This is a genomic window from Rhizobium sp. RCC_161_2 (assembly GCF_041355235.1).
GTDB lineage: Bacteria > Pseudomonadota > Alphaproteobacteria > Rhizobiales > Rhizobiaceae > Rhizobium.
The window spans coordinates 1-54,715 of record NZ_JBFUPL010000020.1 but is presented as its reverse complement, the minus strand read 5'-3'; the positions used below and the strand labels follow the sequence as shown (position 1 = coordinate 54,715).

The window sequence follows — 54,715 nt, the reverse complement described above, 5'->3', positions numbered from 1 at the left end:
CCGATCCCACGTAAAGCGGATTCCGGCTGATGCTGTAAGGACCGTCCATCATCAGGGACGATCCCTTTCTGCCGCCGATATAAAGCGTGCACCAAAGCCTTATGAATATGGCCAGCAGCATGCAGACACAGCCGGAGACCTCGAGCCAGAAATGATAGGCGGTCGGGTCCATATACTTTGGCTTAACAACCAGAAGCGCCGCCACAAGCGCGGCTATTCCAAAGATAATGGCCAGGCGCCTGTTTTCTTGAACAGCGCTCAGCCGGCCCCTTGTCATCATATCCAACGCTTCATGTCCCTCTTCTGCCCGCTATGCGACCAGCCGTGAGCGGTATGGAAACATAGTCACTCCGACTCAGCTTTGCCAGATAACGATTTGCGCCGTCGACATGCGCCCCAGCGGCCGGGTTGTCGATGAGCCTGGATGGCATGGCGATCTGGAGCAGTCGGTGTGCTTCAAATGAATAAGGCGGCCCGCTGGGCCGCCTCGTTAGTGTCTGTGCTAGCGTCAAACGCTTAGCGAATCTGGATTCTGAATGCGCTGCGCGGATACCACCAGCCATCGCTGTGGCGACGATAGCCCGGGCGGGCACGTTGATAGCCCTGGTAGCCGTTCCACGAACCGGGACGGTAATGCGGCTGACGACGGTTCGGGCGATGCCTTCTGTCGTCCCAACGCCGGCGGTCACCTTCGCGATACTGAACCTGTTCGACGGCGGTGCTTGCCGCCGGCTTGGCCGTATTGAGCGGCGCGGCAACCGAAGGCGTAAAGGATGCGAGTCCCATGATCAGCGCCAACGCGCCTGCGCCAACGATGTTGAAAATTTTGCTCATGACGTCTCCATTCAAAGTTTACGGCTCTTCATTGAACCCTAATTGATGAACGCATTGTGAATGCCACCAGAAATAGCGATCACATAACAGGCATCGCCCTTATCGCATCCTGCAGTGGTCTATTCCCGTTGGTGCGCATTCCTGCGAAGAGCCAAGCCGGCGCTGTATCGCGCAACAAAAAAAGCGCAGCCTTAGCCGCGCTTTTCTTTGTGAACTGGGAAAACTCGAATTAGGCGACGAGCTTGGCCGCGATCTTGGCGACATGAGCGCCCTGATATTTCGCGCCTTCCAGTTCGATCTCCGAAGGCTGGCGCGAGCCGTCGCCATTGGTGATCGTGGACGCGCCATAGGGCGAACCGCCCTTGACCTCTTCCGTGCCCATCTGGCCGGCGAAGGCATAGGGAAGGCCGACGACGGCCATGCCGTGGTGAAGCAGGGTGGGGATGAAGCCGAGAATGGTCGATTCCTGGCCGCCATGCTGGGTCGCGGACGAGGTGAAGACGGAGCCGACCTTGCCGACCAGCTTGCCGGTGAACCACAGGCTGCCGGTCTGATCCCAGAAATTGCGCATCTGCGAGGCGACCGTGCCGAAGCGCGTGCCGGCACCGACGATGATGGCGTCGTATTCGGCCAGCTCGTCCGGCGTTGCGATCGGTGCTTCCTGGTCGAGCTTGAAGTAGGACGCCTTGGCGACCTCTTCCGGCACGAGCTCCGGAACACGCTTGACGGTTACCTCGGCGCCGGCCGACTTGGCACCTTCAGCAACGGCATAGGCCATCTTCTCGATGTGACCATAGGCGGAATAGTAAAGTACCAGAACCTTAGCCATGAATGTCTCCCGTTTGTTGGACGTGCGGATTGTCTGGGCCAAGTTGTATCAGCGACGGGATAAGGACGCAGCCCCCGTAACGGGAACGGACTGTTCACCTGACGAAGACAAAAATTCATTTGCGGTCGCTTTCGTTCGCTGCCGTGGACATGAAAACGGCAGTTTTCATTCACCGCAAACGGCGCTACCTATCTCAAACGCTTTTTCGAACGCGCGCCTGCGCAATTCCACGGATACTTCCATGACCAATGAAACCATTGTCACCGCCGCCATGCTGGCCATCGGAGACGAACTGCTCTCCGGCCGGACGAAAGACAAGAATATCGGCCATCTCGCCGATGTCATGCTGCTGTCCGGTATCGACCTGAAGGAAGTCCGTATCGTTGCCGACGACGAAGACGCCATCGTTGCGGCACTGAACGCGCTGCGCGGCCAGTATGATTACGTCTTCACCTCCGGCGGCATCGGCCCGACGCATGACGACATCACCGCTGACGCGATCGCCAAGGCGTTCGGCGTGGCCTGCGAGCACGACGCGGAAGCGATGCGGATCATGGCGGAGATGTATGCCAAGCGCGAGATGGAGTTCACCGAGGCGCGCCAGCGCATGGCGCGCATGCCGGTCGGATCGAAGCATATCGCCAATCCGGTTTCGACGGCACCGGGGTTCAACATCGGCAACGTCTATGTCATGGCCGGCGTGCCGCAGGTATTTCAGGCAATGCTCGACAATGTTGTGCCGACGCTGCGCTCCGGCACCCGCATGCTGTCGACGGCAATTTCCTGCCCTTACGGCGAAGGTGAGATTGGCACGCCGCTCGGCGCCATCCAGAAAGCCCATCCGGATACCAGCATCGGTTCCTATCCACGCTATGTCGGCCAATCCTTCTCCACCGAGATCGTCGTGCGCGCCCGCTCGGCCGAGCTGGTGGAAAGTGTCGCAGCCGAGGTGCGGGCGATGATCGAGACTATCAGACAGTCGAAAACCAAGGAAAATCAGTCCGCTGAGGCATGACGTTCAACGAGGTCTTTTTCATCCGGAAGGGAACCGGAGTGAGATCGGCGCATTAATATCATGCGGAATGATGATATAATGAACCGATCCGATCCCTTCCGCACGGGAGATCACGTCATGTCCTACAAAACCATTTTGGTTATTCTCGACACCCCCGACAACGCGCAGGTCGCGGTCGATTTTGCTTCCGCTCTCGCCAAGGAGCACGGTGCTCACATTGTCGGCCTGCATGCGGAAATCGTCTCGACCGTACCGCTGGTCGCGCCGATGGAGATCCCCGATCCGGTCGCCGTGCAGGCCCTGCAGGATATGGCACATAGCCAGGCCGTCGAAATCGAGCGGCTGTTTCGCGCGAAAATGGAGCACGAGGGTCTCGACTATGAGTGGCGCAGCTTCACCAGCACCGTCGGCTATGGTTCCGAACCCCTGATCGAAAGTGCTCGCAGCGCCGATCTGCTGGTTGCCGTGCAGCCCGATCCGTCCAGATCGTCCGACTCGAATGTCGACGTCGAAAGCTTCGAAAGCGGGCGGCCGGTGCTGATGATCCCCTATATATTCACGCAGCCGAAACCGATCCGCCGCGTGCTGATCGCCTGGAACGGCTCAAAGGAAGCCGCCCGCGCCACCTTCGACGCTATGCCGTTTCTGAAGGCTGCCGATTCCGTGGAGATTCTGTCGGTCGACACGTCCGAGAGCTCTAAGCGCTCCCCAACGGACACCAGCCTCGAGATCGAGGCGACGCTCGCCCGCCATGGCGTTCGCGCCACGCTGACGACGGAAAGCTGCGGCGGCAAGACGCCATCGCAGGTCATTGAGAACCGTCTCGCCGACAACTCGATCGATCTGCTCGTCATGGGCGCCTATACGCATTCCTGGCTCTGGCAGCTGATCTTCGGCGGCACGACGCGGACACTATTGAAGTCGATGACCGCGATGACGCTGCTGGCAAGGTGAGTGCGCATGTGATCGCTTGAGGGGCATAGGATTGCCCCGCTTCGAAGCGCCGCCGCGCTTTTGCACACCCTGTCGGATGGGTGGCAGAGCGGCGGCTCTTGCCTTTTGGCCGTAAATCCAGCAGAAAACAGCGACCGATGACAGAATTCCCGCCAGGGAACCATTCGCGCGGTCGACGGAACATGACCCAAAAGCACTCAACAGCTTCCGGGTAAGATCATGTACCGGCAGATGGCGAGCGAATTGCGTTTCAGGATTTAGTCCGTGGTCCGCGCCCGCCGCGGGGTCTGCTCAGGGTCGCCGGTAGCGCCGGTGTGTTGTTATGTCTGCTCCCGGAGCTCCTGAGCCATGTCCCTGCCCGATAAAGCCTTTCCCGTATCCTGGGATCAGTTCCATCGCGATGCCCGCGCCCTTGCCTGGCGACTTGCCGGCCTCAACAAGAACTTCAGGGCGATGGTCTGTATCACCCGTGGCGGCCTCGTTCCTGCGGCCATCATTTCGCGCGAACTCAACATCCGCATGATCGAGACCGTCTGTGTCGCCTCCTACCATGATTATTCGAGCCAGGGCGAAATGAACCTGCTCAAGGGAATCACCCCGGAACTCCTCACCGACGGCGGCGAAGGCGTGCTGGTGGTCGACGACCTGACCGATACCGGCAAAACCGCCCTCGAAGTGCGCGCCATGCTGCCGAAAGCGCATTTCGCCTGCGTCTATGCCAAGCCGACCGGCGTACCGACCATCGACACCTTCGTCACCGAGGTCAGCCAGGATACCTGGATCTACTTCCCCTGGGACATGGGCTTCACCTATCAGGAACCGATCGCCAAGGGTCATCGGGGCTGACGTCCATCGGAGACTCACGCGAATCATACGGTGATTCTCAGAGACGCATCCGAGCCGGCTAATATATCAGGAATAGAGGTGGGCGCTTCGGCGCCCACTATATTTAGTAGCCCTCTTCCCGCAAGAACATGCGGGATTCAAGGCCTTCCACGCGAATCATAAGACGCCACAGCATGGTTTTGCTCCAAAACCAATGGTTTCGGGGCCACGTTCACAATATTGTCGCGTTGGTCTCTGTCATCGATGGTATTTCCCCTGAAAGTGATCGTGCGAAGGGCGAGCATTTTCCGCCAAGCACTTGAATCTTCTGCTCTCCCAGCGTTTCCCCAGTTTCCACAGGCAAGCCCACAAGATATTGTGGTTAAAAATCTGTCGCAAACCACCCCTTGACGGAATCAGGTCTTTCAAACTTAATAAGAACCGTTGCGGCGGCGACTGGGCCAGGCGGGATAACGAGGGGCTGGTCCTCAACTCGAAATCGGATTTGAAATCAGGGCGATGCACCCTTGCTGGTGGCGCCGTGAGGCTTTTTGCGCCGATGTCGATGCTGCCAAAAAAACACATGCGGGGACTGGCGGCAATAAGCTGTTAATACTATATTTAGTGTTTGCAGCCACCATCGCCACAAGATACAGGAAAGTCATCTCCGAATGACATCCCCTGTCAGATAGCGGAATGAGCAATGGCTGCGCGTTCAAGTCGCGAAGCCAGACGAGAACTTTTGCGCCCTGTTCACGAGGCAGGCGTGCTCCAACGAATGAGGTTATGGGACCATGCGCATCGAACGTCGCTTTACGAAGGCAGGCCAGTCACCCTATGCGGAGATCGAATTCCGCAAGGCGACGAGCGAGATCAAGAATCCCGATGGCTCGATCGTTTTTCGCCTCGAAAACATCGACGTGCCGGCGCAGTTCTCGCAGGTCGCCGCCGACATTCTGGCGCAGAAGTACTTCCGCAAGGCCGGTGTTCCGACCAAGCTGAAGAAGGTCGAGGAAAACGACGTTCCTTCCTTCCTGTGGCGCTCCGTTCCCGATGAAGCTGCCCTGAAGGATCTGCCGAAGGAAAGCCAGACCGGTTCCGAAATCGATGCGCGTCAGGTCTTCGACCGTCTGGCCGGCACCTGGACCTACTGGGGCTGGAAGGGCGGCTATTTCTCGTCCGAGGAAGACGCCTCCGCGTTCCAGGACGAGCTCGCCTATATGCTCGCCACCCAGCGCGTCGCACCGAATTCGCCGCAGTGGTTCAACACCGGCATGCACTGGGCCTACGGCATCGATGGCCCCGGCCAGGGCCATTATTATGTCGACCCCTTCACCGGCAAGCTCACCAAGTCCAAGTCGGCCTATGAGCATCCGCAGCCGCATGCCTGCTTCATCCAGTCGGTCGAGGACGATCTCGTCAACGAAGGCGGCATCATGGACCTCTGGGTTCGTGAAGCTCGTCTCTTCAAATATGGCTCCGGCACCGGCTCGAACTTCTCGCTGCTGCGCGGCGAAGGCGAAAAGCTGTCCGGCGGCGGCCGTTCTTCCGGCCTGATGAGCTTCCTGAAGATCGGTGACCGCGCTGCCGGCGCCATCAAGTCGGGCGGCACGACACGCCGCGCCGCCAAGATGGTCGTCGTCGACATCGACCATCCGGATATCGAGGAATACATCAACTGGAAGGTCAAGGAAGAGCAGAAGGTTGCTGCTCTCGTCACCGGTTCGAAGATCGTCGCCAAGCACCTGAAGGCGATCATGAAGGCGACCATCAATTGCGAAGGCGACAATGACGATTGCTTCGACCCGGCCAAGAACCCTGCCCTGAAGCGCGAAATCCGCGCCGCCAAGAAGGACCAGGTTCCGGAAAACTATGTCCAGCGCGTCATCCAGTTCGCCCGCCAGGGCTACAAGGATCTCGAGTTCAAGACCTACGACACCGACTGGGACTCCGAAGCCTATCTGACCGTTTCCGGCCAGAACTCGAACAACTCCGTCTCGATCAAGGACGAGTTCCTGCGCGCTGTCGAGAACGATGCCGACTGGCACCTGACCGCCCGCAAAGATGGCAAGGTCATCAAGACGCTGAAGGCACGCGATCTCTGGGAATCCATCTCCTACGCCGCCTGGGCATCGGCCGATCCGGGGCTGCACTTCAACACGACGATGAACGACTGGCACACCAGCCCGGCTGCCGGCCCGATCCGCGCATCCAATCCGTGCTCGGAATACATGTTCCTCGACGACACCGCCTGCAACCTTGCTTCGCTGAACCTGATGACGTTCAAGGATGCAGCGACGAAGCGCATCAACATCGCCGACTACGAGCATGCTGTCCGCCTCTGGACCGTCGTTCTCGAAGTATCCGTGATGATGGCGCAGTTCCCGTCGCGCCGCATTGCCGAACTCTCCTACGAATACCGCACGCTCGGCCTCGGCTACGCCAATATCGGCGGCCTGCTGATGTCCTCCGGCATTCCCTATGACTCGGACGAAGCCCGCGCCATCGCCGGCTCGCTGACCGCGATCATGACCGGCATCTCCTATGCCACCTCGGCCGAAATGGCTTCCGAACTCGGGACGTTCCCGATGTTCAAGCCGAACCGCGAGAACATGCTGCGCGTCATCCGCAACCACCGCCGCGCCGCCTATGGCGAGACCTCGGGCTATGAAGGCCTGGCGGTCAACCCGGTAGCGCTGATCCATTCCGAAAATCCGGACCAGGATCTCGTTGCCCATGCCAAGGCTGCCTGGGACAAGGCGCTGGCACTCGGCGAAAAGCACGGCTACCGCAATGCCCAGGCAACCGTCATCGCGCCGACCGGCACGATCGGCCTCGTCATGGATTGCGACACCACTGGCATCGAGCCTGACTTCGCCCTCGTGAAGTTCAAGAAGCTCGCCGGCGGCGGCTACTTCAAGATCATCAACCGCGCCGTTCCGGAAGCATTGCGGGCGCTCGGCTATAGCGAAAGCCAGCTTGCCGAGATCGAAGCCTACGCCGTCGGCCATGGCAACCTGAACCAGGCGCCGGCCATCAACCCCTCGACGCTGAAGGCCAAGGGCTTCACCGACGAGAAGGTGGAGGCCGTCAACGCCGCGCTGAAGAGCGCCTTCGACATCAAGTTCGTCTTCAACCAGTGGACCCTCGGCGCCGACTTCCTCAAGGGCACGCTGAAGGTTTCCGACGAGCAGATGGCAGACATCAGCTTCAACCTGCTCGACCATCTCGGCTTCTCCAAGAAGGACATCGAGGCCGCGAACATCCACGTCTGCGGTGCGATGACGCTGGAAGGCGCGCCGTTCCTCAAGAACGAACACCTCGCCGTCTTCGATTGCGCCAATCCCTGCGGCAAGATCGGCAAGCGTTACCTCTCGGTCGAAAGCCACATCCGCATGATGGCGGCTGCCCAGCCCTTCATCTCGGGTGCTATCTCCAAGACGATCAACATGGCCAACGAAGCAACCGTCGAGGATTGCAAGAACGCCTACATGCTCTCCTGGAAGCTCGGCCTGAAGGCGAACGCGCTCTATCGCGACGGCTCCAAGCTCAGCCAGCCGCTGAACTCCTCGCTGATCGAAGACGAGGATGACGAGGATGCACTGGAGGAATTCCTGCAGGCTCCGGCTGCCGCCCAGGCCGTCACCATCACCGAGAAGATCGTCGAGCGCATCATCGAGAAGGTCGTCCGCAGCCAGGAAAAACTCCCGGGTCGCCGCAAGGGTTACACCCAGAAGGCCAAGATCGGCGGACACACCATCTTCCTGCGCACCGGCGAATATGACGACGGCCGCCTCGGCGAAATCTTCCTTGACATGAACAAGGAAGGCTCGGCTCTGCGCGCCTTCATCAACAACTTCGCCATCTCCGTCTCGCTCGGCCTGCAATATGGCGTGCCGCTCGAGGAATATGTCGACGCCTTCACCTTCACCAAGTTCGAGCCGGCCGGCATCGTCACCGGCAACGACGCGATCAAGAATGCCACGTCGATCCTCGACTACGTATTCCGTGAACTGGCCATCTCCTATCTCGGCCGCCATGATCTCGCCCATGTCGACACCTCGGACTTCAACGCCACGGCGCTCGGCCGCGGTATTTCGGAAGGCAAGGCCGATGTGTTCTCCAAGGGCCTGACCCGCGGCTACAAGCCGACGCTGGTGCCGACTTCGGGCGAGCGCCCGGCAGCCGAGGTCAAGGGTTCGGCCTCCGCCGCCCCTGCCCGCGCCGCATCGGTCTCGACGATCTCCGCTTTCTCCGGCAATGCCGTGCGCAAGCTGGAACCGACGAGCGCCATCTCCACCTCGGAAGTCGTCGCCTTCAAGCGCGACTATGAGGAACGCGCCAAGGAACTGGCCGAAGAGATCGCCGAGGAAGTGGCAGAAGAAACCGGCCTCTTCACCGACAAGGCGGCAGACGACGCGGCAGCGGCCAAGGCCGACGCCAAGAAGCTGGAATCCGAACGCCGCGCCCGCTCCATCATGCAGGGCTACACCGGCAATATGTGCACCGAATGCCAGAACTTCACGATGGTCCGGAATGGAACTTGCGAGAAGTGCGACACATGCGGCAGCACGAGTGGGTGCAGCTGATCAAAGGTGGGCGGGCTTGCTTGGGTTTGTCACAAAGTGATTGTGCCCAGGTTTCCGCGCATTCTGTTCTGTTAGAAATGTCAGAGAGCGGCCGAAAGGCCGCTTTCATTCGTTAGAGCGAACCTTTTGCCGCAATCATTGCGAGGCTGTTTATAAATGGCTCTGTTTTCGACCATCGATAGAGAAAGTGAGATTCCCGTGTCCTACACCGCTTCCAACCTCCTCCTCGATCTCGACGGAACATTGGTCGATTCCCAACCAGGTATCCTTTCAAGCTGCCGCGCGGCATTGCGGGCTCTTGGCCATGAAACGGACCCCGAGATGGATATCCGCTCGATCATTGGGCCGCCGATCGAAGACGTGATGCGGTATCTTCTCAGCTCATTCGGCGATGATCGTGTCGCGGAAGCGGTCGACGCCTACCGAGCCGACTATGGAACTCGCGGTCTGCTGCTGAGCGAGCTTTACCCCGGCATCAGGGAAACACTCGTCGAGCTGCATTCTCAAGGCATCCGCCTCCTTCTCGCAACTTCCAAACGGCAAACATTCGCACAGCGCATTCTCGACAATCACGGACTATCGGACCTTTTCCAAGGCATATATGGCTCGGTACCCGGAACCGGTCTGGACCATAAGCCCGAACTGCTGGCGCATATTCTGCAGGATACTGGACTGGCCGCCCAAGATTGCCTGATGGTCGGCGATAGAAAATTTGATATCGTCGGAGCCCACGCAAACCAGATGCGTGCCGTCGGTGTTCTTTGGGGCTACGGCAACCGCGAAGAACTCGAACTTGCTGGTGCGGATCTTATTCTCGTTGCACCAGAGGAATTGAACTCATTGTCGAGGTAAGACGCGCGCTACCGCTCTTCATTGTTTTGAACGTCCTGGTGCATGTTTCGGCTTATTTCATTTCGCGTGCGCCCGAACGGCATAAGTACCGGGCAGGAAACCACCGACACTCGCAACGTCATCTATCTGGACTTCCGATGAACGAACATATGAAACCCGTTGAGCTCAAGAAAGCCTTTCGTCTAATCAACCACGGCCCGACCGTGCTCCTGTCCGCACGACATGGCGGCATCGACAACGTCATGGCTGTGGCCTGGTGTTGCGGCCTTGATATCGATCCACCGAAGCTAACCCTGGTTGTCGACAAGGTTGCGCAGACGCGCTCCCTCATCGAGGCGAGCCGGGTTTTCGTCGTGCAAGTTCCGACGGTCGCCCAACTTGCCCTGACACGGGAAGTCGGAACCCGGACATTGTACGACGAACCGGACAAGCTTCAAAAATCAGGTGTCTCGATCTTCGAAGTGCCCGGACAGGATCTGCCGTTCGTTGAAGGCTGTTCGGCCTGGCTCGCCTGCAGACTGGTCAGCGAGCCGCATACTCAGGACACCTACGACCTCTTCATTGCCGAGGTCACCGCTGCTTGGGCGGACGACCGCGTGTTCCGGGACGGACACTGGCATTTCGAAACAGCCGGTCCGGAATGGCGCAGCCTTCATCATGTAGCGGGTGGACACTTCTATGCCATTGGGGAGGCGCTTTCGACTGCGGCCGAAACCACCTGAAATCGCGTGCCCTTATATGCGATACCCAATAAGCAGAATTCTTGCCGGCTAAGATTGTCCGTCGCAACACAAGATCGAATGTGAGCCTGAGCGAAGGATAGAGGCCATATCTGTCGCATCTGACGTTTACATGGCCGCTGCCATCACTTACGGGAAGGCCCATATTGTGGGTTTAAAGGCGAACGATCATGCTGATCAAGCAAAGCGACTACCATCGGATTTACCGGGTCATCAACAGCCTGCTGATCAACGAAAACGCCAATCCCGCCACGGCTTCAATGTATTTCAGCACCTTCGGAGCCTTCATTCTCGAACATCATTTCAAGATCAAGGCAAAGCCGAAAGGCGGTCTCGCCGCCTACAATCTTGACGGAAAACACATCCTTTTCGCCGACCAGCGCGACGATGGCTATGTCTCCGGCGCTGGCGAAAATTTCCACTGCTGGGTCGAAGCGGACGGTTGGGCCATCGACTTCATGGCCCCGGCGTTCTCGGAAAGTGCGCCGGGCCTGCTCATCCATTCGAAGATGTTTCAGCGCCCGCTTTCATCCATGGCTGCGTCTATCAACGACCTCGGCCAGTCCGGCGATTTTTTCTATCATTCCGAGCCTGAGGCGACGGCCGAGCGTTTCGCGGATTGGCGCAAGCATCCGATGATCGGAGACCTCGCCACCGTTGCCACGAACTGGTTTCGGAAGTCGCCTAAGAAAATGCAGGCGTCGATCACAGTTCGGAATCAAGATGGGAAAACCAACCTTGTGCCGCTGGTCGGCAATTCCCTGGTTGGCGCGTGGTAATTTTCGGAAACTCGTTCAAGCCGAAGTCACCGTCGTGGCATGGCTTCGCGTTTGCCCGCAAAGGGTTTGCTAGATATCGTAGGGCGCCCAGGCGAACATATTTAAGCAGCCATTGACCACCAGTTGATGGCGATATGAGGCTTTCAGAGATGGTCATCGAACACCGACGCCGGTCTGCCTGGCAACCCCTTTTGCTGCCCTTGCGGCTCGTCATAACCGTGCTCGTGCTCATCAGCGAAGTCGCCCGACCATTATACCGCCCGTTCGTGAACTGGTTCGCCTCGCTCTCTATCGTGGTGCACTTCGGCGAGTTTGTTGGTTCGTTGCCACGAGGCGTCATTCTCGTTCTGTTCGTCGTCCCGCTTGCGATTGCTGAGCCACTGAAGATCTACGCTCTATTCGTCATTGCCAGGGGTCATGTGATCACCGGACTCTTCATAATCGCATTGGCATACCTGATGAGCTTCCTATTGGTCGAACGTCTTTTCCACGCAGGCCGCGAGAAGCTGCTAACTTACGGCTGGCTCAAATGGATTATGGATCGTGTGGAGACCGTTCGAAACTCGGTCGCTGACATGAAAAGAAGCGTCATCGCAATGGTACGCAGCTGGCTTCGACAAGGCGCTTGAACGAAGGCTGACTGTTGTCCAGCTTGGTGCTGATCAGTCTCGGCTTGAGAAAGGCAATGAAAAACATTGCTTTTCATGATGCTCGATGGGGCACTGCGAGATGGAAATGGGGTGAATTCAACACCCACCCCAATCAATGCTGCGGATGCATGCATTCCCCGTGATCGGCCAGAACCTCGATCACCCGGCATTGATCGACACGGCCGTGGCCGCAGCCTTTTACCATCATTTCCAGTTCAACTTTCAGCGCCATCAGGCTGCGGATGCGCTGTTCGACCTCGATCAGGCGAGCCTTGGCGATGGCGTCGGCCGAGGCGCAGGATTGGTGCGGGTCGTCCTGTAGCGCCAGAAGCGTGCGGATGGAGTCGACCTCGAAGCCGAGTTCACGGGCGTGGCGGATGAAGGCGAGCCTGTGCAGATGCGACTGCTGGTAGGAGCGCTGGTTGCCCTCGCTCCGCTCCGGTTCAGCCAGAAGACCGATGCTTTCGTAATAGCGGATCGTCGGCACCTTGACGCCGCTTTGCCGGGCCGCTTCGCCGATCGTGATCTTTTTCATAATTTTCCTCTTGCACCTCTAGTCACTAGAGGATGTAGGAAGGATGCCACGGTTTGACAAGGAAGCGGATCATGGCAGCGGCGACACAGACACGATACAGAGTTGGCGGGATGGATTGCGCATCATGCGCGGCCAAGATCGACACGGCCGTCAGGCGCATGCCCGGCGTCGAGGATGTCTCGGTTTCGGTGACCGCCGGCACGATGACCGTGCGCCACGACGAGACCAGCAACCTTGTCGCCATCGAAAAGAAGGTGGTCGGCCTCGGCTATTCCGTCGCGCCGCTTGCCGGCAAGGCAGCGCCCTCGGCCGCTGAGCATCAGCATGACGATCATGATCACCAGTGCAAAGGCGATCATGACCATTCCCATGATCACAGCGGCCACGATCATTCAGCGCATGACCATGCCGATCATCATGCCGATCACAAGCACGCCGAGAAGGAAATCACGGGGCTGCATGGCCACGACCATGCGCCGACGAACGGCCCATGGTGGGCGAGCAAAAAGGGCCGGCTGACGATCCTGTCAGGCGGCGCGCTGGTTGCCGCCTATGCGATCGGCCATCTCGTTCCCTCGATCGCATCCTATGCCTTCATCGTCGCGATGCTGGTCGGCCTCGTGCCGATCGCGCGCCGCGCTGTGATGGCGGCATTGGCGGGCACGCCCTTTTCCATCGAGATGCTGATGACCATCGCGGCCATCGGCGCCGTCATCATCAATGCCGGCGAAGAAGCGGCAACGGTCGTCTTCCTCTTCCTTGTGGGCGAGTTGCTGGAAGGCGTTGCCGCCGGCAAGGCGCGCGCCAGCATCCAGTCGCTGGCGACGCTGGTTCCTAAAACCGCGCTGGTCGAGGAGAGTGGCCAGACCCGCGAGGTACAAGCCGACAGCCTCAAGGTCGGCGCTGTCATCCTCATTCGCCCCGGCGACCGTATCGCCGCCGATGGTGTGATCGTCGAAGGCGAAAGCGCTATCGATGAAGCGCCTGTCACCGGCGAAAGCACGCCGGTGCGCAAGGGTATCGACGCCAAGGTCTTCGCGGGCACGATCAATACCGACGCCGTGCTGCGCGTCAAAGTCACCGCGGCCGCGGCCGACAACACGATTGCGCGTGTCGTCAAGCTGGTCGAGGAAGCCCAGGAGTCCAAGGCACCGACCGAGCGCTTCATCGACCGTTTCTCGCGCTATTATACGCCAGGCGTCGTCGCCGTCGCGGCGCTGGTTGCGGTGACGCCGCCGCTGGTGGCCGGCGCAAGCTGGATGGAATGGGTCTACAAGGGCCTCGCCATCCTGCTGATCGGCTGCCCCTGCGCCCTCGTCATCTCGACGCCGGCAGCCATCGCTGCGGCCCTTTCGGCGGGTGCCCGCAACGGCCTGCTCTTGAAGGGCGGCGCCGTGCTGGAGACCATGGGCAAGGTGACGATGGTCGCCTTCGACAAGACGGGCACGTTGACGGAGGGCAAGCCGAAGGTGACTGACGTCGCCGGTTTCGCCTTTACCGAAGCGCAGGTGCTGTCGAGGGCCGCCGCACTTGAAAACGGCTCGAGCCATCCGCTTGCGCTTGCGATCCTGGAGCGGGCAAAGGCTGACAGGCTCCCGGTTCCGCCTGCTGCCGAAGCGAAAGCCCTGCCCGGCAAGGGCGTCAGCGGCCGGGTCGGCGGCGAATCCTTGTCGCTTCTCTCGCCGCAGGCTGCACGGGAGATCGAAGCCTTTTCGTCCGAGCAGGAAGCACAGATCGTGGCCCTGAACGACGACGGCAAGAGCGTCTCCGTACTGGTCGTGGAAAGCAGGATCGCCGGCTTGATCGCCATGCGCGACGAGCCGCGCGCTGACGCTCGCGCCGGGATCGAGGCGCTGAGAGCGGCTGGGATCAGCGCCGTCATGCTGACCGGCGACAATGCACGGACGGCTGCGGCCATCGCCAAGGGTCTCGGCATCGAGCCCCGCGCCCAGCTCCTGCCCGAGGACAAACAGCGCATCGTGCGCGAGTTGCAGGCGCAAAAGCAGATCGTAGCAAAGGTCGGAGACGGCATCAACGATGCGCCGGCGCTGGCGGCGGCCGATGTCGGCATCGCCATGGGCGGCGGCACCGACGTGGCGCTGGAAACGGCGGATGCCGCAGCGCTTCATGGCCGCGTGACCGATGTCGCCAACATGGTGGTGCTGTCGCGCACGACGATGAGCAATATCCATCAGAACATCACCATGGCCCTCGGCCTGAAAGCGGTGTTCCTGGTGACCACGGTCGTCGGCATCACCGGCCTCTGGCCGGCAATCCTCGCCGATACCGGCGCCACAGTGCTCGTCACCGCCAATGCGATGCGGCTTCTCGGATGGAAGGGTGCGAGATCGTGAGGGTCGGCTCCTCGTGGCTGTAACGGCAAAAGCGGGTCGGCATCGCTGCCTCACCCGCCTTTAGCCATTCATGACCCGGCCAACAGGCCCTGAAGCTCTGTCAGCTTGTCGTTGACCAGCCAGCCGTAATAATTCTCCTCCGGCAGCTTGCGACCACCGGGCTTATCGGCGTCCTGCCGGAGCGCGAGCGCCCGGCGACGCGGCTGGCCGACATTGTATAGCGTCGCGGTCAGGCCGGGATTGTCGGAGATATCGAAGCCCTGATCCCGGTAGGCCTCTATGGCATCCTTGATGATAGCTGCAATGTAGAGAACGCTGCGCGCCGGATCCATGATGTCGCGATAGATCGCCTGCGGATCGTCCGGCGATAGTGTCGCCAATCCGCTGGTGGCGTGGACCCGATCCGTGACCTCCAGCGCCGTTAGCGGGCTGATCTGTCCGAGACCGAAGGTCTGCCCGGCATAGAAGGGTTGAAAGAACGCCCGCTGGAACGTCATGTTCTCATACGAGACGCCGTCGACGGTCTTGCCGCGAAAATTCTGGTCCCACGCCTCGTCGCGGCATTCCCAAAGCTCGGTGCTGCCGGTGAAGCCATTGCAACGCGCAAATTCCGGCCTCTTCACGAAGGACTGCACAGACACGCCCTTATAGCTGAAGGTGAAGTCCGCCTTCGAATAGGCGAGCGCCTTGACATAGTAGGACTGAACCCTGTCGACGATCGTGATGTTGTAGGTGTGCTCGCCGACAAGGGCGCCGATAATGTGGATCGGATCGATCTGATAGGTCTCAGCCGCCTTCTTGATCTGCTGCATCAGGCTCTTGTCCTGGCGGAGCACCGTGAGGATTTTTTCGTATTTCTCCTCATAGGTCGTGGAGAAGGCCTTGGCGCGCAGCGCCGATGCGCTGGGGATCGCGGGCTGCTCGGAATTGCGGTTGCCCGGAGGCACGCGCACCATGTCCCGGGCGGCGCAAGTGGCGGTGATGGCGAGAAAAACAACGAGGCAGGTTGCCGAAATCTTCGATAGGCTTGTTGGCATTCGATAATCGCTTTCGTAGAAGGCCCCGACTGCAGGACTACCTTCATATTCGAACAGGCTCCTGAAACAAGGCTGAGCGGTTCTTCCGGAAAGACGGATCACAACAAGTTTTGTGGGCGCCGTGTCTGATCGCGCAAACATCCGGGTTCTTGCGGCATCCGGATCAATCTAATCGCACCCCTCCACTGGCGCGGCCGGTCATTGACGCATATCTTCACCGGCATCCTCATCAATTATAAGAGCCGGTTTTGTTTCTCGAAATTTCAATCGTCGTCCTGCTGACCATTCTCAACGGTGTCCTGGCAATGTCGGAGCTCGCCGTGGTTTCCGCTCGGCCGGCGCGTCTCAAGGTTCTTGCGGATCAGGGTAGCAGAGGCGCCCGACTGGCAATCAGGCTGATCGAGCACCCCGGCCGCTTTCTGTCGACGGTCCAGATCGGCATCACGCTGGTCGGCGTCCTGTCCGGCGCGTTCTCGGGCGCGACTCTCGGCGCCCGCTTCACGAACTGGCTGGTCGCCCAGGGCATGTCCCAGGGATTGGCCGACGCGCTTGGCGTCGGAACGGTCGTCGTGGCGATCACCTATCTCTCGCTGATCGTCGGCGAACTTGTGCCGAAGCAGATTGCGCTTCGGGCGCCCGAGACGGTCGCAAGCAAGGTCGCTCCGGCGATGACCGTTCTGTCGAAGCTCGCTCTGCCGCTGGTCTGGCTTCTCGACGCCTCCGGCCGCCTGGTGCTCAGCCTTCTCGGGCAATCCGGAAAGGGTAGCGACGGTGTCACCGACGAAGAGATCAAGACCATTCTTGCCGAGGCGCAGAGCGCCGGCGTGATCGAGAGTGAAGAGTCCGCAATGATTTCGGGCGTCATGCGGCTGGCGGACCGGACCGCCCGGGCGCTGATGACCCCCAGGCGCGAGGTCGAGCTGATCGACGTCGACGACAGTGCGGAAGAGATACGCGCGCAGCTTCATCGCACCAACCGTTCGCAGCTTCCAGTACGCAGGGGAAGTTCCGACGAGGTTCTGGGCGTTCTGTTCGTCAAGGATTATTACGACGCGATGTCCACCGACGGCCGCGCCGATATCAAGGCGCTGACGCGCGAGGTTCCGGTCGTGTCGGACCTTGCCACAGCCAACACCGTCATCCAGATGATCCGTACGTCCCCTACCGACATGGTTCTCGTCTTCGACGAATATGGACATTTCGAAGGTGTCGTCACCTCCGGCGATATCATGGAAGCCATCATGGGCGTGTTCCAGACCGAGCACGGCGAAGAACCGGCGATCGTCCGCCGCGACGACGGCTCCTATCTCGTCTCCGGATGGATGCCGATCGATGAATTCTCTGAGTTCATGAACATCCCGCTGGACGAGGATGCCGAGTACCAGACCGTCGCGGGCCTGGTCCTTGAGGAGCTGAAACACCTTCCGGAACTCGGGGAAAGCTTCAGCAGGAACGGCTGGCGCTTCGAAGTCATCGACCTCGACGGCAGGCGGATCGACAAACTTCTGCTGTCACCCGAAAAGACCGAGGCTGCATAACAGCGGCCCGGCCGACTGTGCTCTTCTCGTATCGATGGCGATTTTCGACGGATCGGATGGCTGAAAACCTGGGACAGACCGAGAGACACGTGGCATAAGGGCGCCAAAATCTCTCTCTTCAGGCCCCGCGTAGACAATATGATCCGTATCGAAAATATCAGCAAGCAGAACAGCCACCGTATCCTCTTTATCGAGGCGTCCGCGGCGCTTAACAGGGGCGAGAGCGTCGGATTGGTCGGCCCCAACGGGGCCGGCAAGACGACGCTGTTCCGGATGATCACCGGACAGGAGCTGCCCGACGAAGGGCAAGTCTCCGCCGACAAGGGCGTCACCATCGGCTACTTCAACCAGGATGTCGGAGAGATGGAGGGCCGCAGCGCCGTCTCCGAGGTGATGGAGGGCGCAGGTCCGGTCAGCATCGTTGCCGCCGAACTGCGCGATCTTGAGGCCGCCATGGTCGATCCCGATCAGGCCGACAACATGGACAAGATTATAGAGCGCTACGGCGAAGTGCAGGCGCGCTACGAGGAATTGGACGGCTATGCTCTGGAAGGCCGCGCCCGCGAGGTCCTGGCGGGCCTGAGCTTCACAGAGGAAATGATGGATGGCGATGTCGGCGCGCTGTCGGGCGGCTGGAAGATGCGCGTGGCGCTCGCCCGCATTCTCCTCATGCGCCCCGATGTCATGCTGCTCGACGAGCCGAGCAACCATCTGGATCTCGAAAGCCTCATCTGGCTCGAAGAATTCCTGAAGGGTTATGAAGGCGCATTGCTGATGACCTCGCACGACCGCGAGTTCATGAACCGCATCGTCACCAAGATCATCGAGATCGATGGCGGTTCGCTGAACAGCTATTCGGGCGACTACGAGTTCTACGAACAGCAGCGGGCGCAGAACGAGAAGCAGCAGCAGGCGCAATTCGAGCGTCAGCAGGCGATGCTCGCCAAGGAAATCAAGTTCATCGAGCGCTTCAAGGCGCGTGCCTCGCACGCTTCGCAGGTACAGAGCCGCGTCAAGAAGCTCGAAAAGATCGATCGGGTGGAGCCACCGAAGCGCCGCCAGACGGTCGCCTTCGAATTCCAGCCGGCGCCGCGCTCCGGCGAAGACGTGGTCAACCTGAAGAACGTCCACAAGAAATACGGCAGCCGGGTCATCTATGAAGGGCTGGACTTCATGGTGCGGCGCAAGGAGCGCTGGTGCATCATGGGCATCAACGGTGCCGGCAAGTCCACCCTGCTGAAGCTGGTTGCGGGCTCGACGACACCAGACGAAGGCAGCGTCGCGCTCGGCGCCAGCGTCAAGATGGGTTATTTCGCCCAGCACGCCATGGATCTGCTCGACGGCGAACGCACCGTATTCCAGCAGCTCGAACACGACTTCCCGCAAGCAGGCCAAGGGTCGCTGCGCGCGCTCGCCGGATGCTTCGGGTTCTCGGGCGACGATGTCGAGAAGAAGTGTCGCGTCTTGTCGGGCGGCGAGAAGGCGCGGCTGGTCATGGCGATCATGCTCTTCAACCCGCCGAATCTCCTCGTGCTTGACGAGCCGACGAACCATCTGGACCTCGACACCAAGGAAATGCTCATCAAGGCGCTGTCGCAATATGAGGGCACCATGCTGTTCGTCTCGCATGACCGGCATTTCCTCGCGGCGCTCTCCAACCGCGTGCTGGAGCTGACGCCCGAAGGTGTCCATCAATATGGCGGCGGCTATACAGAATATGTGGCACGCACCGGCCATGAGGCGCCCGGCCTGCATGGCTGAGGCATAAGAGCCGAGAGTGTCGCGGCGAAGGTTGCTTAGTGTGTGCTGACGCTGGCGGGGAGAGGCGTTGACCCGTCGACCACCGCGACAGGCGTCGTTCTGCCACGGACGCGGATTTCGATGCGGCGGCGGGTTTCGACGGCACCCGCCTGCCCCGCCGAGATCGTATCGCCGGGCAGGATCAGCTGAGCGGCCGACATCGGCAGGATCGTGGCGTTCTTCAGCTTGGGATTGGCTTTCAGAACATTGGCGACGGCGATGGCGCGGGCCAGACCCAGCCCGGCATTGTCGGCCGGCTCGACGGCCGATATCGGCAGCCTGCCATCCATGGCGCCGATCAACGTGTCGTCGAGATTGGAGATCCTCCGCGAGACAGGCTGTTCGTCCGTATGGCCGATCACCTCGACAATGTTGGCCTCATAGACGCTGAGATTGTCGGCGATCTCATTGGCGACCGTGGTGTCGAGCAGCTGCACGAAATTCTTGGTCAATTCGGTGCTGCCCGACTGGAAGTAATTCGTCCTGACATCGTCGAGATTGATAATCGGCGGCCACTCATGCGGGGCGCTTCCCCCAAGGCCGCCGGCCAGAAGTTTGTCGACCGCATCGGGCGCTTCGGCAAGATCGACATTATGCTGTTTCAGCACCTCGGCAATCTTGGCAAGCTCGCGCAGATCCTGCGATGTCGTCCCCTCCTTGTTGAGACTATCAAGGGTCTCGCGCGCCAGCACCAGCTCGCGCCATTCCTTCTCCAGCTTTGCCTGGTCCGCCGGCGAAAGGTCGCCGGATTTGAGCTGCCTTTGGAGTTGCACGATAAGCCAACTTTGCTCGGACCGTTTCTGCTCCAGAAGAACAAGCTGTTGCTCCGCCTCCTTCAGCTTACGCTCGGCTTCATAGCGATGGCTCCTCTCCTGCGAAATCATCGCCGCCGCAACCAGCAGCAGGCAAAAGACCAGGAGCAGCATGGATTCAGCCATGGTCAAGCCGAGGATCAGGCCGCGATTATAGCCCTTGTGTTCCAGCTTCGGCCTAGTGTCCGTGGCGCGTGTCACCATAGATGCCACCGGCGTTTGCGCCCCGCCCTCTCGACGAGCGCATCCTCATGCACCAGCGGAACCTCGGCACCGGATGATCTCTGCGGATGTGGATCAACCAATTTAAGTTCAGGCGATAGTGGTCGTCCCGGCAGATCCGCGATCCGGTTCAGCGTCTGTTCGATGTTCCGCAGCGGCTGCAGCTGTGCCTCGGCCAAGTCCTTGATGGCGGCAATCGCCGGAGCAAGCTCGGCCCGGACCACGTCTTCCGGCGCGCGGATATCCTCGAGCTTCTTCCCGACGGTTTCGACGGCGGTGCCGAATTTGCCGATGATCTCGGAAAGCTGCGATGTGGTTTCCGTCAGTTGCGCCGCAGCTTCGTTGATCGGCTTGACCGCTTGTTTCGCCAGGACCTCGAGGATCTTCTGGATTTCCTCGCCGTTGCGCTCGGCCTGATGCGCAATCTCCTCGAACCCCTCCGACAACATTTGCTGGCTGACGCGCCGATAGTGGGAAAACTCACGCGAGGAAGCATCAAGCTCCGTACGCACACGCCGCGTCATCTCGGCCAGCTCATGGCGGGTACTGCGCTCGATATCGATCGGATCGCGCCGCATCTGGTTGAAGAGAATGCGCAGCGTCACGCCGGCGATGGTCGAGGTGACGGCGATGCCGAAATTGCGGACGATCGTCTCGATCGAGGTCTCGCCAGCGAAGAGATAGAGCGAGACGCCAAGGCTCGACAGGGTGAATAGGAAGCCCATGTAATAAAGATTGTCGCCCGTCTGCTCGTTGTGGAGGCGGAACCCCGCGAAGGCCAGCGACGCCACGAAATAGATCGCCATCAGCAGCAGCGGCACGCCGGTGACGACAGGCAGCGGCCAGTCCAAAAGCTTCGAGGTCCAGATGAAGATCATGCCGCCGATGGTGGTGGAGGCGAAGAGGACCATCGGCCCGTAGTCGCGCATGGCAAATCTTGCCTCACCATCGGCCATCAGCGTATCCCCTCCAATCGGACGAAGCCGTCGAAATAGCCATTATTGTTCTTGATCCACTGCGCCCAGAAATTCGCAAGATCCTCCATGCCGAACTTCGTATTCGGCCTTTGAAAGGCGAGGATCCTGATCATGACACCATCCAGTGACGTCCGATACTTGTCGTGTGCCGGGCTCGTCAGGAATTTCTGGTAGGAGGCGCCGTCGCGATAGTTCGAGAAGGCGTCGGTGTGCTCCAGCATGTCGGAGGCGATGTAGAGATGCTTCGGCGTGCCGGGGACCGCGCTCGCGAAGACCTCCAGATTGATCTTCTGGATCGCGGCCATGATCGGCGATAGCTTGCCCGCCTCACCGACGCTCAGCTTGCCGGCGATATCGGCAAGCGGCTTCTGGAACCCCTTTTCCCAGCGCGCTTGCGCCAGCCGCGGATTGCTGGTCCATTCATCGACGTTGGCGCCGCTTCCGGGATTGCAGCCGTGGAAGGTCTGGATGAGCTCGCCCTCCTTCGCCGTCAGCGCGTAGATGTCGATCGCGCCGCCGACAGGCACATCGGCGATGATCTTCTGGAACTGGTTGCGCAGATCGAGCGCCGTCGTGTCCGAGATCGGATCGGTGACGTCGAGCAGGATTGCCGTTTCCGACTTCGGTCCGTCCACCGGGCAAAGCGATGCCTGATCGACCGCGACATTGGCATTCGCCTTGTAGCGCAGCCAGCCATAGGCACCGACGATGCCGAGCGACAGGACGGCAAGGCAAACCGTCGCGATGATCAGACCCGCCGAGCTGCCGCCCCGGCTACGCCGCTTGCGTCGCGCCAATGGTGCTCTCCGGGAAAAGATTGTCGAGCTTGTGATACTTCTCGATGGCGCTCTCGAATTCGTCGCCGATCCGCTTGATCTGTTCGCTCAATTCGGCCTGCGCACTCTGGATGCGTTCGCCAAGCAGCTTGTCATCCCATTCCTCATTGCTGTGCAGCACCGGCACCAACCGCTCGAGCTGGTAGCGGGAAGCGAAATAGGCCGGTTCCGGCTCCGTGCGCGCACCTCTATTGGCCTCGCGATAGACGGTCAGAAGCGTGTTGGCGGTACGCTCGAGATGATTTTGATGTTCGGCGAAGAGACCGGCCGTTCGGGCGCGGTGGGCGACGATCGCGGCGGTCTCCTGACGGCGCATGCTGAGATCGCGAATGATCGCCTCGATCTTGCTGTTGTGCTCGTCGCGGATCTCCCTGAGATCATCGATCAAATCGAGCTTGCGGTCGATATAGCTGCTTCTCGCCGCATCGAGGCGCTTCTGCACGCCGGCAAAGCCCGGATAGGGATCGGTGAGATAGCAGCCGTCGATAAAGGCGAAGAGCGAAAACATCAGGCCGACGGCAAACAGCATCCAGGAATTCAGCTCCTGCAGGCCAAGCGGCGCCGTCTTCAGCCGCTGCATCACCTCTACGCCGGCGCCGGAGAGAATGGTTGCCGACACTTCGCGATAATGCGCCAAAGCGATGTTGATTGCCAGTGCCACCACGACATAGGCCACCAGACCGAGCAAGCCGAGCAGCTTCAGAAAAAACGACCTGTGCACGAGGAAACGAACGCAGAAGAAGGAAAACATCAATGCCGCGCCGATGTTCAGGAAGGCGAAGGCCGCGGCCTCCGTCACGCCGCCGACGACACCCTGCTCGCTTCCCTTAGCCAGGAAACTGCCGTTCATCACCATTTCGACGAGGATGAGGAAGACGATCAGCGCTATCTTGAAACCCCAGGCAGCCTTGCCGGAGATCTTCGCTGCACGCTGCAGTCTGTGCCGGGATTTGAAATCCACCATTTCATCCTCGGCGGTCTTCAGTTTGCGGCGCAGACCATGCAGCTCATCGACCCCACTCGCAACCTCCGCCTTGAAATCCGAAATGCTCGACGCATTCGCCTGCCGGATCAGGCCGAACTGCCCTTCGAAATCGAGATTGCGCAGACGGCTGTCGAAGGTCTGGAACTGGTCCTCGAGGACCTGATACGAGCTCTTCTTCTCCGCCTCGACCCAGGCGATTACATTCTGTTCGGTCTCGTCGAGGGATTGCGCGCCCGACCCCGGCCGGTTGAGCCCGCCGGCAGCCGCACCCTTCTCCTTCAGGCTGAGCGTGGTGCTCAGCTTCTCGATATCGACGACGGGAAACACATCGGTCGAGGCCCGAAAATCATGGCTGGTCTCCCGAACGGTCTCCCAGAGGCGGTTTAAGGCTTCGAAACGCAATGATCTTCCCCAGGCGAAACCATCAACTTTAGAAGGACGAGTGATAGACCGATACCGCACCGGTTGTCCCTGGTCCAGAGCAGTATCCGCGAGGTTAAAATGGGATTGTGGTAAAGAATAGCCCGAAAAGACAATGCCACACCAGAAGCTCCTGTGGCTGGCGGCAAAGTCCCCGATTTTTGTCACCTGTCTCAATAAACAGCTCGCCAAATCATCAAGATCGCCTAATTTGCTCCAATCACGACAGAGCCGGAGATCAAGGCCATGACACCCCCTTCCCTCAAGAATATCTGTATCTACGGCGCCGGCGCACTTGGCGGAGCATTTGCGGCGAAACTGGCTTTAGGGCTTGGGGAACAGGCACGCATTTCCGTCGTTGCGCGTGGCGCGCATCTGGATGGCATTCGTACGCAGGGCATCCGTCTCTGGGAGGCCGGGGCGGATAGCCCGCTCGTCGCACAAGTGACGGCGACCGACGATGCTGCGGAGTTGCCGCCGCAGGACCTGGTGATCACGGGACTTAAGGGCCACCAGCTCGCCGCCGCGGTGCCCGGCATCGCCAAACTGCTGCACCCCGGCACGCGTGTCGTGATGATCCTGAATGGCATACCCTGGTGGTATTTTCACCGGGACCGACAAAGCGGCCATGCCGAGCGCCAGATGGAGGAGCTCGATCCGAACGGCGATCTCTGGCGGTTGATCGGACCTGAACGCATCATCGGCTGTGTCGCCTATCAGGGCGCCGAGGTCATCAATCCCGGCGAAATCGAGCTTAGCAACAACGGCTATTTCGTTCTCGGCGAGCCCTCCGGCGAGACGTCGGGCGACATCGAAGCGATTGCAGCCCTGCTGACGCAGGCAGGTATCAACGTTTCGATCTCGCCGCGCATCCGCGACGAGATCTGGAGCAAACTGATGGGCAACGCCGCCTTCAATCCGATCAGCGCGCTGACCAAGGCGCGGATGTCGGAAATCATGGCCGACCCCGCTCTAGCGGCCATGGTGGGCCAGGTGATGAACGAGGTGAAGTCCGTGGCGGAAGCCCTTGGATCACGCCTGGCAATCTCCATCGAGGAGCGCCTGGAACGCTCTCGCCGCATCGGCCCGGTGCGCACCTCCATGCTGCAGGATCTGCTCGCCGGCAAGGCGCTGGAAATCACGCCCCTCGTCGGTGCGGTCGTTTCGCTTGGCAAGCTAACAGGCGTGGCGACGCCAACCTCGGCGACGATCCTGGCGCTGGTGACGCAATTGGACCGGCAGAACTTGCTGGCGGCGGAGTAACCATCACCCGCCCTCGCGCTTCGAGGGTCACCCTTCGACAAGTTCAGGGCTTCCACCTGAGCGTGAGGCTGATCCTTGTTATCCGCGCAAGCTAATTCCAGTCGTCATGGTGAGGCGTTGTGACGCCGTAGCGTAGCGATGGCGGCAAGGCCTCGAACCACGAGGGCTGGCCAGCGAGATCAACCTCACTTCCCACCACCCGCATCTTTATATCCCACTTATTTCTTCGCCTCTCGCCGCGAATGGATTTCCTATGCCGCCCGGCGTTACCATCCGGGTCGAATGCAGAGGTAGACACCATGCTTGACACACATTCACCCAACCTGACCGAGTCCATCCGCTTCCTTGTCCACGACAGCGACAAGAGACACCATCGCATTGCCGCCTCCGTCCCTGCCGGTAAGGTCCAGCCGAAACGCCGGCTCCGTAACCGGCAGGTCCGCGAGAAGCGCACCTTCTATGCGATGTTTGCCTTCGGGCTGCTGCTAGGCGCCCTCGAGTTCTTCATCGTGCTGCATTACCTCTAAGCGGCCACGGGATCATGACGAAAACAGCCTTGCAAAGGCGCATTGGCGGCGCGATCACCGCGCTCCTAACGCCGTTTCGCGACGGCGCGCTCGACAGTGTCGGGCTGATGGCGCATGTGGAGTGGCAATTGCTGAGCGGCATCGACGGGCTGCTCGCCTGTTCGCTGACCGGCGAAGGCCCGGTGCTGGACGAAGCCGAGCGGGCGCGGATCATAGAGGTCTGCGTCGAACTGGCGGAGGGACGAGTTCCCGTCATCGTCGCCACGGGCACCAACGATACGGCAACGACCATCAAGGAGACGTTGCAAGCTGAAAAGCTTGGCGCCGACGCCGCCTTCGTCACTCTTCCTTACTATTCCAAGCCGACCCAGAAGGGCATTATCCATCACTTCGAGCGGCTGGCGGAAAGCACCGACCTGCCGCTGATCATCCATAACCTTCCCTCCCATACCGCCGTCGATCTGACGCCGACGACGGTCGCGCGGCTGGCGGAAATCCCCTCCGTCATCGGCATTGCCGACGGCAGCGGCGATGTCACACGTATCGGCGCCTGGCGGCCGTTGCTGCCGGACGGGACCGGGCTTTATTCGACAAAGGATGCGACGGCGCTCGCCTTCACCCTTGCCGGTGGACGCGGGACGTTTTCCAGCGCCGCCAATATCGTGCCGCGGCTTTTCCATTCGATGCAGATGTCGGCCGGATGTGACCATCTGGCGGCGGCGCGGTCGATCGATGACCGGCTGCGGCTGTTGTTCAAAGCACTGGCACGCGAAAGCGAACCGGCGACGGTGAAACATGCCCTGGCCTTGATGAAGGGCATGAACCCCGATGTGCGCCTACCGCTAACCGGCGTCGAGGCGGAGACGGATGCAGCAATCCAGACGGCTATTGCTTCGCTTCGACTGGATTGCGATCACCGCGCTCCCGCGCCGCTGGCATTCCGGCTGGGTTTATAAAAGCGCTCTATCCCTATGAGATTTTTATATTTTAGTCTTTCCTGCCAAATGGAAATCATACCGCATTGCTCATAGATTTGGTTATGTGGCGCTCGCGTCGATCAGGATCGACAGCAGCGCCGGTGACACTTGGAAAGGAACTATGATGTCACGCTACATGGAATACGGCGGTGCCGCCGATCCGCTTCAACGCCCTCGGACTGCTGCCAGGGCCATGCGCCCGGCCCGTCCGCATGCACTGCAAGACGGCCTTCTCGCCATCGCGCCGCGGCTTGCCCTCGTCGTTCTCGCCGCCGGCGTCGTCCAGGTGCTGATGCACTGGGCTGTCAACTGAGCCTATCCAAGCGAATTTACGAGAGAAAACCATGGCAAACGCACAGCATATCCAGCGCCGCACGGCTCATATGGCCGCTTCCCCGGCACCAGCCCGCTTTACCGTCGGCCGCGACCGGTGCGGCGCCTGGATCGTCCAGGACCGGCAGGGCCTCGTCGGCGGCCTGTTCGCCAATGAAGCGGCAGCGCTGCATTTCGCGGCGGAAGAATGCAACCATAATCCGGCCGATATCTGCCGCGCGCCGGAAGGCTCGTTTCTCGATCTCAACGGCCTCGTCATACCCTTCTCTAACCTGCATTAAGACGGGATAGTTCGAGATACTCTTCGAGCGCCTCGCGCACCCGGCCCAACGCTTCTTTAACCCACGCTTGGGTAAAATAGCGGCCGGGTGCCATCAGAGTGAAAGCGCAATGTCGAAGCCTGCCTTCCGTTATAGCCATTACGATCTCAAGGAGCAGCGTGCCGGAATCGTGATCGAGATCACGCTGTCGGCCATCGCCAATGTCCGGCTGATGAACGGTTCGAATTTCGAGCGCTTTACGGAAACCCTGAAGCACCAGTTCCTCGGCGGCGTTGCCAAAAAATCACCGATCCGCCTGACCATTCCCGAAACCGGCCATTGGCATCTGGTTGTCGACATGGAAGGTCATAACGGCCTAGCGGAATCTAGCGTCAAGATGATCGACAAGACGCCCGCGCCGCGCATGCAAAAGACTGCATCATAGACGGTCACCAACAGGCGACAGTCTGCTCTACCGTTCGCCGCGCTCCTTGCGCAGCTTCGCCCACCAGTCCAGCCGCTTGCGAATCTCGCGCTCGAAGCCGCGCTCCGGCGGATCGTAGAAGGTCTGGCGACCCATCTTTTCCGGAAAATAGTTCTGGCCTGAAAAGGCATCGGGCTCGTCATGATCGTAGCGATAGCCGTCGCCATAGCCCTCGGTACGCATCAGCTTCGTCGGCGCATTGAGGATCTGTTTGGGTGGCAGCAGCGAACCATTTTCCTTGGCCGCCTGCGTCGCAGCCTTGAAGGCCGTGTAGAGGGCATTCGATTTCGGGGCGGTGGCGAGATAGACGCAGGCTTGCGCCAGCGCCAACTCTCCCTCCGGTGAGCCCAGATAATCATAGGAGTCCTTGGCGGCGTTGCAGATCACCAGCGCCTGCGGATCGGCAAGCCCGATATCCTCCACCGCCATCCGCACCAGCCGTCGTCCGAGATAAAGCGGATCTTCACCGGCATCGAACATGCGGGCGAGATAGTAAAGCGCCGCATCGGGATCGGAGCCGCGCACGGACTTATGCAGCGCCGATATCAGATTGTAATGGCCATCCTGCGCCTTGTCGTAGACCGGCGCACGGCGCTGCACGATCTTCACCAGCGCGTCCGGATCGAAAAGCTCATCCTTGCGGGCGCCGCGCCAGACTTCTTCCGCCAGCGTCAGCACGGAGCGGCCGTCGCCATCCGCCATGCGGATCAGGCTGGCGCGGGCATCCTCGGTCAGCGGCAGCGGCTTGCCTTCCGTCTTTTCGGCGCGGCTCAGCAACTCCGCCAGACTTTCCTCGTCGTGCGAGCGAAACGTCAGGACGCGGGCGCGGGACAGAAGAGCGGCGTTGAGTTCGAAGGACGGGTTCTCGGTCGTGGCGCCGACCAGAATAACGGTTCCGTCCTCCATGACGGGCAGGAAGCTATCCTGCTGGGCGCGGTTGAAGCGATGGATCTCGTCGACGAACAACAGCGTCTGGCGGCCATCCATGCGGCGCAGGCGCGCGGTCTCAAACACCTTCTTGAGATCCGCGACGCCGGAGAAGATTGCCGAGATCTGCTCGAAAGCCAGACCCGCCTCGCCCGACAGCAGCCGCGCCACCGTCGTCTTGCCGGTGCCGGGCGGCCCCCAGAAGATCATCGAGCCGAGCGAGCCGGACTCGATCATCCGCCGCAACGCGCCATCCTCACCGGTCAGGTGTGACTGACCGGTGACATCAGCCAGAGTTTGCGGCCGCAGACGATCGGCAAGAGGCCGCTTGCTGGCGACCCCCTCCGGTATCTTCGGTGCAAACAGGTCATCACTCATCGGAAGAATTGCCGTATGCGCTGGCCGTCGCGTTCGATCTCGACGCGCCAGAAGCTTGGATTGCCGCTAACGGCCTGCTGTAACACGTCGGTCGTGGTGATGGCGACGCCGTTGACGGAAATAATGATATCCTTCGGCGCGAAACCAACGCGATCGGCCGGCGAATTTGCCTTCAGGCTCTCGACCACGACACCGGCCGTATCCGGCGCCAGGTGCAGCTCATCGGCGACACGCGGCGAGAGATTGGCAACCGTCACGCCCGCGAAGGGATTGTTGCCCTCAATGAGCTTTTCCTCGCGTGGCGTGGTTTCCGGTGCGGCGGCCAGCGTCATGCTGGCCTGATGTTCCTTGCCGCCATCCAGAACCGTCAAGGTCACGGTGGCGCCGAGGCCGGCCGTCGTCAGACGGTAGCCCAATGCGTCCGGATGCTCGACCGGGATATTGTTGAGGGCAGTGACGACTTCGCCCGGCTTCAGACCGGCCTTCGCCGCCGGCCCACCGTCAATCACCTTGGTCACCAGCGCACCACGCACCTTGTCGAGGCCGAGTGCTTCGGCAACGTCCGAGGTCACCGGTTCAAAGGAGGCGCCGATATAGGGCCGGTCGAAAGTCTTGTCGCCACGATCAGCGGCAGCGAGGAAAACCTTGACCAGATTGGCGGGAATGGCAAAGCCGATACCGTTGGAGCCGCCGCCCTGCGAGAAGATCGCCGTGTTGAGACCGATCAGCTCGCCGTTCATGTTCGCAAGCGCACCGCCGGAATTGCCGGGATTGATCGAGGCGTCGGTCTGGATGAAGAAGCCGACCTCGTTCTTCACCTGGTTGCGGGCGAGCGCCGAGACGATACCGCTCGTCACCGTCTGGCCGACACCGAAGGGGTTGCCGATCGCCAGGACGAGATCGCCGACTTCAACGCCATCGGAATTGCCGAGCGGCAGGATCGGGAAGGTCTCGTTCTTCGACTGGATCTTCAGCACGGCGAGATCGACGCGGTCATCTTTCAGGATGACCTTGCAAGGAAATTCGCGGCCGTCCGACAGCGCGATCTTGATATCATCGGCGCCATCGACAACGTGATTATTGGTGATAACGGTGCCGTTTGCTTCGACGATGACGCCGGAGCCCAGCGACGATTGCTTCTCGGTGCGATTGGGCATGCGTTGGCCAAAGAACTGCTCGAAGAAGGGATCGCCGGCAAACGGCGACTGCCGCTGTACCACCCGCTCGGCATAGACGTTGACCACGGCGCCGGCCGTCTGCTTCACCAGCGGCGCGAACGACAGCTGCATTTGCATCTGGTTCTGCGGCACCGACTTCGCAGTCTGCGCCGCGGCGGAAAGCGGCATCGCCATGATGAGGGCAATCATCGAAACGGCAGTGCGCTTCAGCAGGACCTGCATGGAATTTTCCTTTTTTAATGCTCTTGAAACAACGTTGTAGCGCCCGATGCTAGAAAGAAAAGAGGGCGGAAGCATGAAGCATAGATGGTCGTGCGCGCTCATAAAAAACAGGTGGAATGAACGAAACTGTGTGATTGCGCATTTCACTTCCGAAATAGGCAAATGGAGTAACCTTATGCGATCAAACAGCCTGGCAGCGGCCTTCCTCATCACCCTCCTCGGCACCCTCGCCACGACTGGCACATCCCGCGCCGCGAGCTTCAATTGCGACGCGCAGAATCTGCAGCCGGACGAGAAGACGATCTGCGATGTGAGGGCGCTCAACGATGCCGACGTGAAGATGGTGACGACCTTCGACCTGCTCTCCGGCCTGCTCGCCATGGGTTCGCGTGGCACGCTGCAGGATGAGCAGTCCGCCTGGTTGAAGAAGCGGCAGGCCTGCGGCGCGGATGTCGGATGTTTGACGTCATCCTATCAGGAGCGGATGAAGGAGCTGGATGAGACGTATAAGAGAATCAATCGGCCGATCTAAAAGTAAAATCGCGCCCCAAAGACAAAACCCCTGATTTGTAATCAGGGGTTTTGCGCTTGCTTTAGATGGTCGGCTATTACTTCCCGCCCAGATCCCTGACGGCGCCGCGGTCCGCGCTGGTCGCAAAGGCCGCATAGGCCTTCAGCGCCGTGGTGACATTGCGCTTGCGCTTTTCGGCCGGGAACCAGCCCTTGGCGTTCTGGGCTTCGCGGCGGGCGGCGAGTTCGGTCTCATCGACGCGCAGGCTGATCGTGCGATTCGGGATATCGATGTCGATCATGTCGCCTTCGCGCACCAGGCCAATCGTGCCGCCATTGGCCGCTTCGGGTGAGGCGTGGCCGATGGAGAGGCCCGAAGTGCCGCCGGAGAAGCGGCCGTCGGTAATCAGTGCGCAAGCCTTGCCGAGGCCTTTCGACTTCAGATAGCTGGTCGGATAGAGCATTTCCTGCATGCCGGGGCCGCCCTTCGGACCTTCGTAGCGGATGACGACGACGTCGCCGGCCACGACCTGGTTGCTGAGGATGCCCTTTACGGCCGAATCCTGGCTTTCGAAGACCTTGGCAGGACCGGAGAACTTCAGGATCGATTCATCGACGCCGGCCGTCTTCACGATGCAGCCGTCGAGCGCCAAATTGCCCTTCAAGACGGCGAGACCGCCATCCTTGGAGAATGGATGCTGGGCATCGCGGATGACGCCCTTTTCACGATCGAGATCAAGCTCTTCCCAGCGCGCGCTCTGGCTGAAGGCAACCTGCGTTGGGACACCGCCAGGGGCCGCGCTGAAGAGCTCCAGAGCCGCCTTGTTGTCGGTCACCGCAATATCCCATTGCGCCAGTGCCTCGCCCAGCGTTGGGGCGTGGACGGTCGGCAAATCGGCATTCAACAGCCCGGCACGGTTCAGTTCGCCGAGGATCGCCATGATGCCGCCGGCGCGATGCACGTCTTCCATGTGAACGTCTGCCTTGGCCGGTGCCACCTTGGAAAGGCAGGGAACACGCCGAGACAGGCGATCGATGTCATCCATGGTGAAATCGATTTCACCCTCATGCGCTGCCGCGAGGATATGCAGAACGGTATTGGTCGAGCCGCCCATGGCGATGTCGAGCGCCATGGCATTCTCGAACGCACCCTTGCTGGCGATTGTCCGCGGCAGCGCCGTGACATCGTCCTGCTCGTAATAACGCTTCGCGAGAGCGACGACACGGCGACCAGCCTCAAGGAAGAGTTCCTTGCGGTCCGAATGGGTGGCGAGAGTCGAGCCGTTGCCGGGCAACGACAGGCCGAGCGCTTCCGTCAGGCAGTTCATCGAATTGGCGGTAAACATGCCGGAACAGGAACCACAGGTCGGACAGGCCGAACGCTCGATGGTGGCGACGTCCTCGTCGCTGATCTTGTCATCGGCAGCAGCAACCATGGCGTCGACCAGATCGAGCGCGACCTTCTTGCCATGCATGACGACCTTGCCGGCTTCCATCGGGCCGCCGGATACGAAGACCGTGGGAATATTGAGGCGCAGCGACGCCATCAGCATGCCGGGGGTGATCTTGTCGCAGTTGGAGATGCAGACCATCGCGTCGGCGCAATGGGCATTGACCATGTATTCGACGCTGTCGGCGATCAGCTCGCGCGAGGGCAGCGAATATAGCATGCCGTCATGGCCCATGGCGATACCGTCATCGACGGCGATGGTGTTGAATTCCTTGGCAACACCGCCGGCAGCTTCGATTTCACGCGCGACGAGCTGGCCGAGATCCTTCAGGTGAACATGGCCGGGCACGAACTGGGTGAAGGAGTTGACCACCGCAATGATGGGCTTGCCGAAATCGCCGTCCTTCATACCCGTCGCGCGCCAAAGGCCGCGCGCGCCCGCCATGTTGCGGCCGTGAGTCGTGGTTCTGGAACGATAAGCTGGCATGGTGTATTCCTCGTCGTCTCGGAAATTGTGAGGCGCCGGCCGGCCCTGGCTTTGCGCCAAAGGGAGCGCCGACATTCCTGCTTTTTGGAATTGTCCTAATCCAATCGCACCGGACTGTCACTATCAACTCGGCCGAATCCGGTACGCCGTAAGGGCAAACGCCGCCTCAGGCCGTTTGTCGGGCGTATTCATCAGCCAAATGACGTGAACACGCGAGCAAGCCGTTTCTTCGATCACGGACAGACACAAAAAATTGGTTTCCGTTCGAAAGAAATACAGGCGTAAGACCGTAACAAATCGTGCGTCCCGTACGTAGAGGTCGTATCATCTCTACGATCGCTGAAAGGACTATAGCATGCCTTCCTATCGCCCGCCAAAGATCACCTCCTCCGAGATCACACCGCGCTCGATCTATCTCAGGCGCCGGGAGTTCCTGACGGCGGCGGCAGCTGGAGCCGGCTTGGCCATCGCCGGCGGCAAGAGTGCACTGGCGGATCCGCTGAGCGCAACGAAGAGCAACTATACGGTCGACGAGAAGCTGACGCCGATCAAGGACGTCACCACATACAATAATTTCTACGAATTCGGCCTCGACAAGGCCGACCCAGCGAAGCTTTCCGGCAACTTCAAGCCGCGCCCGTGGACCGTCAAGGTCGACGGCATGGTCAACAAGCCCGGCACTTTCGACATCGATGCGCTGATCAAGGAATTCCCACCGGAAGAGCGTGTCTACCGCATGCGCTGCGTCGAAGCCTGGTCGATGGTTATTCCTTGGGACGGTTTCCAGCTCTCGGCCCTGCTCGACAAGGTAGAGCCGCTCGGCAGCGCCAAGTTCGTCGCCTTCGAGACGGTCGTGCGGCCATCGGAAATGCCGGGGCAGTCAGGCCTCCTCCAATCCCTGGACTGGCCCTATGTCGAGGGCTTGCGGCTCGATGAAGCGCGCAATCCGCTAACGTTGCTCGCCGTCGGGCTCTATGGCGAGACGCTGCCGAACCAGAACGGTGCGCCGATCCGGCTCGTCGTACCCTGGAAATATGGCTTCAAGGGCATCAAGTCGATCGTGCGTATCACGCTCACCGACAAGCAGCCGATGAACACATGGCAGGTGGCCAACAGCCAGGAATATGGCTTCTACGCCAACGTCAACCCGGCGGTCGATCATCCGCGCTGGAGCCAGGCAACCGAGCGGCGCATCGGCGAAGGTGGCTTCTTCGGCTCCAATCGCCACCCCACCCTGCCCTTCAACGGTTATGCCGACCAGGTCGCAAGCCTCTATGCCGGCATGGATCTGAGGGCGAATTTCTGATGGCTGTCTCTCTTGCCCTGCCCAAGCGCTGGCAGCCCGCTTCCGTCTGGGCGCTCTATGTCGTCGGCCTGATACCGGCCGCGTGGGAATTCTATCTCGGCGCCACCGATCAGCTCGGCGCCGATGCGGTAAAGACCTTTGAGCTGTTCCTCGGGCTTTGGGCGATCCGCTTCCTGCTGCTGACACTCGCCGTCACCCCGGCGCGCGATCTGTTCGGCTGGAACTATCTGCGCTATCGCCGCGCGCTCGGCCTGCTCTGTTTTTACTACGCGCTGATGCATCTGGCTGTTTACATGATCCTCGATCAGGCGCTCGATGTCGGAGCGGTGATCGACGATGTGCTGAAGCGGCCATTCATCATGTTCGGCATGGCCGGGCTGGTGATGCTGCTGGTGCTGGCCGTGACCTCGAATAGTTTCTCGATCAAGCGCCTCGGCAAGAAATGGATCTGGCTGCACCGGCTGGTCTATATCATCGCCGCCTGCGGCGCGTTGCATTTCGCGCTGTCGACCAAGGTCCTGTCGCTGGAGCAATTTATCTATATCGGCCTACTGGTCGCCATGATCCTCTACCGGTCGTATCGGCCGATCATGATGGAGCGGCGCAGGGCGGCACGGAAACCATCCGCCTCTGCCCGATCAAAGGCTGCGTGACGCAAGGGACTATTCGACCGTTGTGCCGAGCGAAGCCTGCTTCTGCTGGCCGTCGGAGATCTCGACGGTCGCCGTCAGGCCGGCGATTAGCTTGGTGCCGTCGGGAACCTTATCAAGCGCAATGCGAACCGGCACGCGCTGCGCCAAGCGAACCCAGCTGAAGGTGGGCGTGATGTTGGCGAGCATGCTGCCGGAGGTGCGTTCGCGATCCTCTATGCCGTTGGCGATGCTCTCGACATGGCCGGTCAGCTTTTCGGTCTGGCCCATCAGGTGGATGGAGACCTCGTCGCCGACATGGATGCGCGGTAACTTCGTTTCCTCGAAATAGCCCTCGACGCGCAGGGAATCGCTGTCGATCAGCGCCACTTCGGCGCTGCCGGCTGTCACGTAGTCGCCCGGACGCAGGCTGAGGTTAGAGATCCTGCCGTTGACGGTGGCGCGAACCTCGGAGCGATCGAGATTGAGCTGGGCGAGATCGCGACTGGCTTGCGCCTGGCGGAAGGATGCATCGGCCTGCTGTTCGGCGGTCAGTGCCTGTTCTTTCTGCTGCAGGGAACCTGCGTCGCCGAGACGCGACTGCCGCTGGTTTTCACGATGGGCCTGATCGAGCGCGGCCTTGCTGCTTTCAAGCGCGGCGTCGGCCTGCGCCAGCGCAATGGCGAAACGCTCCCGGTCGACGCGGAAGAGGACATCGCCCTTGTTGACGGTCTGGTTGTCCTTGACCAGCACGTCGCTGACGAGGCCAGCGACATCCGGCGCGATGCCGACGACATCGGCGCGCAGGCGCGCATCGCGCGTCCACGGCTCATCCATGTAATGCCCCCAGAGTTCGCGACCGACGAAGACAGCTCCGACGACAAAGACAAGAGTAACGAAAAGGCGGCCGATCATTTTGAACGTGTTCATGTGAAGTACCAACGGGAGAGTGAGGAGATGGCGCCAAGCAGCAGGACGTAGAGCGCGAGATCGAAGAGACCGCGATGCCAGACTAGGGCGTAGGCCCCGACCCGTGCGAGAAGGCGCCGAAGGGGAATGACGGCAAGCAGCGTCACGAGCATCAGGACGAGGAGGCGTGGGATATAGACGCCATAAAGATCGAATTCTGCGGGCATGATATTACTCGGCGGCAATGGAAAGGAGTGAGGATGTGTCCGACATGGGCGGCTGCCAGCTTGCCGGCGGCTCCGCATGGGGAAAGAGCGCCCGGCGCAGGCCGACCAGGGCATCGAGGCTAGGACGACCCGCAGACCCATCCCGAAGCGCGATGGCCTCCAGGCTGTTGTCGATCGACTGGCGCAATCCATCCGATGGATCGATGGCCTGCCCGGCCTTTACCCGCGTGCGATAAAAATCCGCGACGCCGGAAAGAACCGTGCCGACCGACGAGGCGCCGGTGGTACTCAGCTGCGGACGCTCCTTCTGGAGCATCAGCACGTTGAAGCCCAGGCGAACGTCGGCATAGCCGTCGACCTTTTTCAGCTCGCGGTCTTCGACAGCGGCAAGGCGGGGAACGAGTTGGCCGAGGCGATCGAGGATGCGGCCCGACAGGCGCATATGATCGCCTCTCCGCGCACCGGCGGCGGTTTCGGCAAGATCGCTCCAGCCGGCCTTCACCAACCGTGATGCGGCGAGTTCCGAGCCGAACGGCCGCGTGAGCTGTGTCCAGACCAGAGCAAAACCTATGCCGGCAAGGGCCGCGACCGCTCCGTTGATGAAGGTCGTGAAATCGGCGGTGTAGCGATCCTGCAACGCAATGAAGGTGGCACCGTTCACCATCAACAGCATGGCGAGCATGTTCGATTGCGGCCGCGGGATCAGCAGGCCGATCGTCAGGAAGGGTGGCGCGAAGGCCAGCACGAGCAATTCGTAGCTGTTGAGACCAGGCAATACGCCGAAGATATAGACGAAGGCAATCACCAGGCTGAATGCGGTCCAGACGAACATCGAGGTGATGAACGGCGCCGGGCGGTCGAGCGCGGCAAAGAAGGAACAGGCGACGGCGGCCATGGTTACGAAGCCCGCCCCATCTTCCCATCCGGTGAATATCCAGAGCAGGCAGGCGACGACGATGCCGACGACCACCGATCCGGCGGAGAAAGCCAGCAAGGCATAGTCATAGTGCCGGCTGCGTCCGACAACGTCACGGTGGCGGAAGGCCGGGCGCCATACGCCTCCTTGTTTGCCGGCGACGATCTCGTTGCGCAGCGTCAGGCAATCTTGCCACAGATCGACGATTTCCTTCAGTCGTGCGAGCGCGCTGGACAGCACGAGATCATCCCAGTTCAGATCGGGATCGGCATTCTGCAAAGCCTCGATCTTTCCGGAGAGGAGGATAGCCGTCTTATCGGCTTCGCTCTTGCCGCCCTTATTCAACCAATCGGCCACTTCGTTCATGACTGCGAGGAGTTCCGGCGGCAATGCCTTTTCCCGCGCCTTCAACGCATGCAGACGATCGGCCAGCGACGAGAAGAGCGGGAGTAGCATCAGCAGACGACCGCGCAGCTCGCGGGAATGGCGGACAATGTCCCGGCTGTCGGCATCATAGCCAAGCTGACTGATGATGAGATCGAGCCCGGTGACATCGGAGGCGAGTTTCTGCCGCTTCAAGGGCGTGGCGGGTGACGCGCCCTCCCCGCGCAGGATCGCGTCGGCCCAGCTGCCGGCATCGTCGAGCCATGTCGTGATGCGCTGGCCAAGGACCGAACGCACGCTGATCGGAAAAAAGACGGCGCTGACGACACTGGCGCAGGCAATGCCGATGAGGATTTCTTCCGAGCGGGCAAGCGCAACGTCAAAGACCGTTTCCGGAGCGCCGACGGTCGGCAGGGCGATCATGGGAAGCGTGTAGCCGGCCAGCATGAAGACGTAGCTGCGCGAAGTCCGGTCGAGCATCGATATGAACAGCAGCGTGCCTGTCCACAGCGCGATGACGATGGAAAGAAGCATGGGCGCATTGACGAAAATCGGAACGAAAAATACGGCGGCGGAGGCGCCCAGGAGCGTGCCGAGCGCGCGATAGAGCGCTTTCGAGCTCGTTGCCCCCGCAAGCGGATTGGCAACGACGTATACGGCCGCCATCGCCCAGTAAGGGCGCGGAAGGTCCAGAGACAATGCGACGAACAGCGCGAGCATGGCGGCCACAAAGGCCTTGGCGGAAAACAGCCAGTCACGCCAGGACGGAAGGGTCATAATGCCTCCTCGCGCTGCTGATTGGTTCCGGATGCCTTCGGCGCCTCGAAATCCTCGAAGGCCTGCAACACGCGGATCGCGGCTTCGATATCGGCCTTGTCGACATTGGCCAGGATCCGGCCCCGCAATTCGTCAAGCGTCTCCTCCATGCGGGCCGCGAGCGCCTCGCCTTCGGCGGTCAACCACAGACCTTTTGCCCGGCGATCCGTCGGATCATCCTTGCGCACGACAAGTCCAAGACCTTCGAGCTGATCGAGCAACCGCACCAATGATGGCCCTTCAATGCCGACGTAGTTCGCAAGCACCACCTGCCGCACCCCGCCGCCGAGGCGGCCGATCCACAACAGAGGTGCTGCGGACGCCTCCGAGATCCCGTGGGAACTCAGGACAAGATCAACAACCCGCCGCCACTGGCGACCGGTCGTCAGAAGGTTGGCTGTGAAGATGCGCTGTAATGCGTTGAACGATTTCATGGCTATCTATTAGCATTAAATTAGTTAGGATTCAAACTATATGGATGAAATGAGCCCGCCAAATTGGAAGGGCAGCTATGCAATCAAGGAGGAGAACTGAAGGGGATTTTTATCCGGCAGGATTCTGCCGAGCACTCCTTACCGCCGAAAGGGCGGCATCAAGCGCCAGAGCTGCGCCTATCCCTGCGACATAGGCCAATATGTTCCATAGGGAGAACACCCGCCCCAGCAATAGAGCGCCTGCCGTCGTCAATCGAAAGGCGTCCAGCCATGGCGCATGAACCAGCCCAAAAAATTCGACGCAAATGGCAATCAATGCCGCGGCTCCGGCGATCCTTCCAGGTTTCGCAGTGACCCGCATCGACGCCAGCAGAAGATAAACCATCGATCCCCACAGGATCGAGCCGCCATATTTGACGACTGTAAAAGGCAGATGCACTTCGTATCCGAATCGCCTGAGCATGAGACCACAGGCGATCGTCAGGACGAGAGCGGAAAGCAGTAGCACTCTTCTTTTCCGGACTTCCAAACGTCGTCCCTCACTGGCAAAGCAGGCATTAGCCTCGGACGCAGGTAGCCCGCCATCCCCATGAAAAGCAAGAGCACGCCGCACGGCCCTGGATACGGAAAATTCACGCGTGCCGATACAATGTTGAGCTGCAATTTCGCCACGCTCTTCCTGTCATCAGCATTGTCACCCGAGACGTTATCAGCGCCACGAGCGAGAACCGTTGAAATGCCCAAAGCCGCTGCCCTCGAAAAGCTTCTGCCGTCTTTCGATAATTATCTCACCCGCGTGCCCGCCCGTTCCGGTCTGAAAGGCATCCGCCGCTTCGCCGTCGAGTTCCTATTCTTCGGTATCAAGGAGGCGCGCGCCTGTCTTTTCGTGGGTCTGTTTTTCCTGGCGATCTTCACGGTTCCACATGCGGGTATCCTTCACATCCCACGCTATGATGTCCTGCTGATCATTGCACTCGCCGTTCAAATCGGGATGGTTTGGGCGAAGCTGGAAAGTATCGACGAATTGAAGGCCGTCTGCCTCTTCCATATTGTAGGCTTCGCGCTCGAAGTCTTCAAAACGTCGGGCAGCATACAGTCATGGACCTATCCCGACTTTGCCTACACCAAGCTCTTCGGCGTTCCGCTATTTTCCGGCTTCATGTACGCCGCCATCGGCAGCTACATCATCCAGGCGTGGCGACTGCTCGATCTTCGCATCAAGCACCATCCGCCCTATTGGATGGCGGGGCTAATGGCGATCGCCATCTACGCCAATTTCTTTACGCATCATTATATCGGCGATTACCGCTGGTATATTGCAGCTTGCACGCTGGGGCTCTATGCGCGCTCGACAGTCGTCTTCCGCCCTTACGACCGCGACCGTAGCATGCCGCTGCTGCTATCTTTCATCCTGATCGGGTTCTTCATCTGGCTGGCGGAAAATATCAGCACCTTTTTTGGCATCTGGAGATACCCAAATCAGCTCGGCGCCTGGTCTGCGGTCCACATCGGAAAATGGAGCTCCTGGTCTCTTCTGGTCATCATGATTTTCACCATCGTCGCCAATCTGAAGCACATCAAGAAACACGTTCATATTCCGCAATAGTGCTGCAGCACGAAAACGGCGTCCCAGGACACAAGAAACACAAAAAGGCCGGATGATCGCTCATCCGGCCTTTTGATTGTCTATCCGAAGCGAGCCTTAAGCGGCTGCGGCTTCTTCCTCGGCGGCAACGCGGGCCTTATCGGCTGCGCCCTTGGCAGAGGTGTCGCGATCGACGAACTCGACGACGGCGAGAGCGGCATTGTCGCCCTGGCGGAAGCCAGCCTTCATGATACGCAGGTAGCCGCCGTTGCGGGTGGCGTAACGCGTTGCGATCGCATCAAACAGCTTGGCGACGACAACGGCGTCGCGGATCTGCGAGATGGCCTGACGACGAGCGTGCAGGTCGCCGCGCTTGCCGAGGGTAACCAGCTTCTCGACGATCGGGCGAATTTCCTTCGCCTTCGGCAGGGTGGTTACGATCTGCTCATGGGTGATGAGCGAAGCCGCCATGTTGGCGAACATCGCCTTACGGTGGCTAGCGGTTCTATTCAGCTTGCGGCCGGCTTTACCGTGGCGCATTGCTATTCTCCTTCACTTGCAGGCTTCATCCACCTGCAGTTTGATTGGTTAGTATTGGTCTTCGTAGCGCTTGGCGAGATCTTCGATGTTCTCAGGCGGCCATGCCGGCACTTCCATGCCGAGGTGCAGACCCATGGAAGCGAGAACTTCCTTGATTTCGTTCAGCGACTTGCGACCAAAATTCGGCGTGCGGAGCATTTCTGCTTCGGTCTTCTGAATGAGGTCGCCGATATAGACGATGTTGTCGTTCTTCAGGCAGTTTGCCGAGCGAACAGACAGTTCCAATTCGTCCACCTTCTTGAGGAGCGCCGGGTTGAAAGCGAGTTCGGTAACTGCTTCTTCTTCGGCTTCCTTCTGCGGCTCGTCGAAGTTGACGAACACGCCAAGCTGATCCTGGAGGATGCGAGCCGCGAAAGCGACGGCATCTTCACCGGTGATCGAACCATCGGTTTCGATCGACATGCTCAGCTTGTCGTAGTCGAGAACCTGTCCTTCGCGGGTATTTTCAACCTTGTAGGACACCTTCTTGACCGGCGAATAAAGGCTGTCGACCGGGATGAGACCGATCGGAGCATCTTCCGCACGATTACGCTCGGCCGGGACATAGCCCTTGCCGTTATTGACGGTGAATTCCATGCGGATTTCGGCGCCCTCGTCGAGCGTGCAGATCACATGCTCGGGGTTGAGGATTTCGATATCGCCAACCGTCTGAATGTCGCCAGCCGTTACGACGCCGGGGCCCTGCTTGCGGACCACCATGCGCTTGGCATCATCGCCATCCATCTTGATGGCGATTTCCTTGATGTTCAGCACGATGTCCGTCACATCTTCCCGGACGCCCGGGATAGAGGAGAACTCATGCAGCACGCCGTCGATCTGCACGGCCGTCACAGCGGCACCGCGCAGAGAAGACAGCAGAACGCGACGCAGCGCGTTGCCGAGGGTGAGGCCGAAGCCACGCTCCAGCGGTTCGGCCACGAGCGTTGCCTTGGTACGGCCGCTCGAGGTGAACTCGACCTTGTTCGGCTTAATCAGTTCCTGCCAGTTTTTCTGAATCATATTCTTGCCTTCCGTTCGTTGCCACCATCCAATCGTGGCAACCGAGCTTGAAAAGCACCGAGCCGGACACATATGCGCCGGCCGGTGTCGTGAGTGGCGATGATCAGACGCGGCGCTTCTTGCGCGGGCGGCAACCATTGTGCGGGATCGGCGTCACGTCGCGGATGGACGTGATCATGAAACCGGCAGCCTGGAGCGCGCGCAGAGCGGATTCACGACCGGAACCCGGACCGCAAACTTCAACTTCCAGCGACTTCATGCCATGTTCCTGGGCCTTCTTGGCGCAGTCTTCAGCAGCGATCTGGGCAGCGAACGGGGTCGACTTGCGCGAACCCTTGAAGCCCTTGGCACCAGCGGACGACCAGGCAATAGCGTTGCCCTGTGCGTCGGTGATGGTGATCATCGTGTTGTTGAAGGTCGAGTTGACGTGCGCAACGCCCGACGAAATATTTTTACGCTCGCGACGGCGAACGCGTACGGCTTCCTTGGCCATGGTAGTCCTTTCTTGGATCTCTGCACCGCCGTAATGCCAGCGGCTCCACCGGAGCAGCGCCCGATCGGCGCCGTTCCAAACTCAAAAGAGGCCGGCGCAGACCGCCAGCCTCCTACACCCGGTTTCCCGGAAATTACTTCTTCTTACCAGCGATGGCCTTTGCCGGACCCTTGCGGGTGCGGGCATTGGTGTGGGTGCGCTGGCCGCGAACCGGAAGGCTGCGACGATGGCGCAGGCCACGGTAGCTGCCAAGGTCCATCAGACGCTTGATGTTCATCGAGGTTTCACGACGAAGGTCACCTTCGACCTGATAATCGCGATCGATGGTTTCGCGGATCTGCAGAACTTCAGCGTCCGTCAACTGGTTGACGCGACGCTCGGCCGGAATACCGACCTTCTCGCAGATTTCCTGTGCAAACTTCGGTCCGATCCCGTGAATGTAGCGAAGCGCAATAACTACGCGCTTTGCAGTCGGGATGTTGACGCCAGCGATACGAGCCACGCCTGTTCTCCTTGCATTCCTTTTGCCTAAGCAAAGGGCTTTGTTATGCAGCCCGGGAGCTGCTTGTTCGATTGGGTCCGCAACACGTCAAAACGACCGTACCCGGACTTCCCGATGGAAATCCGCGCCGATCGCTTGGTATGTCGCGAGTTGGCGCGGTGTTTAACGGAATCAGTGCAAAAAAGCAACCGCTCCCGGCAAGTTTATTTTAAGCTATCTAAAGCTTAGAGAGGATCGCCTCGATATCGGCGGTCACATGTTCGATATCCGCCATGCCGTCGACCGACTGAAGCTTGCCCTTGGCATAGTAATAGCCGATGAGCGGCGAGGTTTCCTTGTAGTAGACCTGCAGACGTTCGACGACCGTTTCCCTGTTGTCGTCAGCCCGGCGCTTGAAATGCGTGGAACCGCAACGGTCGCACACGCCCTCCACCTTCGGCCTCAGGTTTTCGTCGTGATAGCCGGCGCCGCAGTTGGCGCAGGTATAACGGCCCGAAATACGATCGGCGAGCACGGCGTCATCCACCTTGATCTCGATCACAGCGGAGAGCTCGAGGCCCTTCGCCTTCAACATCGCTTCCGTCGCATCTGCCTGAACGAGCGTGCGCGGAAAACCATCGAGGATAAACCCCCTAGCGCAATCCGGTTGATCGATTCGCTCGGACACGATGGCATTGACGATGTCGTCTGAAACAAGCTTGCCGGCGTCCATGACGGCCTTGGCGCGCTTGCCTACTTCAGTCCCGGCCGCCACGGCGGCCCTCAGCATATCCCCCGTGGAAAGCTGCGGAATGCCATGCTTTTCCACGATACGCTGGGCCTGGGTTCCCTTACCTGCACCCGGCGGCCCTAAAAGTATCAATCTCATCGCCCCCTCTTTCCTCCACGCAACTTCGATTTCTTGATCAGGCCTTCATACTGCTGTGCAATCAGGTGACCCTGAATCTGTGCCACCGTATCCAGCGTTACGCTAACCACGATCAGAAGCGAAGTGCCACCCAGAGCCAACGGAATACCGGTCTGGGACACGAGAATTTCCGGCAGGATGCAGACGAAGACGAGATAGATCGCGCCGATGACCGTGATGCGGGTCAGCACATAGTCGATATATTCGGCGGTGCGATCACCCGGGCGGATACCCGGAATGAAGCCGCCATGCTTCTTCAGATTGTCGGCCGTGTCTTTCGGATTGAAGACCAGGGCGGTGTAGAAGAAAGCGAAGAAGGCGATCAGGGCGGCGTAGAGCACCATGTAGAGCGGCTGGCCGTGACCGAGGGCGGCGACGATCGAGGTGACCCATGTCGGCAGCGCCGTGTTGTTGCCGAGACCGGCAATGGTTGCCGGCAGCAGCAGCAGCGAGGAGGCGAAGATAGCCGGAATAACGCCCGACGTGTTGAGCTTCAGCGGCAGATGCGACGTGTCACCCTGGAACATGCGGGTGCCGACCTGGCGTTTCGGATACTGGATCAGCAGGCGGCGCTGGGCGCGCTCGACGAAGACGATCAGCGCGATGACCAGGACAGCCACGACAAGCACGAGCAGAATGAGGCCGGTCGACAATGCACCGGTGCGGCCAAGTTCGAGCGTGCCAGCAAGTGCCGTCGGCAGACCGGCTGCAATGCCCGCGAAGATGATCAGCGAAATACCGTTGCCGATACCACGCGAGGTCACCTGCTCGCCGAGCCACATCAGGAACATCGTGCCGCCGAGCAGCGTGATGACGGTCGAAATACGGAAGAACCAACCCGGATCGAGGACGACGCCATTGCCATGCTCAAGGCCGATCGCAATGCCATAGGCCTGCAATGCGCCGAGCAGCACCGTGCCGTAACGGGTGTACTGGTTGATGATCTTGCGGCCCTGCTCGCCTTCCTTCTTCAGGTTCTCAAGCGCCGGCACGACCGAGGTCATGAGCTGCACGATGATCGAAGCGGAGATGTAGGGCATGATTCCGAGCGCGAAAATCGCCATGCGCTGGACGGCGCCGCCGGAAAACATGTTGAAGAGGCCGAGAATGCCACCAGACTGATTCTGAAACGCCTGGGCATAGGCCGCCGGATTGAGGCCCGGAAGCGGGATATGAGTCCCCAGTCGGTAAACCAGGAGAGCTCCGAGCGTGAACCACAAGCGCTTCTTGAGATCCTCGGCTTTGGCAAAGGTCGAGAAATTGAGATTGGACGCCAATTGTTCCGCAGCAGAAGCCATGCAAATCTCCGCACTACCAATTCCGGCAAAATCGGCCGGGTCCGGAATCAGTTTTCAAATTGTTCAAAAGCCGGGCTTTGGACGGATTGCACTGCAATCGGATGCCTCACCCTGGGGTCCCGTTATTCACCGGAAAGACACAGCTGCATCATTCAGGTTCGTGAGGCTCACATATGGGAGCAAAATCGCCCGGTGTGAAGCACCCCGGGCGACTTATTGATAAGATTATTCTGCGGCAGAAGCGAGCAGCTTGATGGAACCGCCAGCCTTTTCGACCTTTTCGACCGCCGGCTTGGAGGCGCCTGCAACTTCCAGCGAAATCTTCGCCTTCAGTTCGCCGTCCGAGAGAACCCGAACGCCGTCCTTGACGCGGCGAATCACGCCGGCAGCCTTGAGAGCGGCAGCATCAATGGTCTTCTTGGCATCGAGCTTGCCGGCATCAACCGCAACCTGGATGCGCGCCAGCGATACGACAACGTAATCGGCAGCGAAGATGTTGTTGAAGCCGCGCTTCGGCAGACGACGGTAGATGGGCATCTGACCGCCTTCGAAGCCGTTGATCGCAACGCCCGAACGGGACTTCTGACCCTTAACACCACGGCCGCCGGTCTTGCCGGAGCCGGAGCCGATGCCGCGGCCGAGGCGCTTGCGGCTATGGGTCGAGCCTTCGTTATCCTTGATCTCATTCAATTTCATAGCGAATACCTCCGGCTCACTTCTCGTCGACAACGCGAACGAGATGCTGGACAGCACGGATCATGCCACGAACAGCCGGAGTATCTTCCAGCGTGCGGCGACGGTGCATCTTGTTCAGTCCGAGACCGATCAGCGTCTTCTGCTGAACATCCGGACGGCGGATCGGGCTGCCAATCTGCTCGACCGTAACGGTCGCCTTGGCTTCAGCCTTCTTGGTCGTCTTGGCCATAGGTCAAACTCCCTTATTCTTCAGAGGCATTGCCCGAAGCGCCACGACGAGCCTGCAGGGTGGCATACTTGATGCCGCGCTGAGCTGCGATGTCCTTCGGGTGAACCTGGTGCTTCAGGGCGTCGAACGTAGCGCGAACCATGTTGTACGGGTTCGACGAACCGGTCGACTTGGCAACGACGTCGTGAACGCCGAGCGTTTCGAAAACGGCGCGCATCGGGCCGCCGGCGATGATACCGGTACCGACCTTGGCCGAGCGCAGCAGAACCTTGCCGGCGCCATGACGGCCATGAACGTCGTGATGCAGCGTACGGCCGTCACGCAGCGGTACGAAGATCAAGTCGCGCTTGGCGCTTTCGGTGGCCTTGCGGATGGCTTCCGGCACTTCGCGTGCCTTGCCATGGCCGAAGCCTACGCGGCCCTTCTGGTCACCAACAACGACGAGAGCGGCGAAACCGAAACGGCGGCCACCCTTTACGACCTTCGCGACGCGGTTGATCGCGACCAGCTTGTCGACGAATTCGCTATCGCGCTCTTCACGGCTCTGACGGTCATCCCGCGAGCCCCTCTTTTCCTGTGCCATTGTCCTCTTCCTTTTTCTTTTCCGGGTGCAATCGGCAAACAACAAGGACCGCATGCCCTCCCCTTACGGGGAAACGTGCGGTCCGGTGAATATCCGGCCGGCGCTTAAAGCTGCCGGCCGGAAACTTGATCAGAAGGACAGACCGCCTTCGCGGGCTGCTTCAGCCAGGGCCTTGATACGGCCGTGGTAAATGAAGGCGCCGCGATCGAACACGACTTCCTTGACGCCGGCCTTGGTGGCACGCTCGGCGACGAGCTTGCCAACGAGGGCTGCGGCTGCGGTGTCGGCACCGGTCTTCAGAGAACCGCGCAGATCCTTATCGAGAGTGGAGGCAGACGCAAGCGTCTTGCCGGCCACATCATCGATGACCTGAACGTAGATGTTCTTCGACGAGCGATGAACCGACAGGCGCGGACGGCCATTGGCCACCGACTTGAGTTGACGGCGCACGCGGTTGGCACGACGTGCAAGTGCTTCTTTCCTGCTAGCCATTTCGCGTGATCCTTACTTCTTCTTGCCTTCTTTGCGGACGATCCGCTCGCCGGCATACTTGACGCCCTTGCCCTTGTAGGGCTCAGGACCGCGATATTCGCGGATTTCAGCGGCAACCTGGCCGACCTGCTGCTTGTTGATGCCGGTGACGACGATTTCCGTCGGCTTCGGCACAGCAATGGTAATGCCTTCCGGCGGCTCATAGATCACGTCGTGGCTGAAGCCGAGCGCGAGCTGCAGGTTCTTGCCCTGCAGGGCGGCACGGTAGCCGACGCCGTTGATTTCGAGCTTCCGCTCGTAGCCTTCCTTAACACCCTTCAGAATGTTCTCGATCATCGTGCGGGACATGCCCCACTTCGAACGAGCATCCTTGGAGTTGCTAAGCGGCGTTACGACAATTGCATTATCTTCCAGCTTGAGACCGATTTCGTCGTTAGCAACGAAAAACAGTTCGCCCTTGGGGCCCTTAGCAGTCACCTTCTGGCCATCAACCGAGGCCGTGATTCCTGCAGGCACCTGAACGGGCTTCTTACCGATACGAGACATTTTTTCAAACCTGTCTGTTTCGAGAGAGATCCATGTTCGATCTTAGAAGACCGAGCAAAGAACCTCACCACCAACATTCTGTTCACGAGCCTGGTGATCGGCCATCACACCCTTCGGAGTCGAAAGGATGATGATACCGAGACCGTTCGCGACCTGCGGAATGGACTTGACCGAGACATAAACTCGGCGGCCCGGCTTAGACACACGGCCGATCTCGCGGATCACCGATGAGCCTTCATAGTACTTGAGTTCGATGCTGAGCTCAGACTTGCCGTTGCCGAAATCGACGACGGAGTAGCCACGAATGTAGCCTTCAGCCTGGAGAACATCGAGAACGCGTGCACGGAGCTTGGAAGCAGGCGTCGAAACCGACGACTTGCGACGCGAAGCGCCGTTGCGGATGCGGGTGAGCATATCGCCCAAAGGATCAGTCATAGTCATCTAATCTGCTCCTTACCAGCTCGACTTGACAATGCCCGGCACCTTGCCGAAATTGCCGAGTTCACGCAGCGCGATACGCGACATGCGCAGTTTGCGGTAGTACGCACGCGGACGGCCCGATACTTCGCAACGGTTGCGAATGCGGGTCTTCGATCCATCGCGCGGGAGCGATGCCAGCTTCAGTGTGGCCTTGAACCGGTCCTCGATCGGGAGAGACTGGTTCATGATGATTGCCTTCAGAGCAGCCCGCTTTGCGGATTGAGTGGCAACCGTATTGCGGCGGCGCTTGTTCTTTTCAACTGCGCTTGTCTTCGCCATATTTAGGTTCCTTTTCTACGCTCGTCGTTACGGTTATTGACGGAACGGGAAGTTGAACTCTTTCAGAAGAGCCCGAGCTTCGTCATCCGTTGTCGCCGTCGTGCAAACGATGATGTCCATGCCCCACATCTGATCAACCTTATCGTAGTTGATCTCAGGGAACACAATGTGCTCCTTGATGCCCATGGCGAAGTTGCCACGACCGTCAAAGCTTTTCGGGTTCAGGCCGCGGAAGTCGCGAACGCGCGGGAGCGCGATGTTGACCAGACGATCCAGGAACTCATACATACGGGCGCCGCGAAGGGTTACCTTGGCGCCGATCGGCATATTTTCGCGGACCTTGAAGCCAGCGATGGAGTTGCGCGCATGGGTGATGACCGGCTTCTGGCCAGCGATCGCTGCGAGGTCGGCGGCAGCAACAGTCGGCTTCTTCGAATCAGCCGTTGCTTCGCCAACGCCCATGTTGATCACGATCTTGTCCAGCTTCGGGATCTGCATTTCGTTGGCGTAGGAGAACTTCTCCTGCAGCGCCGCACGAATGCGGGCAACATATTCCTTCTTGAGCCGCGGCTCGTACTTTACCTCAGCCATCGATCACTTCTCCCGAGGTCTTGGCCACGCGGACCTTCTTGCCTTCTACAACCTTGAAACCGACGCGGGTCGGCTTGCCGTCCTTGTCGACGATTGCCAGGTTGGACAGGTGAAGCGAGGCTTCCTTGCTGATAATGCCAGCTTCCTGGGTCTGCGTCTGGCGCTGATGGCGCTTGATGACGTTGACGCCACGGACGACCGCACGGTCTTCCTTCGGCATTACTTGAATGACTTCGCCGGTACGACCTTTGTCCTTGCCGGCCAATACGACAACCTTGTCGCCTTTACGGATCTTTTGCATCGCTCCGCTCCCTTACAGTACTTCTGGAGCCAGCGAGATGATCTTCATGTGGTTCTTGGCGCGAAGTTCGCGCGGAACCGGTCCGAAGATACGGGTGCCGATCGGCTCTTTCTTGTTGTCGATGAGGACTGCTGCATTGGTATCGAAGCGGATGACGCTGCCATCCGGACGACGGATGTCCTTGGCGGTGCGAACGACCACCGCCTTCATCACGTCACCCTTCTTCACGCGGCCGCGCGGAATGGCTTCCTTGATCGAAACAACGATAACGTCGCCGATCGAGGCATACTTGCGCTTCGAGCCGCCCAGCACCTTGATGCACATGACACGACGTGCGCCGGAATTATCCGCCACGTCGAGGTTTGTTTGCATCTGAATCATGTCAGGTCGCCTTCTTGTTGTTACCGGAATGGTTGGGCTGAACAGCCCCCTATCCCGGCTTATGGACTAGTCTCTTGTCTGATTTCTCCAGCGCGCGGAACCACCAGGGTTACCTTTGCCGGCCATCAATAAAGCAAAAGAACGCTCGTACTCGAGCGTCCTGCTTCCAAGCTCGTGCTTCATACAGATATTTCGCCCAAGCGCAAGGGCCTGAGCGAAATTCTGTTACTTGGACTGGGCGGAAACGACCGTCCAGGTCTTGTCCTTGGAGATCGGCGCGCATTCCTCGATGGAAACGGTGTCGCCGACCTTGTACTGATTGTTTTCGTCGTGAGCCTTGTACTTCTTGGAACGACGAACGGTCTTCTGGAGCAGCGGGTGAGCGAAACGACGCTCAACACGGACAACTACCGTCTTCTCGTTCTTGTCGCTGACCACGACGCCCTGCAGAATGCGCTTCGGCATGTTATTTTTCCTTTAGGCCTTTGCTTCTGCCGCCTTCTGGCGGGCAATGGTTTTCACGCGGGCGATATCCTTGCGGACTTCGTTGATGCGCGAGGACTTTTCAAGCTGGCCAGTTGCCTTCTGAAAGCGCAGATTGAACTGCTCCTTCTTCAGCTTGGCAAGCTCGTCCTTGAGTTGGTCGGCGCTCAGGGCGCGAACATCTGCGGCTTTCATGAGCTTCTTCCTTACTCTGCAATGCGCTGCACGAAGCGCGTCTTGACCGAGAGCTTGGCGGCGCCGAGGCGCAGAGCCTCACGAGCGATTTCTTCGCTCACACCATCGATCTCGAACATCATACGGCCGGGCTTGACCTTGCATGCCCAGTATTCGACAGAGCCTTTACCCTTACCCATACGGACTTCGGTCGGCTTTGCGGTTACCGGAACATCCGGGAACACGCGGATCCATACACGGCCGGCACGCTTCATGTAGCGTGTGATCGCGCGGCGAGCCGCTTCGATCTCACGAGCGTTGACGCGGTTGGGCTCCTGCGACTTCAGGCCGAATTCGCCGAACGCCAGATCAGAACCACCCTTGGCAACGCCCTTGATGCGGCCCTTAAATTGCTTCCGGTACTTCGTACGCTTTGGCTGCAACATTTTTCTATTCTCCGAACTTATCTGCCACGTACGCTATCAAGCGTTATCGCGGCGGCGGTCTCTATCGCGATCACGGCTAGCCGGACCCTGGGCGTCGCCTTCCAGCGCACGGCGTTCGGAGGCCATCGGATCATGCTCAAGGATTTCGCCCTTGAAGATCCAAACCTTGATGCCGCAGATGCCGAATGCGGTTTCTGCTTCAGCCGTACCGTAATCGATATCGGCGCGCAGCGTATGCAACGGCACGCGACCTTCGCGATACCATTCCGTACGAGCGATTTCAGCGCCGCCGAGACGGCCACCGCAGGTGATCTTGATGCCTTCGGCGCCAAGACGCATCGCGGACTGAACAGCGCGCTTCATGGCGCGGCGGAAAGCCACGCGGCGCTCGAGCTGCTGAGCGATCGACTGGGCAACCAGAACAGCGTCGATTTCCGGCTTGCGAACTTCAACGATGTTGAGGTGCGTTTCGGAATTCGTCATGTCCGACAGCTTCTTGCGGAGCTTGTCGATGTCTGCGCCCTTCTTGCCGATGATCAGGCCCGGACGAGCCGAGTGGATCGTGACGCGGCACTTCTTGTGCGGACGCTCGATGACCACCTTGGAGATACCAGCCTGCTTCAGTTCGTCCATGACGAACTTACGCATCTTCAGATCTTCGTGGAGAAGCTGGCCGTACTCGGCATTGTCCGCAAACCAGCGGCTATCCCAGGTACGGTTGATGCCGAGACGAAAACCGATTGGATTGATTTTCTGACCCATTATGCGGCCTCCCCTTGAGCTTCCACAGCTTCCACTTCACGAACAACGATCGTCAGGTGGGCGAACGGACGCTCGATGCGAGACGCACGACCACGGCCACGAGCGTGAAAACGCTTCATGACGATCGACTTGCCGACGTAGGCTTCCGCCACGACCAGCGAGTCAACGTCGAGATCATGGTTGTTCTCTGCATTGGCGATCGCAGATTCAAGCGTCTTCTTGACGGCGCCTGCGATACGCTTGCGGGAGAATTCCAGCTCTGCGAGTGCACGATCAACCTTCTTGCCGCGGATAGATGCTGCAACCAGGTTGAGCTTCTGCGGGCTGACGCGGAGCGTGCGCGCAATTGCCTGCGCTTCATTGTCCTTCAGCCGGCGTTCGGCTTTTGCCTTGCCCATTGTTACTTCCTCTTCGCCTTCTTGTCCGCGCCGTGACCGTAGTAGGTGCGGGTCGGGGCGAACTCACCGAACTTGTGACCGACCATGTCTTCGTTGACACTGACCGGAATGTGCTTGCTGCCGTTGTAGACGCCGAAGGTAAGACCAACGAACTGCGGCATGATCGTGGAGCGACGGCTCCAGATCTTGATTACTTCACTGCGTCCGCCTTCGCGCACCTTCTCAGCCTTCTTGAGAAGATAGCCGTCAACAAACGGACCTTTCCATACTGAACGAGCCACTTGAGACTTCCTCTCTTACTTCTTGCGCTGATGGCGCGAGCGCATAATCATCTTATCGGTCGACTTGTTCGACCGCGTGCGCTTGCCCTTGGTCGGCTTGCCCCATGGGGTCACCGGATGGCGACCACCGGAGGTACGGCCTTCACCACCGCCGTGCGGATGGTCGACGGGGTTCATGACGACGCCGCGAACGTGCGGCTTCTTACCGCGCCAACGCGAACGACCGGCTTTACCGTCGTTGATGTTGCCGTGGTCCGGGTTGGAAACCGCACCGATCGTTGCAAGGCAAGTGCCGTGCACGAGGCGCTGTTCGCCGGAGTTCAGGCGAAGGATCGCCATGCCCTGGTCGCGGCCGACGAGCTGAGCGTAACCGCCAGCGGAGCGAGCGATCTGACCGCCCTTGCCCGGCTTCATTTCCACATTGTGGATGATGGAGCCGACCGGAATGAACTGAAGCGGCATGGTGTTGCCAGGCTTCACGTCCACAGCCTTCTCGGAAGCGATGACCTTGTCGCCGGCAGCAAGGCGCTGCGGAGCAAGGATATAGGCCTGGTCGCCGTCAGCATACTTCACCAGAGCGATGTATGCGGTGCGGTTCGGGTCATATTCGATACGCTCGACGGTTGCTTCAACGTCGAACTTGCGACGCTTGAAGTCCACCAGGCGGTAGGTACGCTTGTGACCACCACCCTGGAAACGCACGGTGATGCGGCCGGTATTGTTACGGCCACCCTTGGAGGACAGGCCTTCCGTCAGCGACTTGACCGGCTTGCCCTTGTAGAGGGACGAGCGATCGACGATGACCAGCTGACGCTGGCTCGGGGTCGTCGGATTGAATGTTTTCAATGCCATTTTCTTATTCCTCAGAGACCGGTGGAGACGTCGATCGACTGGCCTTCGGCGAGCGTCACGATAGCCTTCTTCACGTCCTTCTGCTTGCCGACGAGACCTTTGAACCGCTTGGTCTTGCCGAGGCGCAGCAGAGTGTTAACGGCCGTAACCTTGACGCCGAACAGAGCTTCGACGGCAGCCTTGATTTCAGGCTTCGTCGCGGTCTTGGCAACGTTGAAAACAACCTGGTTGTTGTCCGAAAGCAGAGTGGACTTTTCGGTGATCGCAGGAGAAACGATCACATCGTAATGGCGAAGATCCGTCACTTGAATCGCTCCTCTAGAGCTTCAACTGCAGCCTTGGACAGCACAAGCTTGCCGCGGCGCAGGATATCGTAAACGTTGATGCCCTGAACCGGCAGAACATCGATATTCGGGATGTTAGCGGCTGCGAGCTTGAAGTTGCTGTCGAGCTCTGCACCACCGATGAAGAGCGCGTTGGTCAGGCCGAGCGTCTCGAAAGCGCCGGCAAGAGCCTTGGTCTTGGCATCCGCTGCGACCAGGTTATCGAGAATGATGACATCCTCGGCCTTGAGCTTGGCGGACAGAGCGAGACGCAGGCCGAGGGCGCGAACCTTCTTCGGCAGGTCATGCTCGTGGCTGCGCACTACCGGGCCGTGAGCCTTACCACCGCCGCGGAACTGCGGAGCACGAGCTGAATGGTGACGAGCGCGGCCCGTACCCTTCTGCTTGTACATCTTGGCGCCGGTGCGCGAAACTTCCGCGCGGCCCTGAGCCTTGTGCGTGCCCTGGCGCTTCTTGGCGAGCTGCCAGCGAATGACGCGTGCGATGATATCTTCACGCGGCTCAAGGCCGAAAATCGCGTCAGAAAGGGAAACCTTCCCAGCGTCTTTGCCCTCGAGGGTCTTGACGTTCAATTCCATTGGTTTGGCTCCCTTACTTCGCTGCCGACTTGACGGCATCGCGTACGATGATCCAGGCACCCTTGGAGCCGGGAACTGCGCCCTTGACGAGGATCAGACCGCGATCTTCGTCGGTCGATACCACTTCGAGGTTCTGCGTCGTGACGCGCGTCTGGCCCATGTGACCAGCCATCTTCTTGTTCTTGAACACCTTGCCCGGATCCTGGCGCGAGCCGGTCGAACCGTGCGAACGGTGCGAAACCGACACACCGTGCGTGGCGCGCAGACCGCCGAAGCCGTGGCGCTTCATGGCGCCGGCAAAGCCCTTACCGATCGTCGTGCCGGTCACGTCGACGAGCTGACCCGCCGAAAAGTGAGCTGCCTTGATCTCGGTGCCGACTTCAAGCAGGTTATCGTCCGAAACACGGAATTCAACGAGCTTGGCCTTCGGCTCAACGCTGGCAACGGCGAAGTGACCGCGAAGGGCCTTCGACGTGTTCTTGACCTTAGCCTGGCCGGCACCGAGCTGAACTGCGGTGTAGCCATTCTTTTCTACTGTGCGCTGGGCTACGACCTGGCAGCCTTCCATACGCAATACGGTTACCGGGACATGCTCGCCGGCGTCGTTATAGACGCGGGTCATTCCCACCTTCTGTGCAATCACACCTGAACGCATCGGTTCAATCCTTCTCACTCAGCTCGAGAACCAGAGGTCTCAGAGCTTGATCTCAACATCGACACCGGCGGCGAGATCGAGCTTCATCAGCGCGTCTACCGTCTGCGGGGTCGGGTCAACGATGTCGAGAAGGCGCTTATGTGTGCGCATCTCGAACTGCTCGCGGCTCTTCTTGTCGATGTGCGGGGACCGGTTAACCGTGAACTTCTCGATACGGGTCGGAAGCGGAACGGGGCCCCGGACGCTAGCACCGGTGCGCTTAGCCGTCGATACGATCTCGCGCGTGGAAGCGTCGAGAATCCGATGATCGAACGCCTTAAGGCGGATGCGGATATTCTGGCCGTTCATTCGACTTTATCCTTGTGTCTGTTACCTGCGCGCCTCTCTAAGAGACACGTCTTTAACTTTAGTTACTCGAGGCGGGCCACCGGTTTCAAAGATCGAGAGGGACACCAGTTTCGGTGTCCCTATCCTTAATCTCCGGGCGTTGGCCCAGCCGCCTAATTACTCAACGATGCTGGCAACGATGCCAGCGCCGACGGTACGGCCGCCTTCACGGATCGCGAAGCGCAGCTTTTCT

General features: G+C 59.9%; 65 protein-coding genes and 1 pseudogene (1 of these 66 cut by a window edge). 21 read left to right on the top strand and 45 right to left on the bottom strand.

Going from position 1 to position 54,715, the window contains the following annotated elements; translation table 11 throughout:
- The 3 genes from AB6803_RS30710 to wrbA form a co-directional block, all read right to left on the bottom strand.
- Nucleotides 1-280, bottom strand: the 5' end (the start) of a protein-coding gene (locus AB6803_RS30710; RefSeq protein ID WP_371112414.1) for an isoprenylcysteine carboxylmethyltransferase family protein. 344 nt of this gene lie to the left of the window's left edge; only the first 280 of its 624 coding nucleotides appear in the window; it begins with the start codon at nt 278-280; its stop codon lies beyond the left edge, outside the window.
- Between the two features lie 236 nt (nt 281-516).
- Nucleotides 517-834, bottom strand: coding sequence for a hypothetical protein (locus tag AB6803_RS30705; protein WP_371112391.1), 318 nt, complete (start codon nt 832-834; stop codon nt 517-519).
- Between the two features lie 229 nt (nt 835-1,063).
- Complete coding sequence (wrbA, locus tag AB6803_RS30700) at nt 1,064-1,663, bottom strand: NAD(P)H:quinone oxidoreductase type IV (protein WP_371112390.1); 600 nt, start codon at nt 1,661-1,663, stop codon at nt 1,064-1,066.
- A 241-nt stretch (nt 1,664-1,904) separates the two neighbouring features.
- Between wrbA and AB6803_RS30695 the strand changes: the two genes are divergently transcribed.
- From AB6803_RS30695 to AB6803_RS30660, 8 genes are all read left to right on the top strand, one after another.
- Nucleotides 1,905-2,678 carry a competence/damage-inducible protein A gene (locus AB6803_RS30695; RefSeq protein WP_371112389.1) on the top strand — a complete coding sequence of 258 codons (774 nt, stop codon included), beginning with the start codon at nt 1,905-1,907 and terminating at the stop codon, nt 2,676-2,678.
- A 117-nt stretch (nt 2,679-2,795) separates the two neighbouring features.
- Nucleotides 2,796-3,632, top strand: a complete 837-nt coding sequence (locus tag AB6803_RS30690) for a universal stress protein (protein ID WP_371112388.1) — start codon at nt 2,796-2,798, stop codon at nt 3,630-3,632.
- Between the two features lie 348 nt (nt 3,633-3,980).
- On the top strand, nt 3,981-4,478 hold the full coding sequence (gene gpt / locus AB6803_RS30685) for a xanthine phosphoribosyltransferase (RefSeq protein WP_047454478.1): 498 nt from the start codon (nt 3,981-3,983) through the stop codon (nt 4,476-4,478).
- A gap of 773 nt (nt 4,479-5,251) precedes the next feature.
- On the top strand, nt 5,252-9,046 hold the full coding sequence (locus AB6803_RS30680; RefSeq protein ID WP_371112387.1) for a vitamin B12-dependent ribonucleotide reductase: 3,795 nt from the start codon (nt 5,252-5,254) through the stop codon (nt 9,044-9,046).
- Between the two features lie 156 nt (nt 9,047-9,202).
- A complete protein-coding gene (locus AB6803_RS30675) occupies nt 9,203-9,898 on the top strand; it encodes an HAD hydrolase-like protein (RefSeq protein WP_371112386.1) in 696 nt (231 codons plus the stop codon).
- Nucleotides 9,899-10,047: 149 nt separating this feature from the next.
- Nucleotides 10,048-10,620 carry a flavin reductase family protein gene (locus tag AB6803_RS30670; RefSeq protein WP_371112385.1) on the top strand — a complete coding sequence of 191 codons (573 nt, stop codon included), beginning with the start codon at nt 10,048-10,050 and terminating at the stop codon, nt 10,618-10,620.
- 188 nt (nt 10,621-10,808) lie between these two features.
- Nucleotides 10,809-11,417 carry a DUF2026 domain-containing protein gene (locus AB6803_RS30665; RefSeq protein ID WP_371112384.1) on the top strand — a complete coding sequence of 203 codons (609 nt, stop codon included), beginning with the start codon at nt 10,809-10,811 and terminating at the stop codon, nt 11,415-11,417.
- Nucleotides 11,418-11,566: 149 nt separating this feature from the next.
- Complete coding sequence (locus AB6803_RS30660; RefSeq protein ID WP_371112383.1) at nt 11,567-12,046, top strand: hypothetical protein; 480 nt, start codon at nt 11,567-11,569, stop codon at nt 12,044-12,046.
- A gap of 133 nt (nt 12,047-12,179) precedes the next feature.
- On the opposite strand, the gene AB6803_RS30655 is transcribed toward AB6803_RS30660, so the two are convergent.
- The gene (locus tag AB6803_RS30655; protein ID WP_371112382.1) at nt 12,180-12,602 is read right to left on the bottom strand and encodes a helix-turn-helix domain-containing protein; all 423 of its coding nucleotides are present in this window, start codon (nt 12,600-12,602) and stop codon (nt 12,180-12,182) included.
- A gap of 71 nt (nt 12,603-12,673) precedes the next feature.
- On the opposite strand from AB6803_RS30655, the gene AB6803_RS30650 reads away from it, so the two are divergent.
- On the top strand, nt 12,674-14,956 hold the full coding sequence (locus tag AB6803_RS30650; RefSeq protein WP_371112381.1) for a heavy metal translocating P-type ATPase: 2,283 nt from the start codon (nt 12,674-12,676) through the stop codon (nt 14,954-14,956).
- A gap of 68 nt (nt 14,957-15,024) precedes the next feature.
- Here AB6803_RS30650 and AB6803_RS30645 read toward each other — a convergent pair whose 3' ends face one another.
- Nucleotides 15,025-15,993 carry a DUF1402 family protein gene (locus tag AB6803_RS30645; protein ID WP_371112380.1) on the bottom strand — a complete coding sequence of 323 codons (969 nt, stop codon included), beginning with the start codon at nt 15,991-15,993 and terminating at the stop codon, nt 15,025-15,027.
- Between the two features lie 248 nt (nt 15,994-16,241).
- On the opposite strand from AB6803_RS30645, the gene AB6803_RS30640 reads away from it, so the two are divergent.
- Together AB6803_RS30640 and AB6803_RS30635 are read left to right on the top strand one after the other, a co-directional pair.
- Nucleotides 16,242-17,531, top strand: coding sequence for a hemolysin family protein (locus AB6803_RS30640; protein WP_371112379.1), 1,290 nt, complete (start codon nt 16,242-16,244; stop codon nt 17,529-17,531).
- Nucleotides 17,532-17,669: 138 nt separating this feature from the next.
- A complete protein-coding gene (locus tag AB6803_RS30635; protein WP_371112378.1) occupies nt 17,670-19,292 on the top strand; it encodes an ABC-F family ATP-binding cassette domain-containing protein in 1,623 nt (540 codons plus the stop codon).
- A gap of 35 nt (nt 19,293-19,327) precedes the next feature.
- Here the strand turns inward: AB6803_RS30635 and AB6803_RS30630 are convergent, their stop codons facing one another.
- The 4 genes from AB6803_RS30630 to AB6803_RS30615 are packed head-to-tail and all read right to left on the bottom strand — an operon-like array spanning nt 19,328 to nt 23,565.
- On the bottom strand, nt 19,328-20,347 hold the full coding sequence (locus AB6803_RS30630; protein ID WP_371112377.1) for a hypothetical protein: 1,020 nt from the start codon (nt 20,345-20,347) through the stop codon (nt 19,328-19,330).
- Complete coding sequence (locus AB6803_RS30625; RefSeq protein WP_371112376.1) at nt 20,341-21,321, bottom strand: hypothetical protein; 981 nt, start codon at nt 21,319-21,321, stop codon at nt 20,341-20,343. Before AB6803_RS30625 ends, AB6803_RS30630 begins: the two co-directional genes overlap by 7 nt.
- Nucleotides 21,321-22,139, bottom strand: coding sequence for a hypothetical protein (locus AB6803_RS30620; RefSeq protein WP_371112375.1), 819 nt, complete (start codon nt 22,137-22,139; stop codon nt 21,321-21,323). Before AB6803_RS30620 ends, AB6803_RS30625 begins: the two co-directional genes overlap by 1 nt.
- A complete protein-coding gene (locus AB6803_RS30615) occupies nt 22,117-23,565 on the bottom strand; it encodes a hypothetical protein (RefSeq protein ID WP_371112374.1) in 1,449 nt (482 codons plus the stop codon). The genes AB6803_RS30620 and AB6803_RS30615 overlap by 23 nt, the downstream gene beginning before the upstream one ends.
- Nucleotides 23,566-23,829: 264 nt before the next feature.
- Between AB6803_RS30615 and AB6803_RS30610 the strand changes: the two genes are divergently transcribed.
- The 6 genes from AB6803_RS30610 (at nt 23,830) to AB6803_RS30585 (ending at nt 27,388) form a co-directional block, all read left to right on the top strand.
- Nucleotides 23,830-24,846, top strand: coding sequence for a ketopantoate reductase family protein (locus AB6803_RS30610; RefSeq protein ID WP_371112373.1), 1,017 nt, complete (start codon nt 23,830-23,832; stop codon nt 24,844-24,846).
- Nucleotides 24,847-25,145: 299 nt separating this feature from the next.
- Nucleotides 25,146-25,373, top strand: a complete 228-nt coding sequence (locus tag AB6803_RS30605; protein WP_371112372.1) for a hypothetical protein — start codon at nt 25,146-25,148, stop codon at nt 25,371-25,373.
- 14 nt (nt 25,374-25,387) lie between these two features.
- Nucleotides 25,388-26,329: a 4-hydroxy-tetrahydrodipicolinate synthase gene (dapA, locus tag AB6803_RS30600; RefSeq protein ID WP_371112371.1), complete on the top strand. Its 942-nt coding sequence runs from the start codon at nt 25,388-25,390 to the stop codon at nt 26,327-26,329.
- Between the two features lie 142 nt (nt 26,330-26,471).
- The gene (locus AB6803_RS30595) at nt 26,472-26,663 is read left to right on the top strand and encodes a hypothetical protein (protein WP_371112370.1); all 192 of its coding nucleotides are present in this window, start codon (nt 26,472-26,474) and stop codon (nt 26,661-26,663) included.
- A gap of 31 nt (nt 26,664-26,694) precedes the next feature.
- Nucleotides 26,695-26,964, top strand: coding sequence for a hypothetical protein (locus tag AB6803_RS30590; protein ID WP_371112369.1), 270 nt, complete (start codon nt 26,695-26,697; stop codon nt 26,962-26,964).
- A 109-nt stretch (nt 26,965-27,073) separates the two neighbouring features.
- A complete protein-coding gene (locus tag AB6803_RS30585) occupies nt 27,074-27,388 on the top strand; it encodes a DUF1883 domain-containing protein (RefSeq protein ID WP_371112368.1) in 315 nt (104 codons plus the stop codon).
- Between the two features lie 27 nt (nt 27,389-27,415).
- Here the strand turns inward: AB6803_RS30585 and AB6803_RS30580 are convergent, their stop codons facing one another.
- Nucleotides 27,416-28,732 carry a replication-associated recombination protein A gene (locus AB6803_RS30580; RefSeq protein WP_371112367.1) on the bottom strand — a complete coding sequence of 439 codons (1,317 nt, stop codon included), beginning with the start codon at nt 28,730-28,732 and terminating at the stop codon, nt 27,416-27,418.
- The gene (locus AB6803_RS30575) at nt 28,729-30,132 is read right to left on the bottom strand and encodes a DegQ family serine endoprotease (protein ID WP_371112366.1); all 1,404 of its coding nucleotides are present in this window, start codon (nt 30,130-30,132) and stop codon (nt 28,729-28,731) included. Before AB6803_RS30575 ends, AB6803_RS30580 begins: the two co-directional genes overlap by 4 nt.
- Before the next feature lie 175 nt (nt 30,133-30,307).
- Between AB6803_RS30575 and AB6803_RS30570 the strand changes: the two genes are divergently transcribed.
- Nucleotides 30,308-30,664, top strand: coding sequence for a lysozyme inhibitor LprI family protein (locus AB6803_RS30570; RefSeq protein ID WP_371112365.1), 357 nt, complete (start codon nt 30,308-30,310; stop codon nt 30,662-30,664).
- 76 nt (nt 30,665-30,740) lie between these two features.
- On the opposite strand, the gene ilvD is transcribed toward AB6803_RS30570, so the two are convergent.
- Nucleotides 30,741-32,579, bottom strand: a complete 1,839-nt coding sequence (gene ilvD, locus AB6803_RS30565; RefSeq protein WP_371112364.1) for a dihydroxy-acid dehydratase — start codon at nt 32,577-32,579, stop codon at nt 30,741-30,743.
- 355 nt (nt 32,580-32,934) lie between these two features.
- Here ilvD and msrP point away from each other — a divergent pair, with 355 nt between their 5' ends.
- Nucleotides 32,935-33,885, top strand: a complete 951-nt coding sequence (msrP, locus tag AB6803_RS30560; protein WP_371112363.1) for a protein-methionine-sulfoxide reductase catalytic subunit MsrP — start codon at nt 32,935-32,937, stop codon at nt 33,883-33,885.
- Nucleotides 33,882-34,538 (top strand): protein-methionine-sulfoxide reductase heme-binding subunit MsrQ, encoded by a 657-nt coding sequence (gene msrQ / locus AB6803_RS30555; protein ID WP_371112413.1) that lies wholly within the window; start codon nt 33,882-33,884, stop codon nt 34,536-34,538. The genes msrP and msrQ overlap by 4 nt, the downstream gene beginning before the upstream one ends.
- Before the next feature lie 9 nt (nt 34,539-34,547).
- Here msrQ and AB6803_RS30550 read toward each other — a convergent pair whose 3' ends face one another.
- From AB6803_RS30550 to AB6803_RS30530, 5 genes are all read right to left on the bottom strand, one after another.
- Nucleotides 34,548-35,444 (bottom strand): efflux RND transporter periplasmic adaptor subunit, encoded by an 897-nt coding sequence (locus tag AB6803_RS30550; RefSeq protein ID WP_371112362.1) that lies wholly within the window; start codon nt 35,442-35,444, stop codon nt 34,548-34,550.
- Entirely contained in the window at nt 35,441-35,650 is a 210-nt protein-coding gene (locus tag AB6803_RS30545; RefSeq protein WP_371112361.1) for a DUF1656 domain-containing protein, read from the bottom strand. Before AB6803_RS30545 ends, AB6803_RS30550 begins: the two co-directional genes overlap by 4 nt.
- Before the next feature lie 4 nt (nt 35,651-35,654).
- Nucleotides 35,655-37,727, bottom strand: a complete 2,073-nt coding sequence (locus AB6803_RS30540) for an FUSC family protein (RefSeq protein WP_371112360.1) — start codon at nt 37,725-37,727, stop codon at nt 35,655-35,657.
- Complete coding sequence (locus tag AB6803_RS30535; RefSeq protein ID WP_371112359.1) at nt 37,724-38,200, bottom strand: MarR family winged helix-turn-helix transcriptional regulator; 477 nt, start codon at nt 38,198-38,200, stop codon at nt 37,724-37,726. The genes AB6803_RS30540 and AB6803_RS30535 overlap by 4 nt, the downstream gene beginning before the upstream one ends.
- A gap of 109 nt (nt 38,201-38,309) precedes the next feature.
- Entirely contained in the window at nt 38,310-38,708 is a 399-nt protein-coding gene (locus AB6803_RS30530; protein WP_371112412.1) for a DUF2809 domain-containing protein, read from the bottom strand.
- A 228-nt stretch (nt 38,709-38,936) separates the two neighbouring features.
- Here AB6803_RS30530 and AB6803_RS30525 point away from each other — a divergent pair, with 228 nt between their 5' ends.
- On the top strand, nt 38,937-39,806 hold the full coding sequence (locus AB6803_RS30525; protein WP_371112358.1) for a DUF817 domain-containing protein: 870 nt from the start codon (nt 38,937-38,939) through the stop codon (nt 39,804-39,806).
- Nucleotides 39,807-39,902: 96 nt separating this feature from the next.
- Here the strand turns inward: AB6803_RS30525 and rplQ are convergent, their stop codons facing one another.
- The 28 genes and pseudogenes from rplQ to AB6803_RS30385 form a co-directional block, all read right to left on the bottom strand.
- The gene (rplQ, locus tag AB6803_RS30520) at nt 39,903-40,325 is read right to left on the bottom strand and encodes a 50S ribosomal protein L17 (RefSeq protein ID WP_007690793.1); all 423 of its coding nucleotides are present in this window, start codon (nt 40,323-40,325) and stop codon (nt 39,903-39,905) included.
- Nucleotides 40,326-40,373: 48 nt separating this feature from the next.
- Nucleotides 40,374-41,384 (bottom strand): DNA-directed RNA polymerase subunit alpha, encoded by a 1,011-nt coding sequence (locus AB6803_RS30515; RefSeq protein ID WP_007690792.1) that lies wholly within the window; start codon nt 41,382-41,384, stop codon nt 40,374-40,376.
- Between the two features lie 103 nt (nt 41,385-41,487).
- Nucleotides 41,488-41,877 (bottom strand): 30S ribosomal protein S11, encoded by a 390-nt coding sequence (rpsK, locus tag AB6803_RS30510; protein WP_003547577.1) that lies wholly within the window; start codon nt 41,875-41,877, stop codon nt 41,488-41,490.
- A gap of 133 nt (nt 41,878-42,010) precedes the next feature.
- The gene (gene rpsM, locus AB6803_RS30505) at nt 42,011-42,379 is read right to left on the bottom strand and encodes a 30S ribosomal protein S13 (protein WP_007690791.1); all 369 of its coding nucleotides are present in this window, start codon (nt 42,377-42,379) and stop codon (nt 42,011-42,013) included.
- 217 nt (nt 42,380-42,596) lie between these two features.
- Nucleotides 42,597-43,247 carry an adenylate kinase gene (locus AB6803_RS30500; RefSeq protein ID WP_371112357.1) on the bottom strand — a complete coding sequence of 217 codons (651 nt, stop codon included), beginning with the start codon at nt 43,245-43,247 and terminating at the stop codon, nt 42,597-42,599.
- Nucleotides 43,244-44,584, bottom strand: a complete 1,341-nt coding sequence (gene secY, locus AB6803_RS30495; RefSeq protein ID WP_174015509.1) for a preprotein translocase subunit SecY — start codon at nt 44,582-44,584, stop codon at nt 43,244-43,246. The genes AB6803_RS30500 and secY overlap by 4 nt, the downstream gene beginning before the upstream one ends.
- Before the next feature lie 225 nt (nt 44,585-44,809).
- On the bottom strand, nt 44,810-45,280 hold the full coding sequence (gene rplO / locus AB6803_RS30490; RefSeq protein ID WP_371112356.1) for a 50S ribosomal protein L15: 471 nt from the start codon (nt 45,278-45,280) through the stop codon (nt 44,810-44,812).
- A 16-nt stretch (nt 45,281-45,296) separates the two neighbouring features.
- Nucleotides 45,297-45,509: a 50S ribosomal protein L30 gene (rpmD, locus tag AB6803_RS30485; protein ID WP_007690786.1), complete on the bottom strand. Its 213-nt coding sequence runs from the start codon at nt 45,507-45,509 to the stop codon at nt 45,297-45,299.
- 13 nt (nt 45,510-45,522) lie between these two features.
- Nucleotides 45,523-46,092 (bottom strand): 30S ribosomal protein S5, encoded by a 570-nt coding sequence (rpsE, locus tag AB6803_RS30480; protein ID WP_371112355.1) that lies wholly within the window; start codon nt 46,090-46,092, stop codon nt 45,523-45,525.
- Between the two features lie 129 nt (nt 46,093-46,221).
- Entirely contained in the window at nt 46,222-46,584 is a 363-nt protein-coding gene (gene rplR, locus AB6803_RS30475) for a 50S ribosomal protein L18 (protein WP_371112354.1), read from the bottom strand.
- 12 nt (nt 46,585-46,596) lie between these two features.
- Nucleotides 46,597-47,130, bottom strand: coding sequence for a 50S ribosomal protein L6 (gene rplF, locus AB6803_RS30470; RefSeq protein WP_153365851.1), 534 nt, complete (start codon nt 47,128-47,130; stop codon nt 46,597-46,599).
- 42 nt (nt 47,131-47,172) lie between these two features.
- The gene (rpsH, locus tag AB6803_RS30465) at nt 47,173-47,571 is read right to left on the bottom strand and encodes a 30S ribosomal protein S8 (RefSeq protein WP_007690778.1); all 399 of its coding nucleotides are present in this window, start codon (nt 47,569-47,571) and stop codon (nt 47,173-47,175) included.
- A 12-nt stretch (nt 47,572-47,583) separates the two neighbouring features.
- Nucleotides 47,584-47,889 carry a 30S ribosomal protein S14 gene (gene rpsN, locus AB6803_RS30460; RefSeq protein ID WP_007690775.1) on the bottom strand — a complete coding sequence of 102 codons (306 nt, stop codon included), beginning with the start codon at nt 47,887-47,889 and terminating at the stop codon, nt 47,584-47,586.
- A 33-nt stretch (nt 47,890-47,922) separates the two neighbouring features.
- Nucleotides 47,923-48,480 (bottom strand): 50S ribosomal protein L5, encoded by a 558-nt coding sequence (gene rplE, locus AB6803_RS30455; RefSeq protein ID WP_007690773.1) that lies wholly within the window; start codon nt 48,478-48,480, stop codon nt 47,923-47,925.
- Nucleotides 48,473-48,781 (bottom strand): 50S ribosomal protein L24, encoded by a 309-nt coding sequence (rplX, locus tag AB6803_RS30450; protein WP_007690770.1) that lies wholly within the window; start codon nt 48,779-48,781, stop codon nt 48,473-48,475. The genes rplE and rplX overlap by 8 nt, the downstream gene beginning before the upstream one ends.
- Before the next feature lie 12 nt (nt 48,782-48,793).
- Nucleotides 48,794-49,162 carry a 50S ribosomal protein L14 gene (rplN, locus tag AB6803_RS30445; protein ID WP_003573790.1) on the bottom strand — a complete coding sequence of 123 codons (369 nt, stop codon included), beginning with the start codon at nt 49,160-49,162 and terminating at the stop codon, nt 48,794-48,796.
- Between the two features lie 225 nt (nt 49,163-49,387).
- On the bottom strand, nt 49,388-49,627 hold the full coding sequence (gene rpsQ / locus AB6803_RS30440) for a 30S ribosomal protein S17 (protein ID WP_007690764.1): 240 nt from the start codon (nt 49,625-49,627) through the stop codon (nt 49,388-49,390).
- Nucleotides 49,628-49,639: 12 nt separating this feature from the next.
- Nucleotides 49,640-49,840 (bottom strand): 50S ribosomal protein L29, encoded by a 201-nt coding sequence (rpmC, locus tag AB6803_RS30435; RefSeq protein WP_007690763.1) that lies wholly within the window; start codon nt 49,838-49,840, stop codon nt 49,640-49,642.
- Nucleotides 49,841-49,851: 11 nt separating this feature from the next.
- Nucleotides 49,852-50,265, bottom strand: coding sequence for a 50S ribosomal protein L16 (gene rplP, locus AB6803_RS30430; protein ID WP_004118395.1), 414 nt, complete (start codon nt 50,263-50,265; stop codon nt 49,852-49,854).
- 36 nt (nt 50,266-50,301) lie between these two features.
- On the bottom strand, nt 50,302-51,027 hold the full coding sequence (gene rpsC / locus AB6803_RS30425) for a 30S ribosomal protein S3 (RefSeq protein ID WP_007690761.1): 726 nt from the start codon (nt 51,025-51,027) through the stop codon (nt 50,302-50,304).
- Nucleotides 51,027-51,425 (bottom strand): 50S ribosomal protein L22, encoded by a 399-nt coding sequence (gene rplV, locus AB6803_RS30420; protein ID WP_183692769.1) that lies wholly within the window; start codon nt 51,423-51,425, stop codon nt 51,027-51,029. Before rplV ends, rpsC begins: the two co-directional genes overlap by 1 nt.
- Before the next feature lie 2 nt (nt 51,426-51,427).
- The gene (rpsS, locus tag AB6803_RS30415) at nt 51,428-51,706 is read right to left on the bottom strand and encodes a 30S ribosomal protein S19 (RefSeq protein ID WP_007690757.1); all 279 of its coding nucleotides are present in this window, start codon (nt 51,704-51,706) and stop codon (nt 51,428-51,430) included.
- 15 nt (nt 51,707-51,721) lie between these two features.
- Nucleotides 51,722-52,558: a 50S ribosomal protein L2 gene (rplB, locus tag AB6803_RS30410; RefSeq protein WP_007690756.1), complete on the bottom strand. Its 837-nt coding sequence runs from the start codon at nt 52,556-52,558 to the stop codon at nt 51,722-51,724.
- 11 nt (nt 52,559-52,569) lie between these two features.
- Entirely contained in the window at nt 52,570-52,863 is a 294-nt protein-coding gene (locus AB6803_RS30405; protein ID WP_007690755.1) for a 50S ribosomal protein L23, read from the bottom strand.
- Nucleotides 52,860-53,480 (bottom strand): 50S ribosomal protein L4, encoded by a 621-nt coding sequence (gene rplD / locus AB6803_RS30400; RefSeq protein ID WP_007690753.1) that lies wholly within the window; start codon nt 53,478-53,480, stop codon nt 52,860-52,862. The genes AB6803_RS30405 and rplD overlap by 4 nt, the downstream gene beginning before the upstream one ends.
- A gap of 13 nt (nt 53,481-53,493) precedes the next feature.
- The gene (gene rplC, locus AB6803_RS30395) at nt 53,494-54,135 is read right to left on the bottom strand and encodes a 50S ribosomal protein L3 (RefSeq protein WP_007690750.1); all 642 of its coding nucleotides are present in this window, start codon (nt 54,133-54,135) and stop codon (nt 53,494-53,496) included.
- 39 nt (nt 54,136-54,174) lie between these two features.
- A complete protein-coding gene (rpsJ, locus tag AB6803_RS30390) occupies nt 54,175-54,483 on the bottom strand; it encodes a 30S ribosomal protein S10 (protein WP_003547547.1) in 309 nt (102 codons plus the stop codon).
- Between the two features lie 156 nt (nt 54,484-54,639).
- Nucleotides 54,640-54,715, bottom strand: a pseudogene (locus tag AB6803_RS30385) (elongation factor Tu); the annotation flags it as partial.

Bases quoted from the DNA above. Each gene is read 5' to 3' on its own strand.
- AB6803_RS30705 (WP_371112391.1), bottom strand. From the start codon at position 834: ATGAGCAAAATTTTCAACATCGTTGGCGCAGGCGCGTTGGCGCTGATC.
- wrbA (WP_371112390.1), bottom strand. From the start codon at position 1,663: ATGGCTAAGGTTCTGGTACTTTACTATTCCGCCTATGGTCACATCGAG.
- AB6803_RS30695 (WP_371112389.1), top strand. From the start codon at position 1,905: ATGACCAATGAAACCATTGTCACCGCCGCCATGCTGGCCATCGGAGAC.
- AB6803_RS30690 (WP_371112388.1), top strand. From the start codon at position 2,796: ATGTCCTACAAAACCATTTTGGTTATTCTCGACACCCCCGACAACGCG.
- gpt (WP_047454478.1), top strand. From the start codon at position 3,981: ATGTCCCTGCCCGATAAAGCCTTTCCCGTATCCTGGGATCAGTTCCAT.
- AB6803_RS30680 (WP_371112387.1), top strand. From the start codon at position 5,252: ATGCGCATCGAACGTCGCTTTACGAAGGCAGGCCAGTCACCCTATGCG.
- AB6803_RS30675 (WP_371112386.1), top strand. From the start codon at position 9,203: ATGGCTCTGTTTTCGACCATCGATAGAGAAAGTGAGATTCCCGTGTCC.
- AB6803_RS30670 (WP_371112385.1), top strand. From the start codon at position 10,048: ATGAAACCCGTTGAGCTCAAGAAAGCCTTTCGTCTAATCAACCACGGC.
- AB6803_RS30665 (WP_371112384.1), top strand. From the start codon at position 10,809: ATGCTGATCAAGCAAAGCGACTACCATCGGATTTACCGGGTCATCAAC.
- AB6803_RS30660 (WP_371112383.1), top strand. From the start codon at position 11,567: ATGGTCATCGAACACCGACGCCGGTCTGCCTGGCAACCCCTTTTGCTG.
- AB6803_RS30655 (WP_371112382.1), bottom strand. From the start codon at position 12,602: ATGAAAAAGATCACGATCGGCGAAGCGGCCCGGCAAAGCGGCGTCAAG.
- AB6803_RS30650 (WP_371112381.1), top strand. From the start codon at position 12,674: ATGGCAGCGGCGACACAGACACGATACAGAGTTGGCGGGATGGATTGC.
- AB6803_RS30645 (WP_371112380.1), bottom strand. From the start codon at position 15,993: ATGCCAACAAGCCTATCGAAGATTTCGGCAACCTGCCTCGTTGTTTTT.
- AB6803_RS30635 (WP_371112378.1), top strand. From the start codon at position 17,670: ATGATCCGTATCGAAAATATCAGCAAGCAGAACAGCCACCGTATCCTC.
- AB6803_RS30630 (WP_371112377.1), bottom strand. From the start codon at position 20,347: ATGGTGACACGCGCCACGGACACTAGGCCGAAGCTGGAACACAAGGGC.
- AB6803_RS30625 (WP_371112376.1), bottom strand. From the start codon at position 21,321: ATGGCCGATGGTGAGGCAAGATTTGCCATGCGCGACTACGGGCCGATG.
- AB6803_RS30610 (WP_371112373.1), top strand. From the start codon at position 23,830: ATGACACCCCCTTCCCTCAAGAATATCTGTATCTACGGCGCCGGCGCA.
- AB6803_RS30605 (WP_371112372.1), top strand. From the start codon at position 25,146: ATGCTTGACACACATTCACCCAACCTGACCGAGTCCATCCGCTTCCTT.
- dapA (WP_371112371.1), top strand. From the start codon at position 25,388: ATGACGAAAACAGCCTTGCAAAGGCGCATTGGCGGCGCGATCACCGCG.
- AB6803_RS30595 (WP_371112370.1), top strand. From the start codon at position 26,472: ATGATGTCACGCTACATGGAATACGGCGGTGCCGCCGATCCGCTTCAA.
- AB6803_RS30590 (WP_371112369.1), top strand. From the start codon at position 26,695: ATGGCAAACGCACAGCATATCCAGCGCCGCACGGCTCATATGGCCGCT.
- AB6803_RS30585 (WP_371112368.1), top strand. From the start codon at position 27,074: ATGTCGAAGCCTGCCTTCCGTTATAGCCATTACGATCTCAAGGAGCAG.
- AB6803_RS30580 (WP_371112367.1), bottom strand. From the start codon at position 28,732: ATGAGTGATGACCTGTTTGCACCGAAGATACCGGAGGGGGTCGCCAGC.
- AB6803_RS30575 (WP_371112366.1), bottom strand. From the start codon at position 30,132: ATGCAGGTCCTGCTGAAGCGCACTGCCGTTTCGATGATTGCCCTCATC.
- AB6803_RS30570 (WP_371112365.1), top strand. From the start codon at position 30,308: ATGCGATCAAACAGCCTGGCAGCGGCCTTCCTCATCACCCTCCTCGGC.
- ilvD (WP_371112364.1), bottom strand. From the start codon at position 32,579: ATGCCAGCTTATCGTTCCAGAACCACGACTCACGGCCGCAACATGGCG.
- msrP (WP_371112363.1), top strand. From the start codon at position 32,935: ATGCCTTCCTATCGCCCGCCAAAGATCACCTCCTCCGAGATCACACCG.
- AB6803_RS30550 (WP_371112362.1), bottom strand. From the start codon at position 35,444: ATGAACACGTTCAAAATGATCGGCCGCCTTTTCGTTACTCTTGTCTTT.
- AB6803_RS30545 (WP_371112361.1), bottom strand. From the start codon at position 35,650: ATGCCCGCAGAATTCGATCTTTATGGCGTCTATATCCCACGCCTCCTC.
- AB6803_RS30540 (WP_371112360.1), bottom strand. From the start codon at position 37,727: ATGACCCTTCCGTCCTGGCGTGACTGGCTGTTTTCCGCCAAGGCCTTT.
- AB6803_RS30535 (WP_371112359.1), bottom strand. From the start codon at position 38,200: ATGAAATCGTTCAACGCATTACAGCGCATCTTCACAGCCAACCTTCTG.
- AB6803_RS30525 (WP_371112358.1), top strand. From the start codon at position 38,937: ATGCCCAAAGCCGCTGCCCTCGAAAAGCTTCTGCCGTCTTTCGATAAT.
- rplQ (WP_007690793.1), bottom strand. From the start codon at position 40,325: ATGCGCCACGGTAAAGCCGGCCGCAAGCTGAATAGAACCGCTAGCCAC.
- AB6803_RS30515 (WP_007690792.1), bottom strand. From the start codon at position 41,384: ATGATTCAGAAAAACTGGCAGGAACTGATTAAGCCGAACAAGGTCGAG.
- rpsK (WP_003547577.1), bottom strand. From the start codon at position 41,877: ATGGCCAAGGAAGCCGTACGCGTTCGCCGTCGCGAGCGTAAAAATATT.
- AB6803_RS30500 (WP_371112357.1), bottom strand. From the start codon at position 43,247: ATGAGATTGATACTTTTAGGGCCGCCGGGTGCAGGTAAGGGAACCCAG.
- secY (WP_174015509.1), bottom strand. From the start codon at position 44,584: ATGGCTTCTGCTGCGGAACAATTGGCGTCCAATCTCAATTTCTCGACC.
- rplO (WP_371112356.1), bottom strand. From the start codon at position 45,280: ATGAAATTGAATGAGATCAAGGATAACGAAGGCTCGACCCATAGCCGC.
- rpmD (WP_007690786.1), bottom strand. From the start codon at position 45,509: ATGGCCAAGACGACCAAGAAGGCTGAAGCCAAGGCGACCGTTACGGTC.
- rpsE (WP_371112355.1), bottom strand. From the start codon at position 46,092: ATGGCACAGGAAAAGAGGGGCTCGCGGGATGACCGTCAGAGCCGTGAA.
- rplR (WP_371112354.1), bottom strand. From the start codon at position 46,584: ATGGCTAGCAGGAAAGAAGCACTTGCACGTCGTGCCAACCGCGTGCGC.
- rplF (WP_153365851.1), bottom strand. From the start codon at position 47,130: ATGTCTCGTATCGGTAAGAAGCCCGTTCAGGTGCCTGCAGGAATCACG.
- rpsH (WP_007690778.1), bottom strand. From the start codon at position 47,571: ATGACTATGACTGATCCTTTGGGCGATATGCTCACCCGCATCCGCAAC.
- rpsN (WP_007690775.1), bottom strand. From the start codon at position 47,889: ATGGCGAAGACAAGCGCAGTTGAAAAGAACAAGCGCCGCCGCAATACG.
- rplE (WP_007690773.1), bottom strand. From the start codon at position 48,480: ATGGCTGAGGTAAAGTACGAGCCGCGGCTCAAGAAGGAATATGTTGCC.
- rplX (WP_007690770.1), bottom strand. From the start codon at position 48,781: ATGCAAAAGATCCGTAAAGGCGACAAGGTTGTCGTATTGGCCGGCAAG.
- rplN (WP_003573790.1), bottom strand. From the start codon at position 49,162: ATGATTCAGATGCAAACAAACCTCGACGTGGCGGATAATTCCGGCGCA.
- rpsQ (WP_007690764.1), bottom strand. From the start codon at position 49,627: ATGCCGAAGCGCATTCTGCAGGGCGTCGTGGTCAGCGACAAGAACGAG.
- rpmC (WP_007690763.1), bottom strand. From the start codon at position 49,840: ATGAAAGCCGCAGATGTTCGCGCCCTGAGCGCCGACCAACTCAAGGAC.
- rplP (WP_004118395.1), bottom strand. From the start codon at position 50,265: ATGTTGCAGCCAAAGCGTACGAAGTACCGGAAGCAATTTAAGGGCCGC.
- rpsC (WP_007690761.1), bottom strand. From the start codon at position 51,027: ATGGGTCAGAAAATCAATCCAATCGGTTTTCGTCTCGGCATCAACCGT.
- rplV (WP_183692769.1), bottom strand. From the start codon at position 51,425: ATGGGCAAGGCAAAAGCCGAACGCCGGCTGAAGGACAATGAAGCGCAG.
- rplB (WP_007690756.1), bottom strand. From the start codon at position 52,558: ATGGCATTGAAAACATTCAATCCGACGACCCCGAGCCAGCGTCAGCTG.
- rplD (WP_007690753.1), bottom strand. From the start codon at position 53,480: ATGGAATTGAACGTCAAGACCCTCGAGGGCAAAGACGCTGGGAAGGTT.
- rplC (WP_007690750.1), bottom strand. From the start codon at position 54,135: ATGCGTTCAGGTGTGATTGCACAGAAGGTGGGAATGACCCGCGTCTAT.
- rpsJ (WP_003547547.1), bottom strand. From the start codon at position 54,483: ATGAACGGCCAGAATATCCGCATCCGCCTTAAGGCGTTCGATCATCGG.